This is a genomic window from Pseudomonas protegens CHA0 (genome assembly GCF_000397205.1).
GTDB classification, from domain to species: Bacteria; Pseudomonadota; Gammaproteobacteria; order Pseudomonadales; family Pseudomonadaceae; genus Aquipseudomonas; species Aquipseudomonas protegens.
This window is the reverse complement of the sequence record NC_021237.1, coordinates 4244599-4297538: the sequence shown is the minus strand read 5'-3', so window position 1 is coordinate 4297538 and position 52940 is coordinate 4244599. Positions and strand designations below refer to the sequence as shown.

At 61.8% G+C, this 52940-nt stretch carries 57 protein-coding genes and 1 tRNA gene (2 of these 58 only partly in view); 40 read left to right on the top strand and 18 right to left on the bottom strand.

The window, feature by feature from the left end; translation table 11 throughout:
- The 3 genes in view from PFLCHA0_RS19015 to PFLCHA0_RS19005 are tightly spaced (each overlapping or abutting the next) and all read left to right on the top strand, a layout consistent with a single transcriptional unit that may run on beyond the window.
- Positions 1-791: the 3' portion of a terminase large subunit domain-containing protein gene (locus PFLCHA0_RS19015; protein ID WP_015636176.1), read on the top strand. Its footprint begins 511 nt before the window's first position; the window shows 791 of its 1302 coding nt (coding positions 512-1302); the start codon falls outside the window, past its left edge; its stop codon occupies positions 789-791.
- Positions 788-2251 (top strand): DUF4055 domain-containing protein, encoded by a 1464-nt coding sequence (locus tag PFLCHA0_RS19010; RefSeq protein WP_015636175.1) that lies wholly within the window; start codon positions 788-790, stop codon positions 2249-2251. Before PFLCHA0_RS19015 ends, PFLCHA0_RS19010 begins: the two co-directional genes overlap by 4 nt.
- Complete coding sequence (locus tag PFLCHA0_RS19005) at positions 2226-3314, top strand: minor capsid protein (RefSeq protein ID WP_015636174.1); 1089 nt, start codon at positions 2226-2228, stop codon at positions 3312-3314. Before PFLCHA0_RS19010 ends, PFLCHA0_RS19005 begins: the two co-directional genes overlap by 26 nt.
- Before the next feature lie 13 nt (positions 3315-3327).
- Here the strand turns inward: PFLCHA0_RS19005 and PFLCHA0_RS19000 are convergent, their stop codons facing one another.
- On the bottom strand, positions 3328-3795 hold the full coding sequence (locus tag PFLCHA0_RS19000; RefSeq protein WP_015636173.1) for a hypothetical protein: 468 nt from the start codon (positions 3793-3795) through the stop codon (positions 3328-3330).
- A gap of 109 nt (positions 3796-3904) precedes the next feature.
- On the opposite strand from PFLCHA0_RS19000, the gene PFLCHA0_RS18995 reads away from it, so the two are divergent.
- The 10 genes from PFLCHA0_RS18995 (at position 3905) to PFLCHA0_RS18950 (ending at position 9317) form a co-directional block, all read left to right on the top strand.
- Positions 3905-4621, top strand: a complete 717-nt coding sequence (locus PFLCHA0_RS18995; RefSeq protein ID WP_015636172.1) for a hypothetical protein — start codon at positions 3905-3907, stop codon at positions 4619-4621.
- An 11-nt stretch (positions 4622-4632) separates the two neighbouring features.
- Positions 4633-5580, top strand: coding sequence for a major capsid protein (locus tag PFLCHA0_RS18990; protein ID WP_015636171.1), 948 nt, complete (start codon positions 4633-4635; stop codon positions 5578-5580).
- Positions 5581-5631: 51 nt separating this feature from the next.
- Positions 5632-5940 (top strand): HeH/LEM domain-containing protein, encoded by a 309-nt coding sequence (locus PFLCHA0_RS18985; protein ID WP_015636170.1) that lies wholly within the window; start codon positions 5632-5634, stop codon positions 5938-5940.
- 3 nt (positions 5941-5943) lie between these two features.
- The gene (locus tag PFLCHA0_RS18980; protein ID WP_015636169.1) at positions 5944-6447 is read left to right on the top strand and encodes a DnaT-like ssDNA-binding protein; all 504 of its coding nucleotides are present in this window, start codon (positions 5944-5946) and stop codon (positions 6445-6447) included.
- A 16-nt stretch (positions 6448-6463) separates the two neighbouring features.
- Complete coding sequence (locus tag PFLCHA0_RS18975) at positions 6464-6832, top strand: hypothetical protein (protein ID WP_015636168.1); 369 nt, start codon at positions 6464-6466, stop codon at positions 6830-6832.
- Positions 6829-7482: a hypothetical protein gene (locus PFLCHA0_RS18970; protein ID WP_015636167.1), complete on the top strand. Its 654-nt coding sequence runs from the start codon at positions 6829-6831 to the stop codon at positions 7480-7482. The genes PFLCHA0_RS18975 and PFLCHA0_RS18970 overlap by 4 nt, the downstream gene beginning before the upstream one ends.
- On the top strand, positions 7479-7895 hold the full coding sequence (locus PFLCHA0_RS18965) for a phage tail terminator-like protein (RefSeq protein ID WP_015636166.1): 417 nt from the start codon (positions 7479-7481) through the stop codon (positions 7893-7895). The genes PFLCHA0_RS18970 and PFLCHA0_RS18965 overlap by 4 nt, the downstream gene beginning before the upstream one ends.
- A 73-nt stretch (positions 7896-7968) precedes the next feature.
- Positions 7969-8622 carry a phage tail protein gene (locus PFLCHA0_RS18960; RefSeq protein WP_015636165.1) on the top strand — a complete coding sequence of 218 codons (654 nt, stop codon included), beginning with the start codon at positions 7969-7971 and terminating at the stop codon, positions 8620-8622.
- Between the two features lie 3 nt (positions 8623-8625).
- Positions 8626-9006: a phage tail assembly chaperone gene (locus tag PFLCHA0_RS18955; protein ID WP_011062036.1), complete on the top strand. Its 381-nt coding sequence runs from the start codon at positions 8626-8628 to the stop codon at positions 9004-9006.
- 65 nt (positions 9007-9071) lie between these two features.
- Entirely contained in the window at positions 9072-9317 is a 246-nt protein-coding gene (locus PFLCHA0_RS18950; RefSeq protein ID WP_015636164.1) for a DUF1799 domain-containing protein, read from the top strand.
- 45 nt (positions 9318-9362) lie between these two features.
- Here PFLCHA0_RS18950 and PFLCHA0_RS18945 read toward each other — a convergent pair whose 3' ends face one another.
- Positions 9363-9818, bottom strand: a complete 456-nt coding sequence (locus PFLCHA0_RS18945) for a helix-turn-helix domain-containing protein (RefSeq protein WP_041752373.1) — start codon at positions 9816-9818, stop codon at positions 9363-9365.
- A 373-nt stretch (positions 9819-10191) separates the two neighbouring features.
- Here PFLCHA0_RS18945 and PFLCHA0_RS18940 point away from each other — a divergent pair, with 373 nt between their 5' ends.
- From PFLCHA0_RS18940 to PFLCHA0_RS18870, 14 genes are all read left to right on the top strand, one after another.
- A complete protein-coding gene (locus PFLCHA0_RS18940) occupies positions 10192-11115 on the top strand; it encodes a BRO-N domain-containing protein (RefSeq protein ID WP_015636162.1) in 924 nt (307 codons plus the stop codon).
- Positions 11112-11927, top strand: coding sequence for a KilA-N domain-containing protein (locus PFLCHA0_RS18935; RefSeq protein WP_015636161.1), 816 nt, complete (start codon positions 11112-11114; stop codon positions 11925-11927). Before PFLCHA0_RS18940 ends, PFLCHA0_RS18935 begins: the two co-directional genes overlap by 4 nt.
- 121 nt (positions 11928-12048) lie before the next feature.
- Positions 12049-12471, top strand: coding sequence for a superinfection immunity protein (locus tag PFLCHA0_RS32360; RefSeq protein WP_041752371.1), 423 nt, complete (start codon positions 12049-12051; stop codon positions 12469-12471).
- Positions 12472-12544: 73 nt separating this feature from the next.
- Positions 12545-15805, top strand: coding sequence for a phage tail tape measure protein (locus PFLCHA0_RS18925; RefSeq protein ID WP_015636160.1), 3261 nt, complete (start codon positions 12545-12547; stop codon positions 15803-15805).
- Positions 15806-15851: 46 nt separating this feature from the next.
- On the top strand, positions 15852-16190 hold the full coding sequence (locus PFLCHA0_RS18920) for a phage tail protein (RefSeq protein ID WP_015636159.1): 339 nt from the start codon (positions 15852-15854) through the stop codon (positions 16188-16190).
- A complete protein-coding gene (locus PFLCHA0_RS18915) occupies positions 16187-17398 on the top strand; it encodes a hypothetical protein (protein ID WP_015636158.1) in 1212 nt (403 codons plus the stop codon). The genes PFLCHA0_RS18920 and PFLCHA0_RS18915 overlap by 4 nt, the downstream gene beginning before the upstream one ends.
- Positions 17385-17798, top strand: coding sequence for a hypothetical protein (locus PFLCHA0_RS18910; protein ID WP_051167112.1), 414 nt, complete (start codon positions 17385-17387; stop codon positions 17796-17798). The genes PFLCHA0_RS18915 and PFLCHA0_RS18910 overlap by 14 nt, the downstream gene beginning before the upstream one ends.
- A gap of 51 nt (positions 17799-17849) precedes the next feature.
- Positions 17850-18533 carry a phage minor tail protein L gene (locus tag PFLCHA0_RS18905; protein WP_015636157.1) on the top strand — a complete coding sequence of 228 codons (684 nt, stop codon included), beginning with the start codon at positions 17850-17852 and terminating at the stop codon, positions 18531-18533.
- 2 nt (positions 18534-18535) lie between these two features.
- Positions 18536-19300 (top strand): C40 family peptidase, encoded by a 765-nt coding sequence (locus PFLCHA0_RS18900; protein ID WP_015636156.1) that lies wholly within the window; start codon positions 18536-18538, stop codon positions 19298-19300.
- A gap of 9 nt (positions 19301-19309) precedes the next feature.
- On the top strand, positions 19310-19882 hold the full coding sequence (locus tag PFLCHA0_RS18895; RefSeq protein ID WP_015636155.1) for a tail assembly protein: 573 nt from the start codon (positions 19310-19312) through the stop codon (positions 19880-19882).
- 57 nt (positions 19883-19939) lie between these two features.
- Entirely contained in the window at positions 19940-23029 is a 3090-nt protein-coding gene (locus PFLCHA0_RS18890; protein ID WP_015636154.1) for a TipJ family phage tail tip protein, read from the top strand.
- A 286-nt stretch (positions 23030-23315) separates the two neighbouring features.
- Entirely contained in the window at positions 23316-24005 is a 690-nt protein-coding gene (locus tag PFLCHA0_RS18880) for a hypothetical protein (RefSeq protein WP_015636153.1), read from the top strand.
- A 75-nt stretch (positions 24006-24080) separates the two neighbouring features.
- On the top strand, positions 24081-24707 hold the full coding sequence (locus tag PFLCHA0_RS18875; RefSeq protein WP_015636152.1) for a glycoside hydrolase family 19 protein: 627 nt from the start codon (positions 24081-24083) through the stop codon (positions 24705-24707).
- Positions 24704-25204 carry a DUF2514 family protein gene (locus tag PFLCHA0_RS18870; RefSeq protein WP_041752366.1) on the top strand — a complete coding sequence of 167 codons (501 nt, stop codon included), beginning with the start codon at positions 24704-24706 and terminating at the stop codon, positions 25202-25204. The genes PFLCHA0_RS18875 and PFLCHA0_RS18870 overlap by 4 nt, the downstream gene beginning before the upstream one ends.
- 93 nt (positions 25205-25297) lie before the next feature.
- Here PFLCHA0_RS18870 and PFLCHA0_RS31290 read toward each other — a convergent pair whose 3' ends face one another.
- Complete coding sequence (locus PFLCHA0_RS31290; protein ID WP_080644461.1) at positions 25298-25711, bottom strand: aegerolysin family protein; 414 nt, start codon at positions 25709-25711, stop codon at positions 25298-25300.
- A 573-nt stretch (positions 25712-26284) separates the two neighbouring features.
- Positions 26285-26992 carry an SOS response-associated peptidase family protein gene (locus PFLCHA0_RS18865; RefSeq protein WP_015636151.1) on the bottom strand — a complete coding sequence of 236 codons (708 nt, stop codon included), beginning with the start codon at positions 26990-26992 and terminating at the stop codon, positions 26285-26287.
- Between the two features lie 113 nt (positions 26993-27105).
- On the opposite strand from PFLCHA0_RS18865, the gene PFLCHA0_RS18860 reads away from it, so the two are divergent.
- The gene (locus PFLCHA0_RS18860; protein WP_041752365.1) at positions 27106-27399 is read left to right on the top strand and encodes a hypothetical protein; all 294 of its coding nucleotides are present in this window, start codon (positions 27106-27108) and stop codon (positions 27397-27399) included.
- A 154-nt stretch (positions 27400-27553) separates the two neighbouring features.
- Here the strand turns inward: PFLCHA0_RS18860 and PFLCHA0_RS18855 are convergent.
- Positions 27554-27641 (bottom strand) — tRNA-Ser (locus PFLCHA0_RS18855).
- A gap of 123 nt (positions 27642-27764) precedes the next feature.
- On the opposite strand from PFLCHA0_RS18855, the gene PFLCHA0_RS18850 reads away from it, so the two are divergent.
- Positions 27765-28436, top strand: coding sequence for a Bax inhibitor-1/YccA family protein (locus tag PFLCHA0_RS18850; protein WP_011062013.1), 672 nt, complete (start codon positions 27765-27767; stop codon positions 28434-28436).
- Between the two features lie 248 nt (positions 28437-28684).
- Here PFLCHA0_RS18850 and PFLCHA0_RS18845 read toward each other — a convergent pair whose 3' ends face one another.
- Positions 28685-29122: an Lrp/AsnC family transcriptional regulator gene (locus tag PFLCHA0_RS18845; RefSeq protein ID WP_011062012.1), complete on the bottom strand. Its 438-nt coding sequence runs from the start codon at positions 29120-29122 to the stop codon at positions 28685-28687.
- Between the two features lie 132 nt (positions 29123-29254).
- Between PFLCHA0_RS18845 and PFLCHA0_RS18840 the strand changes: the two genes are divergently transcribed.
- The 3 genes from PFLCHA0_RS18840 to PFLCHA0_RS18830 all read left to right on the top strand — a co-directional run bounded on the left by PFLCHA0_RS18840 (position 29255) and on the right by PFLCHA0_RS18830 (position 33966).
- Positions 29255-30148 carry a DMT family transporter gene (locus PFLCHA0_RS18840; RefSeq protein ID WP_011062011.1) on the top strand — a complete coding sequence of 298 codons (894 nt, stop codon included), beginning with the start codon at positions 29255-29257 and terminating at the stop codon, positions 30146-30148.
- A gap of 251 nt (positions 30149-30399) precedes the next feature.
- Complete coding sequence (locus PFLCHA0_RS18835; RefSeq protein WP_011062010.1) at positions 30400-32673, top strand: FdhF/YdeP family oxidoreductase; 2274 nt, start codon at positions 30400-30402, stop codon at positions 32671-32673.
- A 318-nt stretch (positions 32674-32991) separates the two neighbouring features.
- Complete coding sequence (locus PFLCHA0_RS18830; RefSeq protein WP_015636148.1) at positions 32992-33966, top strand: Dyp-type peroxidase; 975 nt, start codon at positions 32992-32994, stop codon at positions 33964-33966.
- 58 nt (positions 33967-34024) lie between these two features.
- Here PFLCHA0_RS18830 and PFLCHA0_RS31285 read toward each other — a convergent pair whose 3' ends face one another.
- The 5 genes from PFLCHA0_RS31285 to PFLCHA0_RS18815 all read right to left on the bottom strand — a co-directional run bounded on the left by PFLCHA0_RS31285 (position 34025) and on the right by PFLCHA0_RS18815 (position 39198).
- Positions 34025-34180: a DUF2474 domain-containing protein gene (locus tag PFLCHA0_RS31285; protein WP_015636147.1), complete on the bottom strand. Its 156-nt coding sequence runs from the start codon at positions 34178-34180 to the stop codon at positions 34025-34027.
- Positions 34173-34304, bottom strand: a complete 132-nt coding sequence (locus tag PFLCHA0_RS32095; RefSeq protein ID WP_015636146.1) for a hypothetical protein — start codon at positions 34302-34304, stop codon at positions 34173-34175. Before PFLCHA0_RS32095 ends, PFLCHA0_RS31285 begins: the two co-directional genes overlap by 8 nt.
- The gene (gene cydB / locus PFLCHA0_RS18825) at positions 34291-35307 is read right to left on the bottom strand and encodes a cytochrome d ubiquinol oxidase subunit II (RefSeq protein ID WP_015636145.1); all 1017 of its coding nucleotides are present in this window, start codon (positions 35305-35307) and stop codon (positions 34291-34293) included. The genes PFLCHA0_RS32095 and cydB overlap by 14 nt, the downstream gene beginning before the upstream one ends.
- A 16-nt stretch (positions 35308-35323) precedes the next feature.
- On the bottom strand, positions 35324-36745 hold the full coding sequence (locus PFLCHA0_RS18820; RefSeq protein ID WP_015636144.1) for a cytochrome ubiquinol oxidase subunit I: 1422 nt from the start codon (positions 36743-36745) through the stop codon (positions 35324-35326).
- A 128-nt stretch (positions 36746-36873) separates the two neighbouring features.
- Entirely contained in the window at positions 36874-39198 is a 2325-nt protein-coding gene (locus PFLCHA0_RS18815) for an FdhF/YdeP family oxidoreductase (protein ID WP_015636143.1), read from the bottom strand.
- A gap of 456 nt (positions 39199-39654) precedes the next feature.
- Between PFLCHA0_RS18815 and moaA the strand changes: the two genes are divergently transcribed.
- From moaA to moaE, 5 genes are read left to right on the top strand one after another with little or no spacing between them, the layout of a single operon-like run.
- Positions 39655-40653 (top strand): GTP 3',8-cyclase MoaA, encoded by a 999-nt coding sequence (gene moaA, locus PFLCHA0_RS18810; protein ID WP_041752364.1) that lies wholly within the window; start codon positions 39655-39657, stop codon positions 40651-40653.
- A 45-nt stretch (positions 40654-40698) separates the two neighbouring features.
- Entirely contained in the window at positions 40699-41598 is a 900-nt protein-coding gene (locus tag PFLCHA0_RS18805; RefSeq protein WP_015636141.1) for a bestrophin family protein, read from the top strand.
- A gap of 26 nt (positions 41599-41624) precedes the next feature.
- On the top strand, positions 41625-42107 hold the full coding sequence (moaC, locus tag PFLCHA0_RS18800) for a cyclic pyranopterin monophosphate synthase MoaC (protein ID WP_015636140.1): 483 nt from the start codon (positions 41625-41627) through the stop codon (positions 42105-42107).
- Entirely contained in the window at positions 42104-42355 is a 252-nt protein-coding gene (gene moaD / locus PFLCHA0_RS18795) for a molybdopterin converting factor subunit 1 (RefSeq protein ID WP_015636139.1), read from the top strand. The genes moaC and moaD overlap by 4 nt, the downstream gene beginning before the upstream one ends.
- Before the next feature lie 2 nt (positions 42356-42357).
- Positions 42358-42816 (top strand): molybdopterin synthase catalytic subunit MoaE, encoded by a 459-nt coding sequence (gene moaE / locus PFLCHA0_RS18790; protein ID WP_015636138.1) that lies wholly within the window; start codon positions 42358-42360, stop codon positions 42814-42816.
- A gap of 72 nt (positions 42817-42888) precedes the next feature.
- On the opposite strand, the gene fdhD is transcribed toward moaE, so the two are convergent.
- From fdhD to mobA, 3 genes are all read right to left on the bottom strand, one after another.
- Entirely contained in the window at positions 42889-43716 is an 828-nt protein-coding gene (gene fdhD, locus PFLCHA0_RS18785; protein ID WP_015636137.1) for a formate dehydrogenase accessory sulfurtransferase FdhD, read from the bottom strand.
- Between the two features lie 58 nt (positions 43717-43774).
- Positions 43775-44665, bottom strand: coding sequence for a LysR family transcriptional regulator (locus PFLCHA0_RS18780; protein ID WP_011061998.1), 891 nt, complete (start codon positions 44663-44665; stop codon positions 43775-43777).
- 109 nt (positions 44666-44774) lie between these two features.
- Entirely contained in the window at positions 44775-45389 is a 615-nt protein-coding gene (gene mobA / locus PFLCHA0_RS18775) for a molybdenum cofactor guanylyltransferase MobA (RefSeq protein WP_015636135.1), read from the bottom strand.
- 226 nt (positions 45390-45615) lie between these two features.
- Here mobA and moaB point away from each other — a divergent pair, with 226 nt between their 5' ends.
- Both moaB and PFLCHA0_RS18765 read left to right on the top strand, forming a co-directional pair.
- The gene (moaB, locus tag PFLCHA0_RS18770; RefSeq protein WP_015636134.1) at positions 45616-46155 is read left to right on the top strand and encodes a molybdenum cofactor biosynthesis protein B; all 540 of its coding nucleotides are present in this window, start codon (positions 45616-45618) and stop codon (positions 46153-46155) included.
- The gene (locus PFLCHA0_RS18765; protein ID WP_015636133.1) at positions 46152-47357 is read left to right on the top strand and encodes a molybdopterin molybdotransferase MoeA; all 1206 of its coding nucleotides are present in this window, start codon (positions 46152-46154) and stop codon (positions 47355-47357) included. The genes moaB and PFLCHA0_RS18765 overlap by 4 nt, the downstream gene beginning before the upstream one ends.
- On the opposite strand, the gene PFLCHA0_RS18760 is transcribed toward PFLCHA0_RS18765, so the two are convergent.
- The 4 genes from PFLCHA0_RS18760 to PFLCHA0_RS18745 all read right to left on the bottom strand — a co-directional run bounded on the left by PFLCHA0_RS18760 (position 47354) and on the right by PFLCHA0_RS18745 (position 52275).
- Entirely contained in the window at positions 47354-48397 is a 1044-nt protein-coding gene (locus PFLCHA0_RS18760) for an FUSC family protein (protein ID WP_011061994.1), read from the bottom strand. The two genes, PFLCHA0_RS18765 and PFLCHA0_RS18760, sit on opposite strands and share 4 nt — an antisense overlap.
- A 107-nt stretch (positions 48398-48504) precedes the next feature.
- Positions 48505-50130, bottom strand: coding sequence for an NADP-dependent glyceraldehyde-3-phosphate dehydrogenase (locus PFLCHA0_RS18755; RefSeq protein WP_011061993.1), 1626 nt, complete (start codon positions 50128-50130; stop codon positions 48505-48507).
- Positions 50131-50313: 183 nt separating this feature from the next.
- Entirely contained in the window at positions 50314-51351 is a 1038-nt protein-coding gene (locus PFLCHA0_RS18750) for an AraC family transcriptional regulator (protein ID WP_011061992.1), read from the bottom strand.
- A gap of 9 nt (positions 51352-51360) precedes the next feature.
- The gene (locus PFLCHA0_RS18745; protein ID WP_015636132.1) at positions 51361-52275 is read right to left on the bottom strand and encodes a GGDEF domain-containing protein; all 915 of its coding nucleotides are present in this window, start codon (positions 52273-52275) and stop codon (positions 51361-51363) included.
- A 455-nt stretch (positions 52276-52730) separates the two neighbouring features.
- Between PFLCHA0_RS18745 and PFLCHA0_RS18740 the strand changes: the two genes are divergently transcribed.
- A protein-coding gene (locus PFLCHA0_RS18740) for a TonB-dependent receptor (protein ID WP_015636131.1) crosses the window boundary here: on the top strand, positions 52731-52940 show its beginning. 2313 nt of this gene lie beyond the right edge of the window; 210 of the gene's 2523 nt are visible here — the first part of the coding sequence; it begins with the start codon at positions 52731-52733; the stop codon falls past the right edge of the window.

The window sequence follows — 52940 nt, the reverse complement described above, 5'->3', positions numbered from 1 at the left end:
AGCAACTTCGCGACAAGCCGGCGCTCAAGGAGATGTATGGCCTGGTCCAGGCCAGCACCTTCGACAACGAGCTGAATCTGCCAGACGACTACATCCCGTCGCTGATGGAGTCGTACCCCGAGCAACTGATCAGGGCCTACCTAAACGGCCAATTCGTCAACCTGACGTCGGGGTCGATCTACCACGCCTACGACCGGAAGCTGAACCAGTGCTTCGACACGGTCCAGGCTGGCGAGCCGCTGTTTATCGGGATGGACTTCAACGTCGGCAAGATGGCGGCGATCACCCACGTCAAACGCGACCAGGGGCTGCCCAGGGCAGTCGATGAGCTGATCGATGGCTACGACACGCCGGACATGATTCGCCGCATCAAGGAGCGCTACTGGCAGCACGACGGCAACGACTTCAAGAAGACGTGCGAGATCAGGATCTACCCGGACGCCTCGGGCGATTCGCGCAAGTCGGTCAACGCCAGCATGACGGACATCGCCATGCTCAAGCAGGCCGGCTTCTCGGTCATCGCGCCGGCGGCCAACCCGCCAGTAAAGGATCGGATCAACGCCATGAACGCCATGTTCTGCAATGCCCAGGGCGAGCGGCGTTATCTGGTGAACCCGTTTACCTGCCCGACCTACGCCGACGGCCTGGAGCAGCAGGTATGGGCGCCCAACGGCGAGCCCGACAAGTCACAAGGAAATGACCACGCCAACGACGCCGGCGGCTACTTCATCCACAAAGAGTTCCCGATCGTGAAACCGGTCACCTCGCTGAATATGGGATTTGCCCGATGACAGACGTCACCTTCACCCGTCCCGAGTACGACGCGGCGAGAAACCGCTGGCGCTTGGTGCGCGACGTCTGCAAGGGCTCGGAAACCATCAAGGCTGCTGGCGAGCGATACCTGCCGCGCCCCAATGCTCATGATACGAGCAGGGAGAACCGGGAGCGCTACGACGGCTACAAACAGCGGGCCGTGTTCTACAACGCCACCGGCCGGACCAAGCACAGCCTGGTGGGCGCTGTATTCCGTACCTGGCCGACGCTGACGGTTCCGGGCGCGCTCGACTACGTGGCCAAGGATATCGATGGCCAGGGTGTGAGCATCTACCAGCAGTCCCAGTCAGTGATTGGGCACCTGCTCGAGGTGGGCCGTCACGGGCTGCTGGTGGACTACCCGCAAGTTGATGGTCAGGCCGTGAGTGTTGCCGATATGGCGTCTGGCCGTGTCCGTTCGACGATCAGTAGCTACCCAACGGAAGCGATCAAGAACTGGAAGACTCGCAAGGTAGGTGGCCAGCACCTGCTTAGCCTGGTGGTGCTGGAGGAGAAGGTCGATGTCGACACTGATGATGGCTTCGGCAGCAAGCAGGTAACCCAGTATCGCGTGCTACGTCTGGATGCGGATGGAAACTACACCCAGGAGGTGTGGGAGGAGGGCTCTGGTCAGACGTCGATGGTCATAGCGCCTTTCACCCCGTTGAACGGCGCAGGCCAGCGGTGGAGGGTGATCCCTTTCCAGTTCCTTGGAAGCGAGAACAACGACGCGAGCATCGACGACTCTCCGCTGTACGACATGGCCGAGATCAACATCGGGCATTACCGCAACAGTGCCGACTATGAGGATGCGGCTTACCTGATGGGCCAGCCCCAGGTGTACATGGCTGGCCTTGATGAGCAGTGGGTGAAGATGCTGGAAGAGAAGGGGATCTACTTCGGTTCCCGGGCCATTCTGCCTCTGCCTCAGAACGGCACTGCTGGCATTCTCCAGGCCCAGGCCAATACCATGATCAAGGAGGCTATGGACGCCAAGGAGGATCAGTTGATCGCCCTCGGCGCCAGGTTGATCGAGCGTGGTAGTGCAGTGAAGACAGCCACCCAGGCCGACAATGACAGCGCCGCCGAGCACAGCGTGCTGTCCTTGATCGTGAACAACGTCAGCGAGGCCTATTCACAGTGCCTGGAGTGGATGGGCGAGTTCCTGAACGTCGCTGGCGAGTCGCTGTACAAGTTGAACCAGGACTTCACGCAGATCAGCCTTGACCCGGCGGTTCTTTCTGCACTGTTCAACGCTGTGCAGGGTGGCCGGCTGCCTGAGGCTGACTTCTGGCAATACCTGCGCGACCGCGGTGTCATCGATCCGGAGAAGACCGACGACGAGATCCGGGATGAACTGCAGACGGCTGATGCGGGCCCACAACTGGATGACCTGACTGGAGGGTCTGGCGATGGCGGCAAATCAAGCGATCCTTGATGCCACTATCCGGCACGCCGTGTTCCTCGAGCAGCTGAAGTCGGGAGAGGTCGAGAAGTTCGGCCCCTTCCTCAAAGAGATCGACAGGTCGATCCGTGATCGCCTGGCGCGCGCGGACCTCACTGAGTACACCGCTCGGCGCCTTGAGGTACTGCTGCAGGAAGTCGACAGCCTATTGCTGGGCATCTTTGACCGGTACAGCGAGAAGCTGAACCTGGACCTGGTCGACATCGCCAACTATGAGGCGCAGTTCGAGGCGACCAGCCTTACACGGGCAGCACCGGTGGGCGTGTCCTTTGAGGCTGCTGTCCCAGGCGCTGCGGCGATCAGGACGGCGATCCTCTCCAATCCGCTCAGTGTGCGCGGCGTGGATGGCGGGAAGTTGCTCAAGTCGTTCATTGATGGCTTCACAGCCACCGAGCGGCAACGCCTCACGGGCGCGATCCGGCAGGGCTTCTTCGAAAGCCAGACCAACTTCCAGATCATCAAGAACATCCGCGGGACCAAGGCGCTCAACTACAACGACGGAATCTTGGCCACGACCAACCGCAACGCCGGTGCCATTGTGCGGACGGCAGTGCAGCACGTCGCCACCCAGGCGCGCATGGAGACGCTGAAAGAGAATTCCGACGTCGTCCAGGCCGTGGAGTGGGTCAGCACGCTGGATTCGAAGACAACGCCCCAGTGCCGAACGCTCGACAAGCATCGGTTCAAGCTGACTGAAGGGCCCAGGCCGCCGATCCACATCAACTGTCGCTCGACGGTGGTGGCGGTGACTCGCTTCAGCGCGCTATTTGCCAAGGATGCCACGCGGGCATCTATTGGCGAGGATGGTCCGCAGCAGGTGAGGGCCGACCTTAGTTACTACGACTGGCTTAAGCAGCAGCCGGCGGCGTTTCAGGACAAGGCGATTGGCCCTAGTCGCGCCAAGCTGCTGCGTGATGGTGGGTTAAGCGTTGTGCGATTCAGCGAGCTTCAGTTGGACCGTAATTTCTCACCCTTAACCCTTGAGCAAATGAAAGCCCTAGAGCCGCTTGCATTTGAAAAGGCAGGGCTGAGATAGCTCGCTTGGCCGTTTAGTCGACGAGTTCAACCGCATTAACGGCGCGGGTAAATACGCCTTCGTAGCGCTGCTTGCAACGGCGAAACTTTCCAGTCGATACCAATGCATCAATCACTTCGGTAGTTGCCTGCATGGTGTTTTTGTAGCGCAGGTCATCAATGAATTCGCGACGGATGATCGGGTCCAGGGTCATGAGCTGGTTCTCCGGATAAGCCGCATAGACCTGAGCTCGTTGGTTTATAGCAAGGTGCTTGATGCCGTGCTTTTGCAAATAGTTCAACAGATCAGGCACATGCAGATAAGCGTTAAGGCCGCCATAAGGAAGTTTGATCATGGTTTGATCCTCATTAACAAGTGGGTGGGCTTGAGCCGCTGGCTCTAAAGCTGACCTACCTGCTACGAGATCCCGATACGCAGCAATTGGCATCACCGCAAAGATCGCTTCACCGTTTTCACCATGAATGAATTGTACCGAGTTCATTTACCGCTCCTTTCGCTTCGTTGTGACTCCAATGTAATTACAACGAAGAATTAGTGCAAGTTTTTTCTTCGTAGGCAGGGCCTGCACCTACGTCTCTGGGAGACAACCAATGCTGAAATTCCAACTGGATACCCTGGAAGGGGTAGACGAATCCGTGCGCGCTTTTTACACCGAGAAAGAGGGCAAGTATGTCCTCGGTATCGAGGGGTTGCCTCAGCCCGAAGACGTTTCCGGCCTGAAATCGAAGGTTCAGGAACTGCTCGACGAGAAGAAGGCAGCCGATAAGGCTCGCAAGGATGCCGAAGAGCAGGCGCGTCAGGAGCGAGAGGAGGCTCTGCGCAAATCGGGCAACGTCGAAGAACTCGAAAAGTCCTGGTCCGAGAAGTACAGCCGCCGTGAGGCAGAGCTGGCCGGTCAGCTGGAGGCAGAGCGCAACACCCTGCAAGGCCAGATCCGGGATCTGACCGTAGGGCGTACTGCTACCGAGATCGCAACTACGCTAGCCATCCCAGGCAGTGCCAAGGCACTGCTTCCCCATATCGAACGTCGCTTGAGCGTCGAGCAGCGCGACGGCAAGCCAACTGTCGTAGTGCTGGACCAAGCCGGCAAGCTCTCCGCCACTACGCTGGAAGAGCTGAAGAGTGAATTCACGAAAGACCCTGCGTTCGGTCCTCTGATCGCAGGCAGCAAGGCATCTGGCGGCGGGGCCGGCGGTGCTGGAAATGGCGGTGGGGCCGCTCTGAAACGTTCCGAAATGTCCTCTGTCGCCAAGCGTGAGTTCATCACTGCAAACGGCCAGGACGCCTACCTGAAATTGCCCAAATAATGGAGTAACCCATGGCGACTACCGTCACCTCGGACATGATCGTCTACAACGATCTTGCCCAAACCGCTTACCTGGAGCGCATCCAGGATGTGATCGACATCTTCAACGCCTCTTCCAACGGCGCCCTGGTGCTGGACAACGAACTGATCGAAGGCGACCTGCGCAAGCGTGCTTTCTACAAGCTCGGCGGATCCATCGCTCACCGCGACGTGAACTCGACAGCCGCGGTTGCCGGCCAGAAGATCGGCTCCGGCGAAATGGTCGGTGTGAAGGTGCCTTTCAAGTACGGTCCTTATGAGACCACCGAGGAGGCCTTCAAGCGTCGCGCGCGCTCGCCGGAAGAGTTCTCCGAACTGGTGGGGCAGGACTATGCCGACGCAGTGCTGGAAGGCTACATCCAATACGCCATGGCCGCGCTGAAGGCTGCCATCGGTGCCAACCCCAATATGGTCACCAAGGCCAGCTTCGCCACTGATGGCAAAAAGGCGCTGACCAAGGGCATGCGCAAGTTCGGCGATCGCTTCGGTCGCATTGCGCTGTGGACCATGGATTCGGCTACCTACTTCGACATGGTCGACCAAGCCATCACCGAGAAGGTCTACGAAGAAGCTGGCGTGGTTATCTACGGTGGCCAGCCCGGCACCATGGGCAAGCCCGTTCTGGTATCGGACACCATTCCGACCGAAACCATCTTCGGCCTGCAGGCTGGGGCAATCAAAATCACTGAGTCGCAGGCTCCGGGCTTCCGTTCGTACCCCATCAACACCCAGGAAAACTTGGCGATGGGCTTCCGCGCTGAGGGCACCTTCAACCTGGACCTGCTCGGCTACAGCTGGAAGGACGCCACCGGTGGGGTGAACCCGAACCTGGCTGCGATCGGCACCGGTGCCAACTGGACCAAGTACGCCACCAGCGACAAGGTCACCGCTGGCGTTCTGATCGACCTGTCCGCGCCTTAATTAGCGCCTTCCTCAGCAAGCGGTTCGTCTTGAGCCGCTTTGGAGATACCCATGGAATTGACTTACTCTGCGCAAACCACGGACTTCGATCCCGATAAGCGCTATCGCAACCCGCAGTACTTCGATAAGCCAGAATCCGGTGTGACCAAGGTCACTGTTGTGGGTGATTGGCCGGTAGTGGTTGAGGCCTATAAGGCCGTCCAGATCGAGGTGGATCTCGTCGAGCCTGGCGGCGCTGCTGAAACTGACCCGGCCAAAATGGGCGTGGCAGATCTGCGTGATTGGCTCACTGCCCAGGGCATCGAGTTCGATCCGAAGGCCTCGAAAGCCGAAATCGTGAAACTCATTCCAGCGAGCTGATTTATGGCGCTCATAGTCGAGGATGGTACCGGCAAGCCTGACGCCGAGAGCTATGCGTCCGCCGTGGATCTGGCCATGTACGCCGTGAAATTCGGCGTAGCCATCCCGGCGGAGGTGCCCGCGCAGGAAGCGTTGCTTCGCCGAGCGGCTCTGGCAATGGATGGCATGACCTGGAAGGGGCGCAAGACCAGCAGCGAGCAGGCTCTGGCTTGGCCGCGTCGGGAAGTTCTGCTGGATCAGGAGATCAAGCCCAACAACTACCTGCCGGCGCGTATTCAGTACGGCCAGATGGCCTTGGCTGCGGAGATCCATCAGGACGATATCGACCCGATCGAGAAGCGCAAAGGCGCGGTAACCCTGGAGCGTGTCGAAGGGGCGGTAACCCGCGAGTATGCCGCCATACCGAACAGCAGCGGCCGACTGTTGCCGGCGGCGCCGGACCGACCGAGCGCCACGCAGTTTGCTGACTATCTACAGAAGCGCGGGCTGTTCGCAGTACGCGCATAGTTGAAACGGAGCCAACATGGTCTTCTACGACGAAATGGCCATGATGGCTCTGGAGATGATCACAGAGTTCGGCCAGCCCGTAACCATCCGCGACATCAAGCCCGGCGAGTACGATCCTGATACCGACTCGGCCGGCCCTGACACCATCATCGAGCAAACAGCCCAGGGCATCCTTCTCGACTTCACAGGCCTGGAGTTCCAGAACAACAGCCTCATCAAGCAGGGCGACAAGAAGCTCAAGGTCGCCGCTCAGGGGCTGGCGTGGGCGCCGGATCTGCTGAACAAGGTGGTCATTCAGGGCCGGACCTGGTCCATCATCCCACCGCTGAAAGAGATCAACCCCGCCGGTACGCCGATTCTGTACGAGCTGCAGGTGCGGTCATGAACCGGTACGCGGGCAGGAACGGCAGCTTCGCCGAGAACATCCGCCAGTTTGCCGAGCAGGCCCAGGCCGGCATTGACGCCACCTTTCGCGAGATCGTGATCGAGATCGGCAGCAGCGTGATTCGCATGTCACCGGTGGGTAATCCGGAGATCTGGGCCGCCAACGTGGCGCACCGCGCGACCAATACACGCGCAGCCGACGACTACGACTTCAAAGTCTCGGTGCGCAACACACTGATCAACCTGGACGAAAGCAACTTCACCAAGGCCGGCAAGCTGCGCCGCGGCGTGAAGTACGCCAAGCCCCTGACCAAGACCGAGCGTGACCAGAATTTCAACGTGAACGGCCTGATCGTCGGCAAGGACTATGTCGGCGGCCGCTTCCGGGGGAATTGGCAGTTCTCGATCGATACACCCGCCGACGGCACGCTGGATCAGGTCGATCCTTCTGGAGGTGTGACCCTGGCCAAGCTACGGCTACAGGTCGGACAGCTGACAGCAGGCCAGACAGCCTACATCGTGAACAACCTGCCTTATGCGGTGCCGCTTGAATACGGGCATTCAAAGCAGGCCCCCGGCGGCATGGTTCGAATCACATTGGCCCGTTTCCAGCAGATCGTCGATGAAGCCATTAGGAACAACCAGGTATGAGCCATAACGTTATCGCCACGATCTATCAGGCCCGGGTTATCGCCTGGGCGAAAGCCAGGGTTCCGCCGCTGAAGGTGGTGGTTGAGAACGAGGCCTACACGCCAAAGGACGGAGAAACCTACCTCCGTGCCTACACGCTGCCGGCGGATACTGCGAGCAACACCCTGGGCGGCGATCACCGGCTTTACACCGGCGTCTTCCAGGCCAGCGTAGTAGTGCCATCGGGCAAGTACCGCGGTCCGGCCGGCGGCCTGGCTGACGAGATCAGCGCACTGTTTCCGCTGTATGAGCGGAACGAGAAGGCCGGCCTGACGGTGATCACCATGACGCCACCAGACCAGGGCCCAGGCATTCATAGTGACACGACCTACACCGTGCCCGTGTCCTTCCAGTACCGCGCTGACACCAACTGATTCCGCCCATCGGGCAGCCCCACAAACCCGCTATTGAGCGGGTTTTGTTATTTCTGAAGAGAGGAAACACCCAATGGGATACAAAATTCCTAACGGCGGCACCTTCCATCACGCCGCAACTTACGCAACTGCCCTGGCCTTCACTGCAATCTCCAACGCCACCGAGGCTGTGGCCACAGTGACGAACGCCGATCTGGATGTCGGCGACATCGTGCTGTTGACCTCCGGCTGGAGCCGGCTGGACAACAAGGTGGTACGGGTTAAGGCCGCGACTGAGTCGGCGATCACTCTGGAGGGGATCGACACCAGCAACACGGAGCTTTTCCCTGCTGGCAACGGTGCAGGCACCATGAAGAAGGTTTTGACCTGGGTGCAGATCCCGCAGGTTAACGACCTGGCCTTCTCCGGCGGTGAGCAGAACTACATCGATGTGGTGTTCCTGGAAGACGACCAAGGTAAGCAGATCCCGACCGACAAGTCGGCGGCCAGCTTGGTGCTGACCATCGCGGACGACCCGGCCCAACCGTTCAACGCTGTCCTGATGTCGGCCGATGCCGGCAAGCAGGTACATGCTGCGCGCCTCGATCTTCCAGGCAATGACACTCTGCTTTACGGGGCTTACACCTCGTTCTCCAAGCAGCCAGCGGTGTCCCGTAACAACCTGCTGACCCGCACCGTCAACCTGGCGCTGCAGTCCGAACCAACCCGCTATCTGACCTCGGTGTAACCCATGGCCAAGTTCTCGCTTATCCAGAATCCAACCTTCAGGGCCGACGTGCTGATCCCGCAGTTGGGCGGCGAGCCGGTGAAGGTGGGGTTTGAGTTCAAGTACCTGGACCGGACCGGTCTGGCCGAGCTTTACGCTGAGTGGGGCGAGCGCCACAAGGCTCTGGGGTTGAAGGCTGACGAGATGGACCTGAAAGCCTTCACCGCGGCCCAGATCGACCTGCAGGTGGATCAAGTTAAGGCGGTGGTGGCCGGCTGGGACTTCGAAGAAGAGTTCAACGACCAGAACATCCGCATTCTGGTCACCTCGATTGTCTCGATTCCCAGCGCGGTATTGGCGGCCTATTCCGAAGCCTTCAACCAGGCCCGCCTGGGAAACTCCTAAGCGCCGCGCGCGCACTCTACGAGCAGGGGCCTTCGGCTGAAGAGCTGAAGACCTTTGGCTTTTTGGTGGGTGATCTTACCGGCCAGGACTGCGAGGTCTGGCCGGATAACTGGCCGGCCTTCACCGTTTTCGAAGCGATGAGCACCCAGTGGCGGGCCGGCGCGTGCGGCGCTACCGGTCTGGACTACGGCGTCCTGCCGAGTGTCATCCGAATGTGTGGCGTGCCGGCTGGCTCCAGGCAAAGCATTTTCAGTGACATCCGGCAGATGGAGGCTGAGGCCTTGCAGGTGATGGCGGAACAGAGGGGGTGAGTACGAGGGGCGCCTTAGGACTAGCCAATGCGGTCAGGATGGGCTTCAGTCGGGCAGAGGAGGCCACGTCTTTGCTTCTTCGACGACTTTTGCGATCGCTTCCTTGATTGTGATCTTTTCGCCGCGGGTTTCTGCATGGAAAAAGTCAATGATGGCATTGAGCATTATTTCTTCCGTGACCCCGTACTTTGCAGCTTGCGCGTGCAGGCTATCGATTGTGCTTCTTGGGAGAGCGATAAGTAGGTCCTTTTCTCCCTCCTCAACCAAGGTCATTTCCACAACTTCAGGTTGATCCTCGACGTCCTGTAGCTTCTCCACCTCGCACCCAAGGGCATTAGCCAGTTTCACTAGTGCGGTCATGCGGGGTTGGGAGGTGCCCATCTCGTACCGTCCTATTTGAGGAACGCTTAGCCCACTCGCTTTTGCAAGATCGCGCTGGGTCATGCCGGCGTCTGCTCGGAGGCGTACGAGCCTGGAAGGGAAACCTTTAGGGTGGTGCATGTTGATTCCATACTTTGGTGTGAAAAGCATGATGTTCGTGAATCTTTTTTAGTGCAAGAAGATGATGGCAAATGATGTTGACCAGATGTCATAAATGATGCTTAATGATGTCTAGTGATTGCTAAGGAGGTTTTATGAGGATGGAAAAATCGCGGTACCCGCTAAGTCTGGAGTCATCGATAAAGCTGCTGGCAGAGAGCGAGGCAAAGAAAAATCGACGCAGCTTGAACGCTGAGCTGGGACTTCTTATTGAGGAAGGGTTGAAGTGGCGAAAAACGCAAAGCAAGCAGGCGATGGCCTGAAACGAAGAAGCCCCGACGAGGTGAGAGTCGTCAGGGCTTCGGAGAACGTTCAACGTACTAGGAAAAACGTCATGTCGAATAATAGCACAGCAGCATCCAATGTCATCCCGTTCAATTTCGGCAAGCAGCAAGTGCGCACGCTGTTGATTGATGATCAGCCATGGTTCGTGGCCAACGATGTTTCCGCTGCCCTTCAGTACAGCGAAGCGTCGGCGATGACTCGCCATCTGGACGATGACGAAAAGGGTCTGTCGATTGTGCAGACCCTTGGCGGTGACCAAGAAATGCTGGTCATCAATGAGTCTGGCCTTTACTCGGCAATCCTGCGCAGCCGCAAGGCCGAAGCCAAGCGCTTCAAGAAGTGGGTAACCTCCGAGGTTCTTCCGGCGATTCGCAAGCATGGCCGTTATGAAGACCAAGGCAAGATGCAGCCCATGCTGGATGAGTTGCTTGGGCCGCAAGGTGCCCGAAAGCTCGGGAACATCATGCGCTGTCGTGTCGCCAAGTTGGATGCCGAGCAGCAACGTAGCGCGACCGCCAAACTGGCGTCGGCCCTGCATGCACGTTTCGATGTCCCTCGCATGGAGTTGATCCCGGGCGATCAGCTGGATGCGGCCTGTAACTTTGTCGCCGCTTACGCAATTGAAGGTGAGTATCTGGGCAAGGAAGAGCCCAAGGCTGAGCAACCGTTGAACATCCACTTCCCAGTTGAGGCTCTCGCTCAACGCAGGCCTGAAATGGTTAAGTCACGCGGCGATGGCCATGCTTGGCTCGATGTGTCTCTTAACGATTTGCGCGACTTTCATGAGGGCAGCACTCCTTGCGAGGCCATTCTCATTGAGCTGCGCAGGGCAGGCTATGAAGTGGAGGGCGCCTGGTGGGAGTTGCGCACCTACCGGAACAAGCTGCGGGAGATCGTTGGCTTCGCCCATGGCCTCACCTGCGTGATTGATGAGCCTCACCGATACGCGATCAAGATGGGAGATGCAGCATGAGCGCGCTGATGATCGCAGGTATCGAGATTCACCAGGACCAGGACGGGCGCTTCAGTCTGAATGACTTTCATCGAGCGGCAGGCGGGGAGACTCGACATCAGCCGGCTTTTTTCATGAAGCGCCCAGAAACCGTTGAGCTTGCTGAGGCGATTTCTAATTCTGCTCCTGAGCAGAATTGCGTTCCTGTTGCGTCTAAGGCAGGAAGGTACGGTGGCACCTATGTCGTAAAGGAGTTGGTTATCTCCTACGCCATGTGGGTCAGTCCGATTTTCAGTCTCCACGTGATCCGCACCTTCGATTCGGTCGCCGCCAACGACTCAGTGATTCCACAAGAGAAGCGGCTTCCAATAGCCGCCGACAACCTCGACGCAGCCAAGCGCATCGCCGAAAGCTTCGGCTTGGAAGGGAATCAGGCTCTGCTGAGCGCCAACAGCATGGTCAAATCCGCTATCGGCGTTGACTTGATGGAAATGGCAGGGGTTAAGCGTCTGGTCAACGAATCGCAAGAGATGAACTACACACCCACGGAACTTGGGGCAAAGTTCGGCATGAGCGCGGTGAGCATGAACAAGTTGCTTGCTGACTGCGGCCTTCAGCATCAAGTCATCTACAAGCCCGGCAAGAAGCGCTGGGAGGTGACGCCCGACGGCAAGCTGTTCGCAGTCATCACTGACACAGGCAAGAGGCACAGCGACGGCAAGCCGATTCAGCAAATCCTCTGGCGGGAGTCTGTTCAGGAGATGCTGGCCAGGCTGGCTGATCAGCTTCGGTCCGGGCTTCCTTCGGTGATCGCAGGCGGCGTTTCGCGCTAAAACTCAGTTACTGCAAACCATTACCTCGCCTCGGCGGGGTTTTGGTGTTTGATTTTTTCAAGAGTCTGGCAGTGATACGATGAAAAGAAGGCCATCTATGATCACTTGATAGGGACTTCCAATGTTTGTCTTGAGACTGCTAGTTTTAGGTTTTCTCGCGTTTTACAGCTACTCCATGGGGACGGATCGATTTGAGTTGAATGCGTTTGGAAAGCTTATTGCATTCAGCGGGGTAATTTTCATACCGGCTTTCTACATGCTCCCCACGATTGAGGCCTGGATAAGGAAGAGAAGCAATCTATCTGCGATAGCGGCCGTAAATTTCTTTCTTGGCTGGAGCCTTCTGGGATGGGTTGGCGCTCTGGTTTGGGCACTCAAGCAGCCATCGGCAGTTGTGGTAGCCGAATCGCCAAGGACGACCCCTACTAATTTCGGCGCGCCCGCCCAAGAAAAACCTAAGAAGAACTGCCGATTTTGCGGAGAGGAAATCCTGGCGATCGCGATTAAGTGCAAACACTGCGGAAGCGATCTAGAACAGGCATAGAGCTAAGAACTGAGCGCCTCCCCTATAAAAACAAGCCGCCCACGGGCGGTTTTTTATTGCCTGGAGAAAACTGATGAGCACTAACTTCGCCTCCCTGGGCATTTCCGTCGAGTCGTCTCAGGCGGTCAAGGCTGCAGATGACCTGGATAAATTGGTCGACGCGGCCGAGGGAGCTGAAAAGGCTATTGATGGTCTCGGAAAGGCTGGTGATGACTTGGCCGGCACTGGCAAGAAGATCACTCAGGCCGAGACAGAAGCAGCTCAAGGGATCGACAAGTCGACCGCCGCAATAGAGCGCCAAATATCGGCCAGCAAGAAGCGCGGAGATAGCGCAGCGTACGAGATGGCGATTACAAGGCAGCTCGAAACAGCTGTCGCTGCAGCCTCTGGCTCCAGAGAAAACCTTTCGCGTGCGAACGAGCTCTACGTCAAGGCACAAGAAAAAGGTTTGCTTTTGACCGAGGACCAAATTCGTCTCGAGGGGCTTCTCGAAAAGGCCGAGCTCAAGGTTGAATCGTCTCGCTTGAAGAAGATTGCGGCAGCCGAGAGGGAGGCAGCACAGAAGCAGAAGCTGATTGACGCCGAGAACCGCCAGATCGAAGCACTGAAACGCACAGTCAATGGTATTGATCCGCTTACTGCAAAGCTAGCGAAGCTGGAGGCCCAGGAGAATGCAGCACACGAAGCCTTTCGGCGCGGCGCAATTGATGTCGAGGCTTATAACGCTGCGCTGGCCAAGGTTGGAAAAGATCGTGCTGGCGTGACTGAGGTCACTGGAGCATTTGACAAACTCAAGCTCGGCACCCGGCAGGCTCAAGAAAACATCATGCAGCTTGGTAATGCGCTGTCGTCCGGTGACTGGGCAAGCGGCGTTCGCGCAGTTACTCAGCTGGGCATTGGCGCAGGTGCAAGCGTATCGAGTTTTCTTGCTCTTGCTGGGCCAATCGCGCTGGTCACCTCTGCAGTTGGCGGACTGGCTTATGCTTATTACAAGGGTAGCCAAGAGCAGGATGAGTTCAATAAGTCACTTATCCTGACTGGAAACTTTGCTGGCACCAGTGCGAGTCAGCTGGCTGATATGGCTCGCCAGGTCAGCTCTACGGTTGGAACTACTGGCGCTGCCGCTGATGCTCTAGCATCTATGGCTGGGAGTGGAAAGCTAGCCAGTGGCAGCTTTGTTGAGATTGCTGATGCGGCTCTTTCGATGGAGAAAGCGACAGGTAAGGCGGTCGATGCAACCGTCGCTGAGTTCATCAGGATTGCCGAAGACCCTGTGGCAGCCGCGAAGACGCTTAATGACCAGTATCACTTTCTGACAGCGTCGGTTTATTCACAAATCGTTGCGCTCAAGGAGCAGGGTAATGAGATTGGAGCAACTAAGCTTCTGACCGATACCTACGCCGAGACGGTACAGAGTCGCTCTGCTCAGGTTCTTAATAACCTGAGCTTGTGGGAGAAAGCGTGGCGAGGAATCAAGAGCGAGGCTAGTGAGGCGCTGGATGGGCTGAATAGTCTAGGTCGAGCCAAAGGGCTGGAGACCAAGCTAAAGGACGCTCAAGATCGCCTGGCTCAAATGACTGCTAATGGTCGAGATGCGGCGGTAGAAGATCCATTTCGCTACAAAGATGTGACAGGCGAGATCAGCTATCTTGAACTTCAAATTGAAGCGGATAAAACGAGAACTAAAACGCTCAATGATCAAGAACAGCTGCGTCGAGACGCTTTTGACGCACAGATCAGATTAAAGGCGCTAAACGATTCAAACTTATCTAGCGAGGAGAAACGTAACAAGCTAATCAAAGAGTACAAGAGAGATGTTGAGGCACTTCGCAAAGAAAATCCTGATTCGCCATTGGTCCAGGATGATTTCGTTGCCAAGCAAATCCAGAACATCAAGGACAAGAACAAGGACACGAAGACTGCCGCCGGCGCGGTAGACCTGACGGCCTTCAACACCTCGAAAAACAATCTCACCGGTATCCTGTCCGAGTACAAAAACGCCCAGAAGGAACTGGACGCAGCGCAGAAGGCGGGGCTGGTGTCCCAGGCCGACTACCTGCTCAAGCGCGAGGCCATGATCGGCAATGAGCGGGACGAGGTCACGGCGGCCTATGAGGCGGAGATTGCAGCACTTGAGGCCGCTAAGGGTAAGGCCAGCACCTCTGCCGCCCAGCGCATCCAGTTGGACCAGAAGATCGCCGATGCCCGCGCCGCCATGGTCAAGGCTCAGCGGGATGCTGACACCGAGCTGAGCGTGCTGGCAAAGAACGAAGAGGGCCGGCTGAAGAAGCAGGAACTGGCGGTCAAGACCTACACCAGCGCCCTGCAGCAGCAAGTCGATACTCTGCGCGAGCAGGGCATGCGTGCTGCCGCTGGCCTTGGCCAGGGTGATCGCCAGCGCGACCTGACCAACCAGCAGAACGCGATCGACGACCGCATCAACCAGCAGAAGCTGGATCTGGCCAACCAGTACGGCGATGGCTCCCGGGGCATGAGCCTCGACGAGTACACGCAGAAGCTGCAGGCGCTGGAGGCCACCCAGCAGAAACTGCACGACACAGTGGTCAGCAACTACGACGATATGTCGGCTGCCCAGGGCGACTGGACGAATGGAGCGTCCTCGGCCTGGCAGAACTACCTGGAGTCGGCGCGGGATGTGGCCGGCCAGACCAAGAGCCTATTCACCAACGCCTTCGGCTCCATGGAAGATGCGATTGTGCAGTTCGCGATGACCGGAAAGCTGTCGTTTGCTGACTTCACGAAGTCGATCCTCGCAGATATGGCGCGCATTGCTGTTCGCCAGGCCGGCTCCTCGGCGCTCAGCTCGTTGTTCGGCATGGCTGCCTCCGCTGCTGGGTCGTACTTCGGCGGTGGGGCGGCTTCGGCCGGCTCAACGCAGGCCGGGTATACCGGGGTCGACTTCTCCAGCTATCAGGCCAACGGCGGTGCCTGGGGCGCCGGCGTGCAGATGTTCGCCAATGGCGGCGCCTTCACGAACAGCGTGGTCAGCAAGCCAACGGCTTTCGGAATGGCTGGCGGCCAGACTGGAGTGATGGGCGAGGCGGGCCCCGAGGCGATTGTGCCGCTGGCCAGGACCTCCGGCGGCCAGTTGGGTATTCGAGCGTTGGGCGGTGATTCAACCTCAAGCAACAACCAAGTCGTGATTCAGCAGACCTTCAACATCCCAGAAGGGAGTGGCGGGGCCAGCGAGGCGGACGGACAGGTTCTGGCCCAGGCCTATGCCAAGTCCGCCAAGCAGGGCGCCCAGGAGCAGATCGCGAAGGACCTTCGACCAGGAGGTCAGATCTACATGGCCATTAGGGGGCGTGGTTAATTGGTGTTGCCCGCTCCGGCGGGCTTTTTTATGCCTGGAGAAAAATATGGCAACTGAAACCTTCACCTGGAAGCCGAACAACGATCCTGCGGCGACCATTGCGTTTCGAACCAAGTCGGCCAAGTTCGGCGATGGTTACGAGCAGCGGGCCCAGGACGGAATCAACAACCGCTCGCAGTCTTGGCCCCTGACGTTCACGGGCCAGAAGACGCGCATCAAGGAGATCATGGCGTTTCTCGACCGACATGCCGGTGCAACGCCTTTTTTTTGGTCTGACCCACTGGGCGATCAAATGCTCTATCGATGCTCCGAGTATCAACCCAAGGCCATGGGGGGCGATGCCTACACCCTGACCGCAACCTTCGAACAGGCATTTCACCCATGAGCATTCGGCTAATCGATGTAGGCGAGGAGGCGAACGACGAGACCGGCGACACGCTTCGTGACGGCGGGGTCATCATTAACGAGAACTTCGCGGAGCTTGATACGCGCACAGAGGCAGCGCAGGCGAAGGCTGATCAGGGTATGGCGGACGCTGCTGTAGCCAAGGCGAAGGCCGATAAAGGTGTAGCGGATGCGGCAAAAGCACAGGATGCCGCCGCGGCGGCAAAAGCAGTGGCCGATGCTGCATTGCCAAGGTCAGCCCTCGGAGCAACGGTCGCGCAGTTGGTCAACGGGAAAGTTCCGGTGCCTCAGCTTCCGGAATTCGTTGAGCCCGTGAAAGGTAAAGGTCTGTCCTCAAACGATTTTACAACTGCCGAGAAAACCAAGCTCGGCAGCGCCCTGGTAACCGGGGACTACGGCTTAGGGTCTAAGGGAGTCGCCGCAGCATCTGATGACGTTACAGGCTTCGGTGGATACGACGAAACAACTCCAGGGTTCCCGACTGGTCGCAAAGGTCAGGTAATAACCATGATCGGCAGTGGAGCTCGCCGCACTCGAATCATGACCGACCATGATGCCGACATCCTGACATTCCAGCGCTACACGGACTCCTGGCAGACACCTCGAAGGGTTATGTTGGCCAGTGATTACGGCCTAGGGTCGGATCCCAGGGGAGGGCGCCCCACCGACGGGGTTGGGTATATCTCCGATATCAACGTGCTGCGAGCCAGTGGTAAGTACATCGTCACTCCGGAAACCGTTGGAGGCGCTGGATTCTACGGAACACTTGAGATGAGCTGGTATGACCCGACCGGCTGGACAATGCTTGCGCGCCCATTAACAGGCGGCGCAATGGCTACGCGCGCAAGCATTAATGGCTCCGTGGGCGGCTGGGAGTGGTACTACCCTACAAAGCGCTACCAGAGCGACGGACTGACGTACACCAACGGCCTACTCCAGAGTATCCAGCACGGTCTCGGCGCTATTCCCACCAGCATGCAGCTCTTTGCGGTTCCTATCGTAGATCAAGCGTCATGGTCCGCTGGCATTCATGTGCTACCAGCATCTGGCTATTCAATCGGGGCTAACGGATCGCTGATATTCATCAAGGTGGCATCCACCGGACTAACCGTTCTTGACGCCCAGACAGGTGCGTCAGCCAACCTCACCCCTGCGAATTGGAGGATTGTTATCCGTGCAGCCGCCTAAAATTGAAGACCTGGAAATCAGCCCTCCACCTCAAGATCCATCAATCCTCTACGTTGACAAGGACGGGGTGCAGATCATAAAGACCAACGGACCAGCGCCGGAAGGCGGAATTGCGGTGGAGGGCACGCCGGAATACTTCGACCAGGTTTGGCTTTTCCCAGGCTGGGGCCCCTCAGCGTACAAGCAAGGTGTAGCGGATGTGGCATGGATAGCTGAGGAGCTGGAGGAGGTGGCAAAGCAGCTTGATCGCTTGGAAGAGGCGGAAGCGGGGATTGACGTTGCCGACCTGCTGCCTGGTACGCGCAAGCAGTGGCTCACATATCGCGGCCAGCTCAGAACCTGGGCGAAAGGCGGCTCCGACTTCCCTGATCCGGAGCGTCGCCCGCAGCGGCCGGAGTAAGTTTTCGAACCCCGCCAACGAGCGGGATTTTTTTTGCCTTGAGGAAACACGATGCCAATTACGGCCGATATCCAGACCTTGGAGCCTGGCGCGTGGGTGGAGCTTTTCGAGCTCGACGCTACCGCACTGGGCGCCGAGCTGTACCGCTTTCACGGCTACCCGCAGCAGTCGTCGATCTACTGGCAGGGCGAGGAGTATTCGCCCTGGCCAATCAAGGCCGAGGGCTTCGAAATGACGGGGCAGGGCGCGCAGCCGATGCCGACCCTGTCTGTCGGCAACGTCGGCGGGTTCATCACGGCCTTGGTGCTGTACTTCGAGGACCTGGTGGGGGCGAAGTTGATCCGGCACCGGACGCTGGGCAAGTACCTTGATGGCCAGCCGGAGGCGGACCCCGACGAAGAGCTACCGCCGGACATCTGGTATGTCGAGCGCAAGGCTGCCGAGAACAACGAAACGGTGCAGTTCGAACTGGCCTCGGCCCTGGACTTCGCCGGGGTTCAGCTGCCGCGCCGGCAGATCGTGGCCAACGTCTGCTGGTGGCTCAGTTGCGGCGGTTACCGCGGGCCCTACTGCGGCTACAACGGTGGGCCCGTGGCCGATGAGAACGACATCATCACCACCGATGCCGCCAAGGACAAATGCGGCGGGCGCTTGAGCAGCTGCAAGCTTCGCTTTGGCGAGAACAACCCTCTGCCGTATGGCTCATTCCCGGCCGCAGGCCTGCTTCGGAGCTGATCATGAACAAGTCCACCCGCGCCGCCATCGAGCGGCATGCGCTGGCTGAGTACCCGCGCGAGTGCTGCGGCCTGGTGATTCGTGAGGGGCGAAAGGAGGTCTATGTGCCTTGCCGCAACACGGCTTCGACGCCCAGCGAGCACTTCCGCCTGTCGCCCGAGGACTTCGCCGCCGCCGAGGACCGCGGCCAGGTGCTGGCGGTCGTGCATAGCCACCCAGACCACCCAGCAGCACCCAGTGAGGCAGATCGCGTGTCCTGCGAGGCCTCCGGGCTTCCCTGGCACATCCTTGAGGTCCGCAAGGGCGATGACGAACAGGTGCGCCCAGGCGAGCTTGTGAGCTTCGCGCCGGACGGTTATCAGGCCCCGCTGATCGGCCGCAAGTTCGCCCACGGCGTGCACGACTGCCTGAGCATCATCCTCGACTTCTACTGTCGCGAAATGGGCATCGACCTGGGTCAGTACGAACGGGAGGATGGCTGGTGGGAGAAGGGCGGGAATCTGTACCTGGAGAACCTGCCGGCGGCCGGATTCAGCCAGGTCAGTGCACCGCAGCACGGCGACATCGTGCTGATGCAGATTCGGTCGAAGGTGCCGAACCACGCCGGGGTATACCTGGCCGATGGCGTGCTGAAGACCGAGCCCGAGCATTTCCCGGCGCCGGGGTCGATCCTGCACCACCTCTACAACCGGGACAGCAAGCGCGACACCTACGGCGGCTACTGGCGCGAGGTCACCGTCGGCTACTGGCGGCACACAAAGCAATGAGGAATGGCAATGGCTCAATCAGTTGAGAAAATGCAGACAGTGATGCTGTCCGGCTCCCTGGCAAGGCTATTTGGCCGCCGACACAGAATGATTACCCGCGGCGGGTGGCGGGACATCATAGGGTATTTCAAGCAGTTCCCAGGATTCGAGAAACACATGGCTGAAAGCTCCCGCAAGGGGCTGCGCTATGCGGTCTTCAATGGCCGGGAGAATGTTTCTCAGGATGATCTCGGGAAGCCAACCGGTCGGAATGTGATCCGGATCGTCCCGGTGATCGCTGGGTCAAAGCGAGCCGGCCTGCTGCAAACAATCGTCGGTGCAGTGCTCGTTGTGGTTGGCTTGGTTTATTCGCCTCTTCTACCTGCAGGCATCGCGATGCTGGCCGGCGGCGTGATCCAGATGCTCAGCCCCCAAGCAAAAGGCCTGGGCACCCAAGACACCCCCAACAACCGGCCCAGCTACAGCTTCAACGGCGCCGTAAACACCAGCGTCCAGGGCAACCCTGTCCCGCTGCTCTACGGCCGGATGATCGTCGGCAGCGCGGTGATCAGCGCCGGGATCTACTCCGAAGACCAGATGTAAACCGAACCCGCCACCAGGCCCGCCGAGTGCGGGTATTTTTTTGTCTGAAGGAAAGCCATGAACAACCAGATCATCACCGGCAGCAAAGGAGGCGAGTCGAAGCCGCGGCCGTCCGTTGAGGCCCCCGACAGCCTGCAAAGTACCGCGTATGCGCGGATCCTTGACCTGGTGAGCGAAGGCGAGATCCAGGGCCTGGTCGCGGGCGAGCGCTCGGTCTACCTCGACGAGACGCCCCTGGCCAATGCCGACGGCACCCGTAATTTCAGCGGCGTCACCCTGGACGCCCGCACCGGCAGCCAGGATCAGCTGCATATCCCGGGCTTTCCGGCGGTCGAAAGTGAAATTGCGGTAGGGGTTGAGCTGAAGTATGGCCAGCCCTGGGTTCGCGCTGTGCAGAACCTGCAGCTGTCGGCCGTGCGCGTGCGTTTGTCTACCCCGCGCCTGGCCCAGACCAACACCAGCAACGGCGACACCAACGGCTACACCGTGCAGTACAAGATCGAGGTTTCCACCGACGGCGGGGCCTATGTCCAGGTGCTCGCCTCGGCGTTCAGCGGCAAGACCTCGACCAAGTACGAGCGCTCCCACCGGGTGGACTTGCCGCCGGCGAGCAGCAACTGGCAGGTCCGAGTGACGCGCCTAACTCCGAACAGCACCAGCAGCGTGATCGCTGACACCACGAACATCGACGCCATCACCGAGATCATCGACGCCAAGCTGCGTTATCCAGGTTCCGCTGTCGTTGGCCTGCAATTCGATGCCTCCCAGTTCCAGTCGATCCCCACCAGGTCCTTCGACCTGCGCGGCCGGATCATTCGGGTGCCGAGCAACTACGACCCAGAAAGCCGGCTGTACTCCGGCGTCTGGGATGGTTCGTTCAAGACGGCCTGGACCGACAACCCGGCCTGGATCTTCTACGACCTGCTGCTGCACTTCCGCTATGGCCTGGGCCACCTGCTGAACGAAGGCCAGGTGGATCGGTGGGAGCTGTACCGCATCGGCCAGTACTGCGACCAGTCGGTCCCGGACGGGAAGGGCGGCATGGAGCCGCGGTTTACCTGCAATCTGTTCCTGCAGACCAGGTCGAACGCTCTCGACGTGCTGCAAGACCTGGCCACCACCTTTCGCGGAATGGCCTATTGGGCCGCTGGCTCGGTGATGGCCATTGCCGATATCCCGGAAGACCCGGTGTACACCTACTCGAATGCCAACGTGATCGACGGCAAGTTTGGCTATTTCGGCTCTGCGAAGAAGACCCGCTACACCGTGGCTCTGGTGAGCTGGAACGATCCGGCCGACTTCTACCGGCAAAAGGTTGAGTATGTCGACGACCAGGCCGGCATCACCCGCTACGGCATCCAGCAAACCGAGATCACCGCCACCGGCTGCACGTCCCAGGCTCAAGCTCAGCGCATCGGCAAGTGGGCGCTGCTGACCAACCGCCTGGAAACCGAAAGCGTGGGGTTCTCCGTGGGCCTGGACGGCACCCTGGCGCGCCCCGGGCAGATTATCCGCATCGCGGACAATGATCGGGCAGGGCGCCGGATTGGTGGGCGCCTGCGCTCTTCCACGCTCGATAGCCTGGTACTGGATGCCGACGTGAAGGCATACCCCGGCGACACCATCACAGTGATCATGCCCACGGGCACTGCTGTCTCCCGCAAGATCAAATCGGTCGGGTATCCGCTGACCTGGGACCGCAAGGGGATCAAGTGGTCAAGCGGCCGCGTGACAATGGATACCACCGGGTTTCCTGCTGAAGTCCAGCAGGTGGTGCTGGAGAAGAAGCTGGATGAATTGCCGCCCCAGCACTCGATGTGGGCCATAGACTCTCCAACCCTGGCCACGCAGCTGTTTCGCGTCATGTCCGTGGCTGAGGACTTTTCCGACTCCGAGATCAAGTTCACGATCAGCGCGGTACGCCACAACGCGAGCAAGTACGGCGCAATCGACAACGGCACGCGCATCGAGCGGCCGCCGGTGACGGTGATCCCGCCGAGTGTCCAGAGGCCGCCGGCGAACGTAACGCTGAGCAATGACCACTTCGTCGACCAGGGCAGCGCGGTCAGCGTCATGACCATCGAGTGGGAGAAGCCCGAGGCGGCGATTGCCTACGAGGTCTACTGGCGCAAGAACGACGGCGATTGGATCTTTGCTGGTCGCACGGGCACCACGTCCATCGATGTGAGCGGGATCTATGCGGGGCGGTATGTGGCCAAGGTGCGGGCCATCAACTCGCTCGACATCGGGTCGGTGTTCGCGACCTCAGTCGAGACCGTGCTGAACGGCAAGACCACGCCGCCGCCGGTGCCGTCGTCCTTCACCGCCGAGTCGATCGTGTTCGGCATCAAGTTGGCCTGGGGCATTCCCTCGGGGCTCAGTACCGCGGACGTGCAGCGCACCGAAATCTGGTACAGCCAGACCAACCAGGTGGCCACGGCGACCAAGTTCGGAGACTACGCCTATCCGCAGACAGACCTGACAATTATGGGCCTGGCTTCCGGGGTTCGGTTTTACTTCTGGGCGCGTCTGGTGGACCGCATCGGCAACGTAGGGGATTTCCGCGGGCCGGTCACCGGGCAGTCGTCCTCCGATGCCGGGCCGATCCTCGAGTACCTGAACGACCAGATCACCGAGACGCAGTTGAGCCAGCACCTGCTCGAGAAGATTGACTCCGGCGGTGGCGCGTCGGTTGAGATCGAACAGGTCAAGACAGAGCTCGCTGCGATGTACTCGATCAAGACGCAGCTCACCGTGGACAATAAGCCCTATCTGGCCGGCATCGGTGTCGGGGTGGAGAACAACGAAGGGATCATCACCAGCCAGGTGCTGATCGCCGCAAGCCGATTTGCAATTGTCGACCCGAACGCTGCGGAGATCTATTACCCATTTGTTGTTCAAAACAATGCCGCCTATATCGACACTGCATTCATTCAAGACGGCACTATCACAAACGCAAAAATAGGTGACTACATCGAGTCAGATGGCTATATCGAAGGGCAAAGGGGCTGGAAAATGAACAAAAACGGCACTCTTGATATCAACGGAAACGGAGTTGGCTACAGGCTCCAGATCATGGATCGGGGCGTCTATCTCACCGATACCGAGACCGGCGTCCAGGTCGTAGAACTGGGTCTTCTGTCGTGACCTTTGGGTTCAGGGTCAGGGATAGGGTTACCGGGGAGGTCACCATAGAAGTGACCGATCGCCTGACGCGACAGCTCGGGGTCCTGGATAGCGGGACAGCAGATGGGGCGATCACGGACGACAACCTCCTGCTGGGCGAGCCTTTCTATGTCGTGATTGACCCGCGGCCGAACCTTTGGACGAACTTTGTTCGGCCGATCCCCTCGATCAGCGGCAATAGGCTGTCCTGGAGCTTTCCGAATGTGTACGGCGCACGGACTTCCGTAAAAATCTTGTGGGGTGTCTCTTGAGCGAGATTGGTTTTAGGGTAAGGAACCAAAACAGGGCTATCCAGATTGATAGCCGATTCCGGAATCATTGCCTGCTGAGTCAAGGCCGGGTCGTTCCGGCGACCAGCGGCGAGTTCGGCAACATAAAATACACTGACGTCCCTATGCCTCAATCGAGCACGCCGCAGATAGTTGCGATCAGAGGCAACAATCCAACCTTTTACGTCATGAATGGGCAGTACGTCAGGATTTTTTCTGTAACCAATACCGGCGCCCCCCAAGGCTTTGCTGACTACTACATCTTCGGCACGCCGAACAGCGATGAGGGCGGCAAGCCCGGGATGCGTATCCGGAACAGGCACACCGGGGAGACCGTCTACAACTCGCTGCGCAAGTACATCCGGATTCTGAACAGCTCAGCTCTTCCGGGAGCAAACACCGGCAGCATACAAGTTGGGCGAAAGTGCGCTCTGATCCAGAACACGCGAGGGTATGGAGCAAGGAAGCAGAGGACAGGCCCAAACGGCACTATCGTTATCGAGGACGTCAAGTCGACGTTCATCATCACGCCGACCGACAACACCTGGGAGCATAGGAGCGGAATCGTGGCGAACATCAACCGCCCGTGGGATGGTCAGGGATTCGCCGAGTACAACTTCTCCCAGTTTCAGGCCAGCGTAACAATCATCGACGTCACCGGTTACTGATTCGCTAACCAACACATACCCTTGATGCACCATCACCCGCTATACGCGGGTTTTTTATTGCCTGGAGAAAACACAATGCCACTCACCGAGCAGCAGCTGCTGCAGATCCTCCCGAACGCCCGCCCAGTCGCGGGCGTTTTTGTTCCTGCGCTCAACCGCGCCATGGCCCGCTTCAAGGTCGATTCCCGCGTGCGACAGGCTGCGTTCATCGCCCAGATCGGGCATGAGTCGGGTCAGCTGCGGCGCCTGGTTGAAAACCTGAACTACAGTGCCGAGGCGTTGGTGCGAACCTGGCCCAACCGGTTCACCGCGCAGACCGCTGCCGCCTGCGCTCGCCAGCCCGAGAAGATCGCCAACCGCGTTTACGGCGGCCGAATGGGTAACGGCCCGGAGGCCTCCGGCGATGGCTGGCGGTTTCGCGGTCGGGGTCTGATCCAGCTCACCGGCAGATCGAACTATCGCGCTGCAGCCGGTGGCCTGGGCCTGCCGCTTGAAGCCCAGCCCGAACTGCTGGAGCAACCAGAGCAGGCAGTCCAGTCCGCAGCCTGGTGGTGGTCAACCCATGGCCTGAACGAGCTGGCCGACGCCGGCCGCATCCAGGACATCGGCAGTGTCATCAACACCGGACAGCCAGGCCGGGTGCCAAATGGTGCCGTGGAACGGAAAGCACTCTACGAGCTGGCTTTGAAGGTGCTGGCGTGAGCGCCTGGCTGTTACGTGGCGGCCTGCTGGTGCTGGTACTTGCCTCTTACTGGGGGATCTATCAGCACGGACGGTCGATCGAGAGCGCAGAGTGGCAGGCGCGCTGGAATGCGCGTGACGCCGGCGATAAGCAGGCTTGGGCCATCGATGAGCGCGCAGAGCGCGACAAAGAACAGGATCGGCAGAACTCAATCAACAAGGCGGTACAGGATGGACAACGGAAAATCGATAGTGCGGTCGCTGACGCTGTTACTGCTCGCGCTGCTGCTGGGAGCCTGCAGCGGACAGTCGATGATCTCACCGAGCGCCTCAAGCGTTCGGCCAGCAGCAATTCCTGCACTGCCGCCGCAAGCCAGGCAGCAACCCGCACAGCCTTGGTGCTTGCCGAGCTGTTCAAGCGCGCTGACGACCGAGCGGGCCAGCTGGCAGCAGATGCTGATCAAATCCGGAGCAGGGGAGTGACTTGTGAGCAGGCCTATGATGGCCTGAGGAAGTGAGACCATGTCGTGCAGGAACAAGAAGCCCGGCGCTGGGCCGGGCTAATAATTATATGACGCTTACAAGGTACTTAAGTGGCTTTTGTATCGCTCTCATAGCTCTATTACAAATCCAAATTTAACTATTACTGATAAGCTTGTGCCACTGCTGGTTGAAGATGTTTCGTTTTCCCAAAGGATAGTTCCATCAGTGTCTTCTTCGGTGTTGTCATCGCTTGTGCTAAGGGAGCATGTATTTGTAGCTCCTGATTTCCAAGGCACATCCCATGATGCTTTTACCCATCGGCCAGGAAGACCTTCAATTTCGTAAATAATATAACCCTCTGTGCCTGAGGAAGTGTTATCTCTGCCTTGAGCAACTAAGACTTGAACTGTTTTTTTGGGAGGGACTTTAACTATAGGGGGGCTTGTCTCTCTCCCCCAGTCAAAGTGAATATTTTTAAAAATTAGTGTTTTGCTTTTTGATTGATTGGCAATGTTTAGATAAAACTTTTCAGATGCGCCCATGATATAGCTCTCCGGTTGCTTTGGAATGAGTTGTTGTTATTTTCTGTCGCAGGTATTAAGCGCTCGTGATTAATATTCTCCTGCGTGGAGATAATGCTATTGATCTGGTCGCCAGTGGTAATGGAAGTGTCGCAGTCTAGGAACTTCCATAGAAGAAGCGTTCCTTGCTGGTTGGTTGGGTTTGGCCTAGTTGTCGATTGTTTCTAGTTCTAGGCTGATCTCTTTTTTTTGAAATTTATAGTCTCAGTTGCGCGATAGAAGTGCGGTGCAGATTGCGAGCATCTCTCAGGTTGAGGGCTCGTTTGATGAGTGTGGGCGGGCTCCAAGCTTTGCTCCAGCAATGAAATAAACACTAGAAAATAATCAATTACGAAGATTGCTATCTGTCGGAACGGAAATTTTAGCTATACAGACTGTGGGGCTTGAGAGTGTGGGAATAAGAAGTTTTATTCGGTTGGTAGGGTGTTAGAGAACGAAATGCTTGAGATTCAGATGAAAGTGTTGCTGGCCGAGCGCCGGCAGCGGATCGGGTACGAGCCGCTTCTGGTCGCGACTGTATCAGCCTGTCAATGATCAGCCGTTGTTCACCACATCGCCCCCGGCGGGCTTGGTCATGGGATCGATCAGTTCCGCGCCGTGATTCCTGACATTGCCGACGGCGGCGCTAACTTTGAACCACTCGAAGGCTTCGGCGGCCTCTCCCTGGTGTAGGGCCATCTGTTCGGCGCGCTCTTTGGGCGTTGCCGGGTCGAGCCATTCCCGGGCCAGGTCCGGCGCCAGGACCACCGGCCGGCGGTCGTGAATATCGACCATGCCGCCGGCGCTGTCGGCTGTGATGATCACAAAGCCGTCGTGCTCGCCCTGGTCCGGGTCGGGCAGCTGTCCGATCGAGGCACAGAGAATCGGCGAGCCGTCACGGTGCCGGATCAGGTAGGGCTGCTTCTTCGGGCCGCCTTCGTCCACCCATTCAAACCAGTTGTCGATTGGGCATATGGCCCGGTGCGGCCAGATCTGGCGGAAGAAGGGCCCGTGGGCGACCTTCTCGACGCGGGCATTGATCGGTGCAGCGCGATCTTTGGCCCAGTGTGGCCGCCAACCCCAGCGCACGGTGTCAGCGTGTAACACGTCGTCGGCGACGTGGAAGAGGGCGAGCTGCATCGTCGGCGCCGCGTTGTAGCGTCCCTGGGGCTGATCACCGACGTTATTTATCAGGGCCCCGGGCATGCTCAGGGCTGCGACGAAGTCGTGGATGCCGCGGTATTGCGAAAGTCGTCCGCACATAGACGTTTCTCCCTGCCGAGGAGAAAGCATAGCTCCGTCTGTCGGCATCAACTGAATTGCACGCCAAGTGGTGAAATACTGTTCGCATATACAGTTTTTGGCGTGATCCCCCCATGAATTTTCTTATCGTTCGCCGCAGGGAGCGTGGCGCAGCAATACCTTCAGAAAGGCTCAGCAAGATCCAGCCTGTCAAAGGAGACATCCATATCCTGGAGAGCCACAGTCAGGCGCTGGGACGACCTTGTGTTCAGGCCTGGATATTCAAAAGCGATCCCGGGCCGGACGTGTTCCCGCGGCTGCTCGATGCGAAGGTCAACGGCATGGCGCAGCTTGGAATGAACATCAATGGCGTTGAGGAGGTCGACGGAGCTCTATATGCGCAATCGTGGTGGTGTCGCGTTGAGTAGCAACTGGGGGTGTTTTTGTTTGGCAGGACGCCGGGGAAGGGATAGTTTTGTAACGATTACCAAATAGTTTTGTAACGATGCTCAAGAAGCGTCGCCTGGAAAATCCCCCAGACACAAAAAAGCCCTGAAAAATCAGGGCTTTCTCGTTGAGATTTGGCGGAGGCGTAGAGATTCGAACTCTAGGACCTGTTACAGTCGGCGGTTTTCAAGACCGCTGCCTTAAACCACTCGGCCACACCTCCAGATCGCATTGCGGGCGCCATAATACCCGAATGAAACACACTGTCAAACTCTCTGCGTCGCGAGTTACAGAGCCTCTGTTATCATCCATGCCACTAAATGTTTCCCCCAACAGGAGTGTCGCCATGCGCGAACAGGATTACGCAGTTAACAACGGCGTGCAGGCCGAGCAGCTAGAGGTTAGCCGCGTCCTGCGCAACACTTACGGCCTGCTGGCCCTGACCCTCGCGTTCAGTGGGGTGATGGCCTATGTGGCACAGCAGATGCGTGTCGGTTATCCGAACATCTTCGTGGTGCTGATCGGCTTCTACGGTCTGTTCTTCCTCACCAACAAACTCCGTGACTCGGCCTGGGGCCTGGTGTCGGCTTTCGCCTTGACCGGTTTCATGGGCTTTCTGCTCGGCCCGATTCTCAACCGCTACCTGGGCATGCAGGGCGGCGCCGAAGTGGTCAGTTCGGCCTTTGCCATGACGGCACTGGTATTCGGCGGTCTGTCGGCCTATGTGCTGATCACCCGCAAGGACATGAGCTTCCTCGGCGGCTTCATCACCGCCGGTTTCTTCGTCCTGATGGGCGCCGTGCTGGCCAGCCTGTTCTTTCAGATCAGCGGCCTGCAACTGGCGATCAGCGCCGGCTTCGTGCTGTTCTCCTCGGTGTGCATCCTGTTCCAGACCAGCGCCATCATCCACGGCGGCGAACGTAACTACATCATGGCCACCATCAGCCTGTATGTATCGATCTACAACCTGTTCGTCAGCCTGCTGCAACTGTTCGGCATCATGGGTCGCGATGACTGATCACAGGTGCTGAGCCATTGAAAAAAGCCCGCTTCGGCGGGCTTTTTGTTGCCCAGGTTTTCTTTGGCTGTCCAGCTTTTCGACGCGCTCATACCTGTAGCTGTGCGGTGGTCAGCAGATGGGAGATAGCCAGTGCGCTGAACAGTGCTGGCCGCAGGGTTCGCTGTTCGCGTTCCGTCCGGCGCTGCCAAGGCGCCGGGGCGCAGAAGGGCGTTTTTTCGGACCTGGAAAGCGGTCCGGACCGCTGCCTATTCCAGAGGCGGCAGGCGCCGTTTGATCGGCGATTTCTTGACAATCGCGGTGTTGGTTTCGGCGTAGTGATTGAGGTGGTCCAGCAGGCTATCCAGTTGTTCCATGGAGCGCACCTGGAGACGGGCAATGAAGCAGTCGTCGCCGGTGACCTTGTCGCATTCGGTGAACTCGGCAATCGCCAGGATCTGCCGTTCGACCTCCTGCAACTTGCCCGGCAAGGGGCGGATGCGGACGATGGCCTGCAACTGGTAACCGAGAAACCTGGGGTCGATCTCCAGGGTATAGGCGCTGATCACGCCGCGTTCTTCCAGCCGGCGCAAGCGCTCCGAGACGCTGGGAGCGGACAGCCCGCTGATCTGCGCCAGGGCTTTGAGGGAGCGTCGCGAGTCTTGCATCAGGGCGCTGATCAGGGTTTGGTCGATGGCATCCAGCATGGCGATCTCGTTAGGTGAATGGGCTCTTTGGCCTTGATAAAAAAGGTCTGAATCGATTCTAGCCCAGGTTTTGATCTGGCGATGGGCTCTGCTGGCTGGGCATAATTTGCCCACTTGCAAAGGAGCCTGATGATGGATGCACAAACCCGACGCGGATCATTGGAAATGACCGCTGCCATGCTGATTTCCGGAACCATTGGCTGGTTCGTCCTGGTGTCCGGGCAACCGGTGCTGGATGTGGTGTTCTGGCGGTGCCTGTTCGGCGCCGGGACCTTGCTGCTGATTTGTGGAGCTTTCGGCTTTTTGCGTAAGAACATTCTGAGCAAGCGCGCCTTGATCCTCGCGGTGCTCAGTGGCGTGGCCATTGTCGGCAACTGGGTGCTGCTGTTCGGCTCCTACTCCCGGGCTTCGATCGCCATCGGCACCGCGGTGTACAACGTTCAGCCGTTCATTCTGGTGGCCCTCGGGGCGTTGTTCCTGGGAGAAAAGATCACCCCGCAGAAGCTGTTCTGGCTGGGCCTGTCGTTCGCCGGAATGCTGGCCATCGTCAGTGCCCACGGCAGCCAGGGCGAGGAGGGTGGCGACTACCTGTTGGGCATTGCCCTGGCCCTGGGCGCGGCGGCGCTGTACGCCTTCGCCGCGCTGCTGATCAAGCGCTTGAGCGGCACGCCGCCGCACCTGATCGCCCTGATCCAGGTCTGCACCGGGGTGCTGTTGCTGGCGCCCTGGGCCAACCTCGGCGCGCCACCCCAGCAGGCCAGCGCCTGGGCCAGCCTGCTGACCCTGGGCATTCTCCATACCGGGGTGATGTACGTGCTGCTGTACGGGGCGATCCAGAAACTGCCGACGGCCCTGACCGGCGCCTTGTCGTTCATCTACCCGATTGCGGCGATCCTGGTCGACTGGGTGGCCTTCGGACACCGCCTGGGGCTGCTGCAATGGGTGGGCGTGGGGGCGATCCTGCTGGCCGCGGCCGGCATGCAGCAGGGCTGGACCCTCAAGCGCCGGCGCAGCGTTTTGCAGTAGGCGCTACAGGTTCTGGCGGGGGCCTGCAATAGGCTCCCCCGGGCCTGGCCGGGGCCCTGGCATGGGCCCTGTACCGGTCGGCGCCTGGCCTTGACAGGCCAACCCGCAGGGCTAGATTTTACCCTGCGCTGAGGCTTTTCCAGCGCACTTGCCCCCTGATCCAGGCCCCTGGGCATCCTGCCCTGGCGCGCCTCGGTCACCCGCAACCACCGGTTCGCGTCGTGCAGCGCCGGGCCGGCCCTGGAGCGCTCATGAGTACTCGACGCAAGGTTCCCGGAATCCGCAACTACGATGGTCCCGCCGGTGGCTGGGGCGCGCTCAAGGCCACTGCGACCGCGGTGCGCGAGCAGATGGACACCCTCAAGGCGCCGCTGACCCTGATGCGCACCAACCAGCCCGACGGCTTCGACTGCCCGGGCTGCGCCTGGCCGGACAAGGAGCACAAGTCGACCTTCCAGTTCTGTGAAAACGGCGCCAAGGCGGTGACCTGGGAGGCCACCAACAAGCGGGTCACCCCGGCGTTCTTCGCCCAGCATCCGGTGACCTCATTGCTGCAGCGTTCGGACTACGAACTCGAAGACCTCGGGCGCCTGACCGAGCCCCTGGTCTACGACCGCGCCAGCGACACCTTCAAGCCTGTGGCATGGCAGGACGCCTTTGCCCGCATCGGCGAGATCCTGCGCAGCCTGCAGCCCGAGCAGGTGGAGTTCTACACCTCCGGGCGCGCGTCCAACGAAGCGGCCTACCTGTACCAGCTGTTCGCCCGGGAATACGGCTGCAACAACTTTCCCGACTGCTCGAACATGTGCCACGAGCCCACCAGCGTCGGCCTGCCGCGGTCCATTGGCATCGGCAAGGGCACGGTGTCGCTGGAGGACTTCGACCTCTGCGAGCTGATCATCTCCATCGGCCACAACCCCGGCACCAACCACCCGCGTATGATGGGTACCCTGCATGAAGCTTCGCGGCGCAAGGTGCCGATCATGGTCTTCAACCCTTTGCGCGAGCGTGCCCTGGAGCGGTTCGCCGACCCGCAGAACATGGTGGAGATGGCCACCTACGGCTCCACCCGCATCGCCTCGTCGTACTTCCAGGTCAAGGCCGGCGGCGACGCGGCGGCGATCAAGGGCATCATGAAGGCGCTGCTGGCCCTGGAGGACAGCCTGGGGCAAGTCCTGGACCAGGCATTCATCGCCGAGCACACCCAGGGCTTCGAGGCCCTGGCGGCGGACCTGCATGCCACCGCCTGGGCAGACATCGAGCAGGCCAGCGGCCTGCACCAGGCGGACCTGGAAATGGTCGCCGCGGCCTATGCCAAGTCCAACGCCACCATCGTCACCTACGGCATGGGCATCACCCAGCACAACGAAGGCACGGCCAATGTCCGGCTGATCTGCGACCTGCTGATGTTGCGGGGCAACCTGGGCAAGCCGGGGGCGGGGATCTGCCCGTTGCGCGGCCACTCCAACGTGCAGGGCAACCGCACCGTGGGCATTACCGAGAAGCCTTCCCCGGCCTTTCTCGACAAGCTGCAGCAGACCTTCGGCTTCACCCCGCCGGCGCATCACGGTCACGATGCGGTGCAAGCCATGCAGGCGATGATCGCCGGCAGCGCCAAGGCCCTGCTGTGCCTGGGGGGCAACTTTGCCGTGGCCCTACCGGACCCGGGCCAGTGCTTCCCGGCCATGGGCAAGCTGGACCTGAGCGTGCACATCGCCACCAAGCTCAACCGCAGCCACCTGCTGGTGGCCCGGGAAACCTTCCTCTTTCCCTGCCTGGGCCGTACCGAGCTGGATATGCAGGACGGCCTGCGTCAGGCGATCACCGTCGAAGACTCGATGTCCATGGTGCATGCCTCGGCCGGCAAGCTGGCGCCGGCCTCCGAGTTTTTGCTGTCGGAACCGGCGATCGTCGCCGGCATGGCCCGGGCCACCCTGCCGGGCAGCCGCGTGCCCTGGCTGGAGCTGGTGGCCGACTACGACAAGATCCGCGACCTGATCGAACAGACCGTGCCCGGCTTTGACGACTACAACGCCCGCATTCGCGTGCCGGGTGGTTTCCGCATGCCCCTGGCGGCAGCCGAGCGGCAGTGGCTGACGCCCTCGGGCAAGGCCGAATTCTTCGTCTTTCCCGGGCTGCATGAGGACAAGGAAGTGGACGGCGCCGATGTGCTGCGGCTGATCACCCTGCGCAGCCACGACCAGTACAACACCACCATCTACGCCCTGGACGACCGCTATCGCGGGGTGTTCGGCCGCCGCGACGTGCTGTTCATCAGCCCGGCGGACCTGGCCGCCCGGGGCCTGGCCCATGGCGACCTGGTGGACATCGAAACGGTGATCGGCGGGCGCCGGCTGCGCTACGAGAAGATCACCGCCATCGAATACAAGATCGCCAATGGCACGGTGGGCGCCTACTACCCCGAAGCCAACCGCCTGGTGCCCCTGGACTACCTGGACGTGGACAGCGGCACGCCGTCCTACAAATCGGTGCCGGTGCGAGTGTTGCGCTCAAGCCCCGCTTGAACGGAGCCACAGCGCCTCGCGACTCGTGCAGCCGCTGCCGCAGGCTGCGCACGGTCGCGTAGCGGCCGCGGCGATCCGGAAAACGCTGATGCCCGACGGTAGATCGCCAAGCAAGGCCCTGCGGTCCTTTGCGCAGCCTCGCAGGCTCGGCAGCGGCTACAGGGTCGTGCGCTGTGCAAGGCTAGAGGTGCTTGATGGCCCGGGGATTCGGTGAGTGGGAGGGCGGCACCTTCCAGGGGGAGCAATCTCCCTGGCCAAGGTCACAATCTGCTATTTTCCTGTCGGTGATTTTTCCGACCGCAGCCTGTGGAACCCATAATGACCCAGCCGTCCTCCCTGGCCGAGCGCAAGCCCGAGCCCCAAGCCATCTGCAATCCCATCACCCGTAGCGCGATCTTCATCGTCGCCACCCTGGCGCCCGGCGCCGCTGCCGCGCAAACCGTGCGCGACTGGTGCGCCGATATCGCCGCCTTGACCCGTTCGGTGGGCAAGCGCGTCCCGGGGGGCAATCTGTCCTGTGTCTGCGGTTTTGGCTCCAGCGCCTGGGACCGCCTGTTCGGCGGCCCGCGCCCGGCGTCGCTGCACCCGTTCATCGAGGTGGGCGTGGAGGGGCGCCGCGCGCCATCGACTCCCGGCGACCTGCTGCTGCACATCCGTGCCGAACAGATGGACCTGTGCTTCGAGTTGGCCACGCAGTTGCTCAAGCCCCTGGGGGATTCGATCAAGGTGGTGGACGAGGTCCAGGGCTTCCGCTATTTCGACATGCGCAGCATGGTCGGCTTCGTCGACGGCACCGAGAACCCGGAAGGCCGCGAGGCGGTGGATTTCACCCTGGTGGGGGACGAGGACCCGCAGTTCTGCAATGGCAGCTACGTGCTGGTGCAGAAGTACCTGCACAACATGACCGCCTGGAACGAACTGACGGTGGAGGCCCAGGAGCGCATCATCGGCCGCACCAAACTGTCGGATATCGAACTCGACGATGCAGTGAAACCCAGCTGCTCACACAGCTCCCTGACCACCCTGGAAGAGAACGGCGAGGAGGTGAAGATCCTGCGCGACAACATGCCGTTCGGCCGCCCGGGCGCCGGGGAATTCGGCACCTATTTCATCGGCTACGCCCGCTCGCCACGGCCGGTGGAGCAGATGCTGGAGAACATGTTCGTCGGCCGCCCTGCAGGCAACTACGATCGCCTGCTGGACTTCAGCACCGCGGTCACCGGCGGGCTGTTCTTCGTGCCCTCCGCCGACCTGCTGGAAGACCTGGCCGAGCGCGCGCCCACCGGCCTGTAGGCGCAAAAAAAACCGGCCCGCTATTGCGGGCCGGGGTTGCAGGCGTTATCGCCCCTGCTCAGTGGCTGTGCATGCCGGCGGCTTGCATCAGCAGCCGCAACACGCCGGCCACCAGCCCCAGGCCCACCACACTGGCCAGCCAGATACCCCCCATCCACAGCAACCGCTGCCAGGTGGATGCCGGCCGTGGCGGCCGCGTCGATAGCCTATCCATGCGCCAGCTCCAGCATCAGTGCGCCGCTGCAGGCGAGCATCAGCAGTGCGCCGATGAACAGCAGGCTCAGTTGCGCCACAGCCTTGTGCCAGGGCAGGGGTGTAGCTCGATCAATGGTAGCCATCGCCAATCCTCACTTTGCCGCGGAACACGTAGTAGCTCCAGCAGGTGTACATCAGGATGACCGGCAGGATGAACAGGGTGCCGATCAGGATGAACAGCTGGCTGGACAGCGGTGAAGCCGCCTCCCACAGGCTGATGGACGGCGGCACTATGTTCGGCCAGATGCTGAACGCCAGGCCGATGTAGCCGAGGAACACCAGCACCAGGGTGAACACGAACGGCCAGTGGGAATGGTGCTGGCGCAAAGTGCCCAGGAGCCCGCACAGTGCCGCCAGCCCCAGCACTAGCAGCGCACCGAAGATCACGATATGGGCATGGCTGAACCAGCGGTTGGCGATCTCCGGGTGCAGCAGCGCGGTCCACACGCAGAGCACCGCCACCACCGCGGTCAGCGCGAACGCCAGGGGCCGGGTGTAGTGGCGCATGCGCGCTTCGAGCATGCCTTCGGTCTTGACCAGCAGCCAGGTGCTGCCCAGCAGCGCATAGGCCACGATCAGCCCCAGGCCGCAGAACAGCGGGAAGGGCGCCAGCCAGTCCAGGGTGCCGCCGGCGAACTGCCGATCGACCACCGGGATGCCGCTGATATAGGTGCCGATCACGATGCCCTGGCACAGGGTCGCCAGCAGCGAGCCGCCGATGAACGCCCAATCCCAGATGTGCCGTTTCTCGGGGCTGGCCTTGAAGCGGAACTCGAAGGCCACGCCGCGGAAGATCAGCCCCGCCAGCATGAAGATCAGCGGCAGGTACAGGGCTTCGAGAATCACCGAGTAGGCCAGGGGAAAGGCCCCGTACAGCGCTGCGCCACCGAGGATCAGCCAGGTCTCGTTACCGTCCCAGACCGGGGCCACGGTGTTCATCATCACGTCCCGTTCCCGGGCATCGGGGATCAGCGGGAAGAGAATCCCCAGCCCCAGGTCGAAGCCGTCCATGATCACGTACATCATCACCCCGAAGGCAATGATCACGCCCCAGATCAACGACAGGTCTATGCCTTGAATCGTCATGTCGATATCCCTTGTTTCAGTGGTGTTGGTCGCTGGACGCAAAGGTCTCGGCGATGGCGGACAGTGGACGGCGCGGTGTTGGCTCCTGGCCGACAGGGTGGGTCGGCGGGTGCTCGTGGTGGGGCTGCGGGCCCTTGCGCACCAGCTTCATCATGTAGCCGATGCCCACCGCGAACACCGAGAAGTAGATCACCACGAACAGCGCCAGGGAGATGCTCAGTTGGGTCACGCTGTGGTTGGACGCGGCGTCGCTGGTGCGCAGCAGGCCGTACACCACCCAGGGCTGGCGCCCGACTTCGGTGGTGATCCAGCCCGCCAGCATGGCGATCAGGCCGGTGGGGCCCATCCACAGCACCAGGCGCAGGAACAGGCGGTTGCGGTACAGCGCGCCGTTGCGTCGCAGCAGCAGGCCCAGCAACCCGGTGAGGATCATCAACATGCCCAGGCCGGCCATGATGCGGAAGCTGAAGAACACGATGGCCGAGTTGGGACGGTCTTCCTTGGGGAAGCTCTTGAGCGCCGGGATCTGCTTATCCAGGCTGTGGGTCAGGATCAGGCTGCCCAGGTAGGGCACTTCCACGGCGTAGTCGGTTTTCTCGCCGTCCATGTTGGGAATGCCGAACAGCACCAGGGGCGAGGGTTCGCTGCCGTGGTTTTCCCAGTGGCCTTCGATGGCAGCGATCTTCGCCGGCTGGTGCTCCAGGGTGTTCAGGCCATGGGCGTCACCGACCACCGCCTGGATCGGTGCCACGATCAGCGCCATCCACAGCGCCATCGACAGCATCTTGCGCACCGGCGGCGTGTCGTTGCCCCGCAGCAGGTGCCAGGCGGCGCTCGATCCGACGAAGAACGCCGTGGCGACGAATGCGGCAATCGCCATGTGCATCAGGCGGAAGGGGAAGGACGGGTTGAAGACGATCGCCAGCCAGTCCATGGGCATGATCCGCCCATCGACGATGGAGAAGCCCTGGGGCGTCTGCATCCAGCTGTTGGAGGCGAGGATCCAGAAGGTCGAGATCAGGGTGCCGATGGCCACCATCACCGTGGCGAAAAAGTGCAGCCCGCGACCCACCCGGTTCCAGCCGAACAGCATGACCCCGAGAAAGCCCGCTTCGAGGAAGAACGCGGTCAGCACTTCATAGGTCAGCAGAGGGCCGGTGATACTCCCGGCGAAGTCCGAGAAGCGGCTCCAGTTGGTGCCGAACTCGTAGGCCATGACCAGCCCGGAAACCACGCCCATGCCGAAGTTGACGGCGAAAATCTTCGACCAGAAGTGGTACAGGTCCTTGTAGGTGCTGTTGTGGGTCTTGAGCCACAAGCCTTCGAGCACCGCCAGGAAACTGGCCAGGCCGATGGTGATGGCGGGAAAGATGATGTGGAACGAGACCGTGAACGCGAACTGGATGCGCGCTAGGTCGAGTGCCTGTAGATGAAACATGACGAAACCCTCGTAATGGCTGGGGGCCCGCGCAGGCGCCTTCCGGCCGCCGTGAACCCGGGTTCGCGGCGTACGGCAAAAGGCTGCGCGGGGCAGGCTGGAGCGGCGCCTTGGCCGCTCCGGCCGGGTCAAACGCCGACGGACTGGATCAGGTTGCTGGCCGCCGCCGGCTCCAGGCGGATGGCGATGAACTTGGAGGTCGGCGTGTAGGTGCGGTCGCCGTAGCTTTCCAGGGGCACCAGGGGGTTGGTCTCCGGGTAGTAGGCGGCCGACTGGCCGGTGGGAATGTCGTAGGCGATCAGGGTGAAACCGCTGACCCGGCGTTCCCGGCCGTCATCCCACAGCGACACGATGTCGACCTTCTGCCCCGGCTCGTAGCCCAGCCGGCGGATGTCGTCCTCGTTGGCGAACAGCACCTCGCGCATGCCGTAGACCCCGCGATAGCGGTCGTCCAGGCCATACAGGGTGGTGTTGTACTGGTCGTGGGAGCGCATGGTCTGCAGGATCAGGTCGGGCTTGACCTTGAGCTTGCGCACCCCGGCGCTGACCAGGTGTTCCGGCAGCTCGCTGGGGATGAACCGCGCCTTGCCGGTGGCGGTGTTCCAGCGCCGTTGGCTGGCGTCGTTGCCCAGGTGGAAGCCGCCGGGGTTGAGCAGCTTGAGGTTGAAGTCGGCAAAACCGGGGATGGTGTCGGCGATCAGGTCGCGGATGCGCCCGTAGTCTTCGATCGCCCACAGCCAGTCGATGGGGTGCTGGCCCAGGGTGGCGTTGGCGATGCCGGCGATGATCGCCGGTTCCGAGCGCAGGTGCGGCGACTTGGGTTTGAGCTGGCCGTGGGAGATATGCACCATGCTGAAGGTGTCTTCCACGGTGATGCCTTGCGGGCCGTTGGCCTGGATGTCGATATCGGTGCGGCCCAGGCACGGCAGGATCAGCGCCTCGCGCCCGGTCACCAGGTGGCTGCGGTTGAGCTTGGTGGCTATGTGCACGGTGAGCTCGCAGTTGCGCAGGGCCGCGTGGGTGCGCGGGGTGTCCGGGGTGGCCTGGGCAAAGTTGCCCCCCAGGCCGATGAACACCTTGGCCCGGCCCTGTTCCATGGCCGAGATCGCCATCACCGTGTTGTGCCCGTGCTCCCGGGGCGGCTTGAAGCCGAAGCGCGCCTCAAGGGCATCCAGCAGCTCGGTGGGCGCCAGTTCGTTGATGCCCATGGTGCGGTCGCCCTGCACGTTGCTGTGGCCGCGCACCGGCGACAGGCCGGCGCCGGGACGGCCGATATTGCCCCGCAGCAACAGCACGTTGATCACTTCCTGGATGGTTGGCACCGAGTGGGTGTGCTGGGTCAGGCCCATGGCCCAGCACATGATCGCGCGCTTGGCCTTGCGGTACATGCGCGCGGCCAGCTCGATGTCGGCCAGGCTCAGGCCGGACTGCTCGACGATGTGGTTCCAGGACGTGGCATCGACTTCGGCCAGGTAGCTGTCCAGGCCCGAGGTGTGTTCGGCGATGAAGGCCCGGTCGAACACCGCTTCGCCATTGTTGGCCAGGGCTTCGCGCTCCCAGCGCAGGAGGAACTTGGCTATGCCGCGAAAGGCCGCCATGTCGCCGCCCAGGGCCGGGCGGAAGTAGGCCGAGGAGGTGGGCTCGGAGCCGTTGGTGAGCATCTCCAGCGGGTGCTGGGGATGCTGGAAACGCTCCAGGCCACGTTCCTTGAGGGGGTTGAAGCAGATCACCTGGGCACCGCGTTTCACCGCCTCGCGCAGTGGCTCGAGCATCCGCGGGTGGTTGGTGCCGGGGTTCTGGCCGATGACGAAGATCGCGTCGGCCTGTTCCAGGTCATGGAACACCACCGTGCCCTTGCCCACGCCGACGCTTTCGAACATACCCACGGCACTGGCCTCGTGGCACATGTTGGAGCAGTCGGGGAAGTTGTTGGTGCCATAGGCGCGCACGAACAGTTGGTACAGGTAGGCCGCCTCGTTGCTGGCCCGGCCGGAGGTGTAGAACTCCGCCTGGTTGGGCGAGTCCAGGCCCTTGAGGTGGCTGGCAATCAGCTCGAAGGCCTCGTCCCAGGTGGTTTCCACATAGCGGTCCTGGGTGGCGTCATAGCGCATGGGGTGGGTCAGGCGGCCCTGGTACTCGAGCCAGTAGTCGCTCTGCGCGGCCAGGGCCGAGACCGTGTATTTGTTGAAGAAGGCCGGGTTCACCAGGCGCCCGGTGGCTTCCCAGTTGACCGCCTTGGCGCCGTTCTCGCAGAACTTGACCATGCCGTTTTCCGGCGACTCGCCCCAGGCGCAGCCGGGGCAGTCGAAGCCGCCGTTCTGGTTGGTCTTGAGCATGGCGCGGATGTTCTTGAAGGCGTTCTCGCTGCCCAGCCAGTTCTTGGTCACTGCGATCAGTGCCCCCCAACCGGCGGCCGCCCCCTTGTAGGGTTTGTATCGATCAACTTCGCTCATGATATTTCTCCAATACAGCGCACGCAGGCAACCGGCCGACATTGAATCGATGTCAGTGATTGTTTGACTGCACAGGCTAAATGCGGTTGTTGTGAACTTGTTTGAGTTCGGTGTTGCTTATTGGCGTGGAGTAACTTTCAGGGCTCGTTATATGGGCCACGAATAAAGCCTATTCGTCACCCGTGGCCGCTGTCTAATCGCAATTAATGACCGGCTGATCGAAAGCCTCTATCACCGTTAAAAGTCTATATATATCAAATGGTTGATTGTTTGTTTCGGCCTTTGTGGGAAGCGATTTCAGGAGCGATAGATTGTATTGATCAGCCAGTTGTTAATAGCGATTGGACGGGGCTTTTAATGGCTTTTAATCTTGCCGCCAATAACACCTTCTGCAGGTGCTTGTGTGGAAGAACTTCAACTAATCGCGATGGATTCCCACCGTCGAAAGAGGCTCGGATGTCAGATCAGGTATTGCTCGATGGCTTCGCTCGGCGGGTCGACTATCTGCGCATGTCGGTGACCGACCGCTGCGATTTCCGCTGTGTGTATTGCATGGCCGAGGACATGCAGTTCCTGCCGCGCCAACGCATTCTTACCCTGGAGGAGCTGTACCAGCTGGCCGAACGTTTCGTGGCCCTGGGTACCCGCAAGATCCGCCTCACTGGCGGCGAGCCGCTGATCCGCCCCGGGGTGGTCCAGCTGTGCCGGGACATTGCCCGGCTGCCCGGGCTGCGGGAGCTGTGCATGACCACCAACGGCTCGCAACTGGGCAAGCTGGCCGCGCCGCTGTTCGACGCCGGGGTCAAGCGCCTGAACATCAGCCTCGACAGCCTGGACCCGACCCTGTTTCGGCAGCTGACCCGCACCGGCGAGCTGGGCCAGGTGGTTGCCGGCATCGACGCGGCGATTGCCGCCGGCTTTGAGCGCACCAAGCTCAACTGTGTGGTGATGAAGGGGCGCAACGACCAGCAGATCAACGAACTGGTGGCCTTTGCCATCGACCGCGGCCTGGACATCTCCTTTATCGAGGAAATGCCCCTGGGCACCATCAGCGAACACAGCCGCAGCGATGCGTTCTTTTCCAGTGCCCGGGTTCGCGAGCGGATCGCCGAGCGCTACACCCTGATCGAGTCCGCCGAGTCGACCCAGGGCCCGTCGCGCTACTGGCGCCTGGCCGAGGCGCCGCACATTCGCCTGGGGTTCATCTCGCCCCACAGCCACAACTTCTGCGGCACCTGCAACCGCGTGCGCCTGACCGTCGAAGGCCGCTTGCTGCTGTGCCTGGGCAACGAGCACTCGGTGGACCTCAAGGCCGTGCTGCGCGCTCACCCCGGCGATACCGGGCGCCTGCAGCGGGCCATAGTCGAGGCGATGAAGCTCAAGCCCTACAGCCATCACTTCGAACTCAACGACGAGGTGCAGGTGGTGCGCTTCATGAACATGACCGGCGGCTGAACCGCTGCTCATCACGGCTTTTCATTGTGCAAAGGTTCTACCCCGATGATCGTCAGATCCAAACCCAACCTGATCAGCGTGCTGATTTCCCTCAAGGGGTCGATTGCCAAGCGCATCGCCCTGCGCAGCCTGCTGGTGACCCTGCTGGCCTCGGCCATCGTGCTGATCGAGACCTTGCACCCGGCGTATTTCTCCAAGGTCAATGCCACCCCGTTCACCTTGCTCGGCCTGTCGCTGTCGATCTTCATGAGCTTTCGCAACAACGCCTGCTACGACCGCTGGTACGAAGCGCGCAAGGCCCTGGGCACGGTGGTGACCGAGGTGCGCTCGATGATCCGCGAAACCCAGGTGCTTGAAGATGCCCGGGCGCGCAGCGCGATCCTGCGTGACCTGTGCGGTTTCGCCCATGCCCTCAAGGCCCGGCTGCGCCGCGAAGATGAACTGAGCGCTGCCGATACCTGGCTCAGCCAGTTGCCGCCGGCAAGCACCAGCAACCTGCCGGACAGCCTGCTGCGCCAGATCGCGCGCCAGTGTTCGGACCAGGCCCAGGCGGGGCGGCTCAGCGAATGGCGCTACCTGCTGCTGGCCAATCAACTGGCGGCCATCACCGGCGCGCAATCCACCTGCGAGCGGATCAAGGCCACGCCGCTGCCGTTTCCCTACACGTTGCTGCTGCACCGCACCAGCTACATGTTCTGCATCCTCCTGCCCTTTGCCATGGCCGAGCCCCTGGGCTGGCTGACGCCGATCTTCACCGCCATCGTCAGCTACACCTTCTTCGGCCTGGACGCCATTGGCGACGAGCTGGAAGACCCCTTCGGCCACGACGAGAACGACCTGCCGCTGAGCGCCATCGTGCGCAACATCGAGCGCGAGATTCTCGAAGCCCTGGGGGCCACCGAACTGCCGCCGGCGCTGGAGCCGGTGGACTATGTCCTGAGCTGATCCACTGTTGTTATCCGAGGTTGCACATGAATGAACTCACTCACCTGGACGACCAGGGCCGGGCCAGCATGGTGGATGTCACCTGCAAGGCCGCTACCGAGCGCGAGGCCCAGGCTCGGGCCTGGGTGCGCATGCTCCCGGCCACCCTGCAACTGATCCAGGACCAGGGCCATCCCAAGGGCGATGTGTTCGCCGTGGCGCGCATCGCCGGGATCATGGCGGCAAAGAAGACCCACGAACTGATCCCCCTGTGCCACCCGTTGCTGCTCACCGGGATCCACATCGAACTACGGGCACTGCCGCCGGACCGGGTGCAGATCACCAGTTGCTGCCGGCTCAACGGCGCCACCGGGGTCGAGCTGGAAGCCATGACCGCCGCCAGCGTGGCGGCGCTGACGATCTATGACATGTGCAAGGCGGTGGACCGCGCCATGGTCATCGAAGGGCTGCACCTGCTGAAGAAGCAGGGCGGCAAGTCCGGCACCTTTATCGCAGGAGAGGCCCGATGATTCTGGTCAACTACTTTGCCCGCTACCGTGAGCAACTGGGCTGCGGTGGCGAAAAACTGTCCCTGGATGCCAGCCTGCGCACCGTCGAGGACCTGCGCCAGCGGCTGATGGCCCGGGGTGAAACCTGGGCGCAGGTGCTGGGGGAGAACAGCCTGATGTGCGCGCTGAACCAGGAACTGTGCAAGCTTGATGCGGCCATCGAGGACTTCGATGAAATCGCCTTCTTTCCGCAAGTGACCGGAGGCTGAGCATGAGCATCCAGGTGCAGACCCAGGCGTTGAGCCTCGACCAGCTGAATGCCGGCTTGCAGGCCGGCGACGCCAGCGTCGGCGGCGTGGTGACCTTTGTCGGTTATGTGCGCGATCTCAACCTGGGGGAGGCGGTGCACAGCCTGTTTCTTGAACACTACCCGGGCATGACCGAGCGCTCGCTGCAGCGCATCGTGGAGCAAGCCCAGGCGCGCTGGCCGCTGAACCGGGTGAGCCTGGTGCACCGGGTGGGGTTGCTGCAGGTGGGTGAGCCCATCGTCTTTGTCGGGGTGGCCAGCGCCCATCGCCAAGCGGCCTTCGAGGCTTGCGCCTTCATCATGGATTACCTCAAGACCCGCGCCCCGTTCTGGAAACGCGAAGTCACCCCGGCCGGCGAACGCTGGATCGACGGTCGCGAGAGCGACCGGCAGGCGGCCGAACGTTGGGGTGTAGAACGTTGAGCTTATGCCGCTGACAGAGGCTTGAGGGAAGGGGCTAGCCACGCCGGATGCATGTCATCCGGCGTGGTGCATTTACACCGGGCTGTAGATACGTGGGGCGTTGCGGTGGGGGACGTGGATCAGGTTCAGGCGATGCTTGTTGGCCCATTGCACGGTGAGTGCGGTCGGCGCCGAGAGGCTGACCAGGGTACCGAGGCGGGCGCGCACGGCCTTGTGGATCAGTTCCAGGCTGCAACGGCTGGTGACCACGGTGAAGCCCCGGCTGCCATCGATCCCGGCCTGCAGCAGCGCGCCAATCAGCTTGTCCAGGGCGTTGTGGCGGCCGATGTCTTCCTGGCACAGGCGCACCTCGCCCTGTTCGTCGAAGTACAGCGCCGCATGCAGGGCGCCGCTGCTGCGGGCCATGTGCTGGGCCTGTTCGATGCGCTCGCGCAGGCCCTGCAGGTGTTCGGCAGGTGGCAGGGCCGCGGGTTCGAGGATCTGCAGTTGCGGCAGCGCCTGTTCCAGGGCCTCCACTCCGCACAGGCCACAGCCGCTGGTGCCGGCCATTTGCCGGCGATGGTCCTTGAGGGCCCAGAACGCCCGGCTGGAAATTTCCACGTCGGCCTGGCAGGCCTGGGGGAAGTGGCTTAGGCGGATGTCGTAGATTTCGCCGAGGTCATTGACGATGTCGTTGGTGATGCTGAAGCCGCGAATGAAGTCTTCCAGGTTGCCCGGAGACACCATCATCACCGCCTGGCTCAGGCCGTTGTAGGTGATCGCCAGGGCGATCTCGGCGGCCAGCGGCGCCTCGGCCATCGGGCCGTCGGCGCTGTACTCGCGATAGGCCACCCGCTGCGGCGCCGGCGCCGGCGCATTGGCCTCGGGTTGTTGCTCCGTTTGTTCGATCCGGCAAACCATGACCACACCTCGTTGCATTCGATTTGCCCAGGGCCATGGGCGGCCCTGGGGCATTGATTCACTCTTTGATCGCAAACAGCTTCTTGGCTTCGGCGAAGCACTTTTCGGCAATCGCCGAGCGCGGCTCGGTCTTGCGCATCACCAGCCCCAGTGGCGCCAGCACGCTGGCATCCGGCAGTTGGATAAAGGCCAGGTTCTCGATGGGCGAATCCAGGCCGCTGTCCAGGGGCATGATCGAGCAGCAGAAGCCTTCGTGGATCGCCTGGAACAGTTGGTAGGTGGAGTCGCTTTCCAGGATCGGCTGCGGGTTCAGTCCGCGGCTGCGAAAGCTCAGGTCGATGGACTTGCGATAGTGCATGCCGGTGCTGAGCATGCCCAGCGGCAGTTCGGCGGCGTCCTCCCAGCTCATCTCGGTGCCTTCGAAATGAAAGTGCCGGGTGTCGTAGAGCAGGCCGACCCGGGTCTCGCCGATCTCGAAGAAGTCCAGGTAGTTGGGGTTGACGTGGTCCAGGTAGCAGACCCCCAGGTCCAGCTGGTTGTTGCCGATGTCCTCGATGATCCGGTCGGAGCTCATGGACGACAGGCTGAACTGCAGTTCCGGGAAGCTCGACGATAGCTGTTGCACGTAGCTGATGGGGTTGAAGCCGCTCAGCGGTACCAGCCCCAGGCGCAGCTTGCCCACCAGTTGCCCGCGGCAGGCAGCGGCTTCGGCGAACAGCCCGTCATGGGCTGCCAGCAGGGTCTTGGCCCAGGCCAGCACCCGCTCGCCGGCTTCGGTGAAGCCTTCGAAGCGCTGGCCACGGGTGACCAGGATCAGGTCCAGTTCATCCTCAAGATTGCGCAGGCGCATGGACAGGGTCGGCTGGGTGATATGGCAGCGCGCGGCGGCCTGGCCAAAGTGCCGGGTCTGCTCCAGGGCGATCAGAAACTTGAGTTGCTTGATGTCCACGGTGGCACCTGTTGTGGGAAAAGTCGGGTTCAGTAATAACGCAGGTGTTGCGCCCATGAAAAGGCCTGGGGCCTTGCCCGGTTGCGCCCTTGGGCACCTCCGGCGCTGTTCAGGCCAGGGGCTTGGGGCCTGCTTCAGACAGTAGTTCAGGGGTATTGAAGTTGCTCAGCCGCGGATCGTCCGCGGCGCAGGGCAGGGGCCTCAGCCCATGGGCGGCCAGGGCCCGCAGCAGGCTGCGCTCGCCGTTGTCCCAGGCCTGGCGCAGGTCGCCCAGCAGCGCCGTGGGGATCAGGCTGAACATGGGTTGCCATTGCCCGGCCTGCTGCACCATCACCGGCCTGGTGTCGTTGCCGCGGGCATCCAGCAGGGCCTGGATCAGCGCCGCGTCGATCTGCGGCGCATCGCAGGCCAGCACCAGCAGCCAGGGGTGGCGGGCCGTCGCGAGGCCGGCCAGGACTCCGGCCAGGGGCCCGGGGAAATCCTTCTGCCCATCCTCCACCAAGCGGTCGGCATAGGCCCGGTAGCGCTCGGCGTTGCGGTTGCAGGAAATGATCAGGTCATCGCTCAAGGGCCGCACCACCGCCTGCACATGGGCAATCAGCGGCTGGCCGCGCCAGGCCACCAGGCCCTTGTCCTGGCCGCCCATGCGCGAGCCGCGGCCACCGGCCAGCAGCAGGATCGAGCAGGGCAGGGAACAGGCGGAGGTGGGCTGGGTCGGGGTCATGGCGGGACGCATATCAAGTAGGTGGCGCAAACGATGGCATTGTCCTTCGGGTACGTCCAATCGGAAGTGTTGAATGGCCGATTGACGGGCTTTATCGGCCCCCTTGCAGGGCCTGGCAGGATGATAGAGCGCATCGATAATCCGGTCAGCCAGAACGATTAGACAGCCGCGTCGGCGGGCCTTTAGCCTGGGTTCATGATTTTTAGCCTGCCGGTCGGAGAATGACATGAGCGTGAAGTCGGATGCGTTGTTTGTACCCTTGAACATGGCCGTGCTGACGGTCAGCGATACCCGGGAATATGCCACTGACACCTCCGGGCAACTGCTGGTCAGCCGCCTGCTGGAGGCCGGCCACAGCCTGGCCGAGCGCAACCTGCTCAAGGATGACCTGTACAAGATCCGCGCCCAGGTGGCGGCCTGGATCGCCGACGAGCGCATCCAGGTGGTGCTGATCACCGGTGGCACCGGCTTTACCGGCCGCGACAGCACCCCGGAAGCCGTGGGCTGCCTGCTGGACAAGCACATCGACGGTTTCGGCGAGCTGTTTCGCGCCATCTCGATTCTCGATATCGGCACCTCCACGGTGCAGAGCCGGGCCCTGGCCGGGCTGGCCAATGGCACCCTGGTGTGCTGCCTGCCGGGCTCCACCGGGGCCTGCCGCACCGCCTGGGAAGGCATCCTCGCCGAGCAGCTGGATGCCCGCCACCGGCCATGCAATTTCGTGCCGCACCTCAAGCCGGTGCAGGCCTGCGAGAGCCGGGGATGAGCCAGAACCCACTGATGCCGGTGGAAGAGGCACTGGCCAGCCTGCTGGCCATGGCCGACGCCCAGCGCCTGCCGGAGAGCGAAACCCTGGCCGTGGATCAGGCCCGGCAACGGGTGCTGGCCACCGACCTGGTGGCGACCCTGGACCTGCCGCCCTGGCCCAACAGTGCCATGGACGGCTACGCCCTGAACCTGCAGCACTGGGACGGTGCACCGTTGCCGGTAGCGCAGACCGTGTTCGCCGGGCAGCCCGGTGCGCCCCTGCAACCGGGCAGCTGTGCGCGGATCTTCACCGGCGCCCCGGTGCCCGAAGGTGCCGACTGCGTCGAGATGCAAGAGAACGTCGAGCTGCTGGAAGACGGCCGGGTGCGTTTTACCCAGGCCCTGAAAACGGGGCAGAACATTCGCCCCCAGGGCCAGGAGAACCGCGCCGGCGAGGTGTTGCTGCAGGCCGGCAAGCGCCTCGGCCCCTTCGAACTGGCGGTGGCCGCCGCCCAGGGCTGCACCGAGTTGCAGGTGGTGCGCCGCCCGCGCGTGGCGCTGCTGTCCACCGGCGATGAATTGCTGGAGCCGGGCACGCCCATGCGCCCCGGCTGCATCTACAACAGCAACCGTACCCTGCTCAGGCACTGGCTGGACGCCCTGGGCTGCGAGGTGATCGACGCCGGGATCCTGCCCGACCGGCCGCAGCACACCCGCCTCAGGCTGGAGCGGTTGCAGCATGGCGCGGACCTGATCCTGACCACCGGCGGCGTTTCCGCCGGGGATGCCGACTGCCTCGGGCAGGTGCTCAGGGACAGTGGCCGGCCGCTGTTCTGGAAACTCGCCATCAAGCCCGGCAAGCCCCTGACCGTGGGTTACTTCGGCCAGGTGCCGGTGATCGGCCTGCCGGGCAACCCGGCCTCGGCACTGGTGACCTTCGGCCTGTTGGCCCGGGCCTACCTGCTGCGGCTGCAGGGGGTACAGGAGGTGGCGCCGCTGAGCGTCGAGGTGCCTGTGGCCTTCGCTTGGCCCAAGGCCGGCAAGCGCCGCGAGTACCTGCGAGCGCGCTTGGAGAACGGCCGCGCCGTGCTTTATCCGAACCAGAGTTCCGGGGTGTTGCTGGGGGCTTCCTGGGCCGATGGCCTGGTGGAAATCGTCGAGGGCCGGACCTTGCAGGCAGGGGATCGGGCGCCCTTCATTCCTTTCAGCGAGCTGTTCTAGATCTTCCAGTGCCGGGCGCTCTTGGCCAGGCGCTGGTGCATCTCGCCGAGGGTCGCGGCCAGTTGCCGGGTCAGCAGCCGGTAACCATCCAGGGCCGAATACACCGGGGCCTCCAGAGCGTTTTCGGGGTGGCCTTCCACGGATTTCTCCAGGCGCTGGGTGACCCCCGATTGCAGGGCCCGGGCCATGCCGATCAGTTGCACGCGGATCTGCCGGTGCTCGGCCTTGAGCGCCAGTTGCATCTGCGCCATGGCCTGCGGGTCGCTGGCATCGGGGCGGGTGTTGCCGAGGATCTCCAGGGTGCTGATGCACATGCGCAGGTTGCGCTGGATGGCGTCCAGCTCGGTCATGGAAATCCGTACTTCCTTGGACACCGAAGGCATCAGCGAACGCAGTTGCAGCATGGCGCTGTTGACCCGGCCCAGGAGCTTGAGGTGCTCGTCGTCGGTCACCGACTGGCCCTTGATGATCCGCCCGTACAACTGCGCGCAGTCGCGCAGGGCGCTGGCCAGGTTGTAGCGCCAGGAGTACACCGCATACAGCGGAATGGCGAAGGAAAACGCCAGGGCCAGGGCAATGCCGATGAGGATGTCCACCGCCCGCCACAGGCCGTCGCTGACCTGGTTGTCACCGTGGCCGGCGACGATGAACACGGTGATCGCCGCCAGCAGCGCGGTGTAGCCGCCCTTGCCGATGGCGTGATAGGAAAAGTAGCCGCACACCACCGACATGCCCAGGTAGGTCAGCCAGGGGTGGCCGAAGTAGGCCTGCTGCACCACCAGCACCAGCCCGACCCCGGCGCCCACCAGGGTGCCGATGGCCCGTTCCGCGGCCTTCTTGCCGATGTTGCCGTGGTGCTGCAGGCCGCCGATCACCACCAGCATGGTCACCGAGGCCCATTCGCCGTGGGGCAGGTTGAGGCCGGTGGTCAGGAGGATGGTGGCGATCAGGCCGAGGGCGACCCGCACCGCGTGGATCAGCCGGGCGTGACGGTAGCGCCGGTACGGGTCGAGCACGGGACGCAACAGGCGGCGCAGCAAAGGTGGCAGGGTGATGCCCCGCAGGTGTTTGAACGGGCCCAGATCGGTTCCTCCGGTTGGCGGCAGGGGCCGGGCGTTCGCGCCAGGGCGAACGCTCGGGGGCTCCCTCAGAAAATGTAGTCGGTGGTCAGGAAACTCGACTCGCGATTACGGATGATGTCGCTGATCAATTGCTTGTTGCGCTCCTGGAACTTGGTCGCCACCAGGGTGCGGATCGAGAAGGTGCGCAGTGCGTCATGTACCGACAGCGTACCCTCGGCGGAGTTCTTGCGGCCGTTGAAGGGGAAGGTATCCGGGCCGCGCTGGCACTGGGCGTTGATATTGATCCGCCCGACCTGGTTGGCAAAGGCGTCCACCAGCCGGCCGATTTCGGCCGGGTCGCTGCCGAACAGGCTCAGTTGCTGGCCGAAGTCCGATTCCAGGACATAGTCGATCACGGTGTCCAGGTCGCGGTAGGGCACGATGGGCACCACCGGGCCGAACTGCTCCTCGTGGTAGACGCGCATCTGCGGGGTCACCGGGTACAGCACCGCCGGGTAGAAGAACGAAGCCCGGGCCTCGCCGCCGTGGGCGTTCACCACCTTGGCGCCGTGGGCCTGGGCGTCGGCCACCAGGGCGTGCAGGTAGTCGACCTTGGTGTTCTCCGGCAGCGGCGTCAGGGCCACCCCCGGTTCCCAGGGCATGCCCGGCTTGAGGCCTTGCAGCTTGGCGTTGAACTGCTCGATGAAGCGTTCCACCACGGCTTCGTGGACGAACAGGATCTTCAGCGCGGTGCAGCGCTGGCCGTTGAACGACAGGGAGCCGGTGAGGGCTTCGCTGACCGCGTTGTCCAGGTCGGCATCGGGCAGCACGATCCCCGGGTTCTTCGCGTCCAGGCCCAGGGCCGCGCGCAGGCGGTGGGGCTTGGGGTGGAGTTTCTTCAGGTCGCTGGCGGCCTTGTTGGTGCCGATGAAGGCAAAGATGTCGATCTTGCCGCTGGCCATCAGCGCGCTGACGGTCTCGCGGCCGCTGCCGTAGATGACGTTGATCACCCCGGCCGGGAAGCTGTCGCGGAAGGCTTCGAGCAGCGGGCGGATCAGCAGCACGCCGAGCTTGGCTGGCTTGAACACTACGGTGTTGCCCATGATCAGCGCCGGGATCAGGGTGGTGAAGGTCTCGTTCAGCGGGTAGTTGTAGGGGCCCATGCACAGGGCCACGCCCAGGGGCACGCGGCGGATCTGGCCGAGGGTGTCCTGCTCCAGTTCGAAGCGGCTGGAGCGCCGGTCCAGTTCCTTGAGCGCGCCGATGGTGTCGACGATGTAGTCGCAGGTACGGTCGAACTCCTTCTCCGAGTCCTTGAGGTTCTTGCCGATTTCCCACATCAGCAACTTGACCACCGCCGTGCGCTGTTCGCGCATGCGCGCCAGGAAGGCTTCCACGTGCTGGATGCGCTCGGCCACGCGCATCGTTGGCCAGGCGCCCTGGCCGCGATCGTAGGCGCGCACCGCGGCGTCCAGGGCGGTGAGGGCGGTGTCGGCGTCCAGCAGCGGGGTGCTGCCGAGAATCACCTGGGTATCGCCGTCGGCGCCGCTCAGGTAGATCGGGCTGCGGACCTGGGCCAGGGGGCCGTTCCAGGTGCGCAGTTCACCGTCCACCAGGTAGTCGCGCTGCTCCACCGGGTCGGGCAGGCGAAAGGCTTCGGGGATGTCGGCGGCGGCAGGAAACAGGTGGCTCAATAGATTGGCTGTGGTCATGACTCTACCCCGTGTTGGAAATGGCTCCGGCGCGGTGACAGCGACGGCATCGCTCCATGGTTTATACGCCTTAATGGCCCGGCGCTTTAGCGGTTTTTCCACCGGGCGCCCGAGCGCGACGGCCCGCGGCGCCCCTGTGCGGGCCCGCGGCGCGTCAGCGGTCGTGGTTCGAGATTAAACGTTTCAGCCGCTGCCCAGCAACTGCCGGATCAAGCTCGGGGTGCTGCCGGTCCAGCGCTTGAATGACCGGCGGAAGTTGGCCGGGTCATTGAAGTTCAGGTACTCGGCCACCGCCTCGTTGCTCCAGCCCTTGATCTGGTACAGGTACAGCGCCACGTGCTTGTGCACCCGGTCCACCTGTTGCTGGTAGCCGCTGTGGTGCTTGCTCAGCTTGCGCTTGAGGGTGGCCGGGCTCATGGCGAAATCCTGGGCCGCCTGCTCCAGGCTCGGGGTGTGGCGTACCTGGGTTTTCAGGTAGCGGTACAGGGTGTCGAGGAAACTGCTGGCAAACCCCAGTTGGCGCAGGTGCTCGCCGGCCTCCAGGCGCGCCACCTGGCCGGCGGTGGCCGAGGCCCCGGGCCAGGGCCGGGTCAGGTATTGCCGGGGGATGCGCATCAGGTCCAGGGGCCGCTGGAACTGGGTCTGTTCCCCCAGGTGCACCCAGTACTGCTCGACGTAGCGCGGCTCGCTGTGGCTGAAGCTGCATTCCCAGGGCAGGCGCTGGCCGGCCAGCCACTGACTCATGGCCACCAGTGAAGTCATGCTGGCTTCCAGGAGGAACCGCCAGTGCTCGCCGGCGCCGCAGCTGTCCAGCCAGTAGCAGTAGGCGTGATGCTCGTCCAGCACCAGGCGCGGGCTGGCCAGGGGGCTGAGCAGCGCCTGCTGCTGCACCAGGGCGTCCAGGGCCTGGTGCAGGTTCTGCGCATGGCGCAGGGCATGGCTGGCGGCGCCGTAGTGCCCGGGCAGCAGGCGCTGGCCAAACAGGAAACTGCTGTCGTCGGCATCCAGCAGGCGCCGGCCGTTGCCGATCAGCGCCAGGAACTGCTGCGGGCTGAGGCGGGTCTGGCCGGCCAGGATGTCCTCGTGGAACAGCCCGGTGCCGCGCAGCAGGCGGTGGCTGTCGATGTCCCGGGACAGCGCCAGGTCGATCAGCGCTGCCGGTTGATAGTGCCCGGGGATAAACCGCGTATCGGCTTCGTACCAACTGGTCTTCACGGTCATGACGGCGCCTCAGGCGGTTTTTGCCAGGGGCTGCTTGGCCCGGGCCAGGGCCAGGTTGAGGCGCTTGAGCAGCCCCTCCGGGGTTTCCTCCAGGGCCATCACTACCGCAGTGCTGGCCGCCAGGTGCAGGCGCTCGCCGTGTTGCCGGGTCTTGTGTGCCAGGCCCTGCACCGCCTGTTGCAGCTCCAGGGCCAGCAGCCGTGCCTGGCTTTCCCCGGTGTTGGGCAGCAGCACCACGAAGCGGTCGCCGGCCAGCCGGCACAGCAGGTCCTGGCGCCGCAGGTTGAGCAGCAGCACATGGCTCAGGGCCTGCAGCACCGCATCGCCTTCGGCATGGCCGTAGTCTTGGTTGATCGCGGCGAAGTGGTCCAGGTCCAGGGCCAGCAGCGACAGCGGCTGCTGCTGGCGGCGGCTGTCTTGCAGGCTGCTGGCCAGCTCGCGCTTGAGGTAGTCGGCGCCGGCCAGGGGGGTGAGCTTGTCGAACTGGCGATGCTCGCGAAACAGTCGCTCCTTCTTTTCCATCTGCGCGCTGATGGCCAGCTGTTCGCGGTGCCAGTGGTAGATGCCGATGGTCAGCAGGATCATGCCGATGGGCATCGGCCCGGACTCCAGCCAGTGGTCCCAGGTGATGCTGTCGGGCAGGCGGATGAACTCGTCGAGGCTGTCGATCCACCAGGAAAAGAAAATGCAGCTCAGGCCCAGGGCCAGGTAGTTGGTGACCCGCCCGGCGGGGCGGCTCTTGAGCACCAGCCCGAGCCAGACCAGGGCCAGGAGCGCCGAGCCGCCTTCGCCGATGATGTCCAGCCACTGCCACTCGCTGACCGATTTCAGGCTGCCGCAGGCCAGGTGCAACAGCAGCCCGGCATTGGCCGCCAGCAACAGCACGGCGAGTTTCCAGCGGTGGGGTTTGAGCACGGAGAACATGGCCGCGATCCTTTTTGCCAGGAGTGAGAGGGCGCCAGCACAGCAGATGTTTGTGACAGTGGGGTGACGCCGGGGAAACCCGGCGTGAGGTCGAATCAGCTCACGGCGAATGCGTTTTTTTTCGGCCCGCAGGAGCCGGCTTGCCGGCGAAGGGGCCCGCAAGACCTGCGCCTGGCGGGGAATGGCGTTCGCGGGCAAGCCCGCTCCTACGGGGCGGTGGGTGCACCACGGAACTGCAGGAGCCGGCTTGCCGGCGAAGAGGCCCGCAAGACCTGCGCCTGGCGGGGGATAGGGGTCAATTCAGCTCATTTGCCGGGGCGAAAGCCGGGCAATGGGGCGTTTTGGCCCGTTGCCGCCCAGGCCTGTCACAGAACCGTCATTCGCCGACCCTAGCGTGCCCTCCCAGTTGCCGGGCCTCTTGCCCGGCGTTAGCGGACTCTTGGGGGAGGACCAACATGTACAAGCGCAGCAGTCCCGGGCTTGTCAGCTTTACCTTGACCGCGCTGGCCATGGCCATCGCCAGTGAACGCTTGAGCGCTGCGGAACCTGCGGCCACCGAGCATGTGGAAGTGGTGGGCCAGGCCGCCAGCATCGACCAGGCGCTCAAGGAGCAGCGGCGCTCGGACAGCATCGAAAGCGTGGTGCACGCCGACGGCGTGGCCCAA

What these genes read in the sequence shown, in the direction of transcription:
- PFLCHA0_RS19010 (WP_015636175.1), top strand. Translation starts at nt 788, where the DNA reads ATGACAGACGTCACCTTCACCCGTCCCGAGTACGACGCGGCGAGAAAC.
- PFLCHA0_RS19005 (WP_015636174.1), top strand. Translation starts at nt 2,226, where the DNA reads ATGGCGGCAAATCAAGCGATCCTTGATGCCACTATCCGGCACGCCGTG.
- PFLCHA0_RS19000 (WP_015636173.1), bottom strand. Translation starts at nt 3,795, where the DNA reads ATGAACTCGGTACAATTCATTCATGGTGAAAACGGTGAAGCGATCTTT.
- PFLCHA0_RS18995 (WP_015636172.1), top strand. Translation starts at nt 3,905, where the DNA reads ATGCTGAAATTCCAACTGGATACCCTGGAAGGGGTAGACGAATCCGTG.
- PFLCHA0_RS18990 (WP_015636171.1), top strand. Translation starts at nt 4,633, where the DNA reads ATGGCGACTACCGTCACCTCGGACATGATCGTCTACAACGATCTTGCC.
- PFLCHA0_RS18985 (WP_015636170.1), top strand. Translation starts at nt 5,632, where the DNA reads ATGGAATTGACTTACTCTGCGCAAACCACGGACTTCGATCCCGATAAG.
- PFLCHA0_RS18980 (WP_015636169.1), top strand. Translation starts at nt 5,944, where the DNA reads ATGGCGCTCATAGTCGAGGATGGTACCGGCAAGCCTGACGCCGAGAGC.
- PFLCHA0_RS18975 (WP_015636168.1), top strand. Translation starts at nt 6,464, where the DNA reads ATGGTCTTCTACGACGAAATGGCCATGATGGCTCTGGAGATGATCACA.
- PFLCHA0_RS18970 (WP_015636167.1), top strand. Translation starts at nt 6,829, where the DNA reads ATGAACCGGTACGCGGGCAGGAACGGCAGCTTCGCCGAGAACATCCGC.
- PFLCHA0_RS18965 (WP_015636166.1), top strand. Translation starts at nt 7,479, where the DNA reads ATGAGCCATAACGTTATCGCCACGATCTATCAGGCCCGGGTTATCGCC.
- PFLCHA0_RS18960 (WP_015636165.1), top strand. Translation starts at nt 7,969, where the DNA reads ATGGGATACAAAATTCCTAACGGCGGCACCTTCCATCACGCCGCAACT.
- PFLCHA0_RS18955 (WP_011062036.1), top strand. Translation starts at nt 8,626, where the DNA reads ATGGCCAAGTTCTCGCTTATCCAGAATCCAACCTTCAGGGCCGACGTG.
- PFLCHA0_RS18945 (WP_041752373.1), bottom strand. Translation starts at nt 9,818, where the DNA reads ATGCACCACCCTAAAGGTTTCCCTTCCAGGCTCGTACGCCTCCGAGCA.
- PFLCHA0_RS18940 (WP_015636162.1), top strand. Translation starts at nt 10,192, where the DNA reads ATGTCGAATAATAGCACAGCAGCATCCAATGTCATCCCGTTCAATTTC.
- PFLCHA0_RS18935 (WP_015636161.1), top strand. Translation starts at nt 11,112, where the DNA reads ATGAGCGCGCTGATGATCGCAGGTATCGAGATTCACCAGGACCAGGAC.
- PFLCHA0_RS32360 (WP_041752371.1), top strand. Translation starts at nt 12,049, where the DNA reads ATGTTTGTCTTGAGACTGCTAGTTTTAGGTTTTCTCGCGTTTTACAGC.
- PFLCHA0_RS18925 (WP_015636160.1), top strand. Translation starts at nt 12,545, where the DNA reads ATGAGCACTAACTTCGCCTCCCTGGGCATTTCCGTCGAGTCGTCTCAG.
- PFLCHA0_RS18920 (WP_015636159.1), top strand. Translation starts at nt 15,852, where the DNA reads ATGGCAACTGAAACCTTCACCTGGAAGCCGAACAACGATCCTGCGGCG.
- PFLCHA0_RS18915 (WP_015636158.1), top strand. Translation starts at nt 16,187, where the DNA reads ATGAGCATTCGGCTAATCGATGTAGGCGAGGAGGCGAACGACGAGACC.
- PFLCHA0_RS18905 (WP_015636157.1), top strand. Translation starts at nt 17,850, where the DNA reads ATGCCAATTACGGCCGATATCCAGACCTTGGAGCCTGGCGCGTGGGTG.
- PFLCHA0_RS18900 (WP_015636156.1), top strand. Translation starts at nt 18,536, where the DNA reads ATGAACAAGTCCACCCGCGCCGCCATCGAGCGGCATGCGCTGGCTGAG.
- PFLCHA0_RS18895 (WP_015636155.1), top strand. Translation starts at nt 19,310, where the DNA reads ATGGCTCAATCAGTTGAGAAAATGCAGACAGTGATGCTGTCCGGCTCC.
- PFLCHA0_RS18890 (WP_015636154.1), top strand. Translation starts at nt 19,940, where the DNA reads ATGAACAACCAGATCATCACCGGCAGCAAAGGAGGCGAGTCGAAGCCG.
- PFLCHA0_RS18875 (WP_015636152.1), top strand. Translation starts at nt 24,081, where the DNA reads ATGCCACTCACCGAGCAGCAGCTGCTGCAGATCCTCCCGAACGCCCGC.
- PFLCHA0_RS31290 (WP_080644461.1), bottom strand. Translation starts at nt 25,711, where the DNA reads ATGGGCGCATCTGAAAAGTTTTATCTAAACATTGCCAATCAATCAAAA.
- PFLCHA0_RS18865 (WP_015636151.1), bottom strand. Translation starts at nt 26,992, where the DNA reads ATGTGCGGACGACTTTCGCAATACCGCGGCATCCACGACTTCGTCGCA.
- PFLCHA0_RS18860 (WP_041752365.1), top strand. Translation starts at nt 27,106, where the DNA reads ATGAATTTTCTTATCGTTCGCCGCAGGGAGCGTGGCGCAGCAATACCT.
- PFLCHA0_RS18850 (WP_011062013.1), top strand. Translation starts at nt 27,765, where the DNA reads ATGCGCGAACAGGATTACGCAGTTAACAACGGCGTGCAGGCCGAGCAG.
- PFLCHA0_RS18845 (WP_011062012.1), bottom strand. Translation starts at nt 29,122, where the DNA reads ATGCTGGATGCCATCGACCAAACCCTGATCAGCGCCCTGATGCAAGAC.
- PFLCHA0_RS18840 (WP_011062011.1), top strand. Translation starts at nt 29,255, where the DNA reads ATGGATGCACAAACCCGACGCGGATCATTGGAAATGACCGCTGCCATG.
- PFLCHA0_RS18835 (WP_011062010.1), top strand. Translation starts at nt 30,400, where the DNA reads ATGAGTACTCGACGCAAGGTTCCCGGAATCCGCAACTACGATGGTCCC.
- PFLCHA0_RS18830 (WP_015636148.1), top strand. Translation starts at nt 32,992, where the DNA reads ATGACCCAGCCGTCCTCCCTGGCCGAGCGCAAGCCCGAGCCCCAAGCC.
- PFLCHA0_RS31285 (WP_015636147.1), bottom strand. Translation starts at nt 34,180, where the DNA reads ATGGATAGGCTATCGACGCGGCCGCCACGGCCGGCATCCACCTGGCAG.
- PFLCHA0_RS32095 (WP_015636146.1), bottom strand. Translation starts at nt 34,304, where the DNA reads ATGGCTACCATTGATCGAGCTACACCCCTGCCCTGGCACAAGGCTGTG.
- cydB (WP_015636145.1), bottom strand. Translation starts at nt 35,307, where the DNA reads ATGACGATTCAAGGCATAGACCTGTCGTTGATCTGGGGCGTGATCATT.
- PFLCHA0_RS18820 (WP_015636144.1), bottom strand. Translation starts at nt 36,745, where the DNA reads ATGTTTCATCTACAGGCACTCGACCTAGCGCGCATCCAGTTCGCGTTC.
- PFLCHA0_RS18815 (WP_015636143.1), bottom strand. Translation starts at nt 39,198, where the DNA reads ATGAGCGAAGTTGATCGATACAAACCCTACAAGGGGGCGGCCGCCGGT.
- moaA (WP_041752364.1), top strand. Translation starts at nt 39,655, where the DNA reads ATGTCAGATCAGGTATTGCTCGATGGCTTCGCTCGGCGGGTCGACTAT.
- PFLCHA0_RS18805 (WP_015636141.1), top strand. Translation starts at nt 40,699, where the DNA reads ATGATCGTCAGATCCAAACCCAACCTGATCAGCGTGCTGATTTCCCTC.
- moaC (WP_015636140.1), top strand. Translation starts at nt 41,625, where the DNA reads ATGAATGAACTCACTCACCTGGACGACCAGGGCCGGGCCAGCATGGTG.
- moaD (WP_015636139.1), top strand. Translation starts at nt 42,104, where the DNA reads ATGATTCTGGTCAACTACTTTGCCCGCTACCGTGAGCAACTGGGCTGC.
- moaE (WP_015636138.1), top strand. Translation starts at nt 42,358, where the DNA reads ATGAGCATCCAGGTGCAGACCCAGGCGTTGAGCCTCGACCAGCTGAAT.
- fdhD (WP_015636137.1), bottom strand. Translation starts at nt 43,716, where the DNA reads ATGGTTTGCCGGATCGAACAAACGGAGCAACAACCCGAGGCCAATGCG.
- mobA (WP_015636135.1), bottom strand. Translation starts at nt 45,389, where the DNA reads ATGACCCCGACCCAGCCCACCTCCGCCTGTTCCCTGCCCTGCTCGATC.
- moaB (WP_015636134.1), top strand. Translation starts at nt 45,616, where the DNA reads ATGAGCGTGAAGTCGGATGCGTTGTTTGTACCCTTGAACATGGCCGTG.
- PFLCHA0_RS18765 (WP_015636133.1), top strand. Translation starts at nt 46,152, where the DNA reads ATGAGCCAGAACCCACTGATGCCGGTGGAAGAGGCACTGGCCAGCCTG.
- PFLCHA0_RS18755 (WP_011061993.1), bottom strand. Translation starts at nt 50,130, where the DNA reads ATGACCACAGCCAATCTATTGAGCCACCTGTTTCCTGCCGCCGCCGAC.
- PFLCHA0_RS18750 (WP_011061992.1), bottom strand. Translation starts at nt 51,351, where the DNA reads ATGACCGTGAAGACCAGTTGGTACGAAGCCGATACGCGGTTTATCCCC.
- PFLCHA0_RS18745 (WP_015636132.1), bottom strand. Translation starts at nt 52,275, where the DNA reads ATGTTCTCCGTGCTCAAACCCCACCGCTGGAAACTCGCCGTGCTGTTG.